The sequence below is a fragment of the Streptomyces sp. NBC_00557 genome, assembly GCF_036345995.1.
GTDB lineage: Bacteria > Actinomycetota > Actinomycetes > Streptomycetales > Streptomycetaceae > Streptomyces.
In genome coordinates this window covers 229,121-286,791 of record NZ_CP107797.1, presented here as the reverse complement: position 1 = coordinate 286,791, position 57,671 = coordinate 229,121, and the positions used below count along the sequence as shown (strand labels likewise).

49 protein-coding genes and 2 pseudogenes (2 of these 51 running past the window's edge) are annotated in these 57,671 nt (G+C 70.9%); 15 read left to right on the top strand and 36 right to left on the bottom strand.

The annotated features are described in order from the left end of the window. From OG956_RS39925 to OG956_RS39875, 11 genes are all read right to left on the bottom strand, one after another. Positions 1 to 1,053, bottom strand: partial view of a condensation domain-containing protein gene (locus OG956_RS39925; protein WP_330343262.1) — the 5' portion only. 285 nt of this gene lie to the left of the window's left edge; 1,053 of the gene's 1,338 nt are visible here — the first part of the coding sequence; its start codon is at positions 1,051 to 1,053; its stop codon lies beyond the left edge, outside the window. Next, positions 1,050 to 1,721: a tryptophan 2,3-dioxygenase family protein gene (locus tag OG956_RS39920; protein WP_330343261.1), complete on the bottom strand. Its 672-nt coding sequence runs from the start codon at positions 1,719 to 1,721 to the stop codon at positions 1,050 to 1,052. The genes OG956_RS39925 and OG956_RS39920 overlap by 4 nt, the downstream gene beginning before the upstream one ends. Beyond that, the gene (locus OG956_RS39915; protein WP_330343260.1) at positions 1,696 to 3,537 is read right to left on the bottom strand and encodes an ABC transporter ATP-binding protein; all 1,842 of its coding nucleotides are present in this window, start codon (positions 3,535 to 3,537) and stop codon (positions 1,696 to 1,698) included. Before OG956_RS39915 ends, OG956_RS39920 begins: the two co-directional genes overlap by 26 nt. A 2-nt stretch (positions 3,538 to 3,539) precedes the next feature. After that, entirely contained in the window at positions 3,540 to 5,675 is a 2,136-nt protein-coding gene (locus OG956_RS39910; protein ID WP_330343259.1) for an ATP-binding cassette domain-containing protein, read from the bottom strand. Beyond that, complete coding sequence (locus tag OG956_RS39905; protein ID WP_330343258.1) at positions 5,672 to 6,022, bottom strand: hypothetical protein; 351 nt, start codon at positions 6,020 to 6,022, stop codon at positions 5,672 to 5,674. Before OG956_RS39905 ends, OG956_RS39910 begins: the two co-directional genes overlap by 4 nt. Beyond that, a complete protein-coding gene (locus OG956_RS39900) occupies positions 6,019 to 7,323 on the bottom strand; it encodes a cupin-like domain-containing protein (protein WP_330343257.1) in 1,305 nt (434 codons plus the stop codon). The genes OG956_RS39905 and OG956_RS39900 overlap by 4 nt, the downstream gene beginning before the upstream one ends. Before the next feature lie 32 nt (positions 7,324 to 7,355). Then, positions 7,356 to 15,272, bottom strand: coding sequence for an amino acid adenylation domain-containing protein (locus OG956_RS39895; protein ID WP_330343256.1), 7,917 nt, complete (start codon positions 15,270 to 15,272; stop codon positions 7,356 to 7,358). A gap of 6 nt (positions 15,273 to 15,278) precedes the next feature. Further along, entirely contained in the window at positions 15,279 to 15,491 is a 213-nt protein-coding gene (locus tag OG956_RS39890; protein ID WP_330343255.1) for an MbtH family protein, read from the bottom strand. A gap of 83 nt (positions 15,492 to 15,574) precedes the next feature. Continuing rightward, entirely contained in the window at positions 15,575 to 16,195 is a 621-nt protein-coding gene (locus tag OG956_RS39885) for an LmbU family transcriptional regulator (protein WP_330343254.1), read from the bottom strand. Between the two features lie 40 nt (positions 16,196 to 16,235). Next, positions 16,236 to 17,375: a 50S ribosomal protein L11 methyltransferase gene (locus OG956_RS39880; protein ID WP_330343253.1), complete on the bottom strand. Its 1,140-nt coding sequence runs from the start codon at positions 17,373 to 17,375 to the stop codon at positions 16,236 to 16,238. Further along, a complete protein-coding gene (locus tag OG956_RS39875; protein WP_330343252.1) occupies positions 17,372 to 17,887 on the bottom strand; it encodes a flavin reductase family protein in 516 nt (171 codons plus the stop codon). The genes OG956_RS39880 and OG956_RS39875 overlap by 4 nt, the downstream gene beginning before the upstream one ends. A gap of 360 nt (positions 17,888 to 18,247) precedes the next feature. On the opposite strand from OG956_RS39875, the gene OG956_RS39870 reads away from it, so the two are divergent. The 5 genes from OG956_RS39870 (at position 18,248) to OG956_RS39850 (ending at position 24,960) form a co-directional block, all read left to right on the top strand. After that, complete coding sequence (locus tag OG956_RS39870; RefSeq protein ID WP_330343251.1) at positions 18,248 to 19,681, top strand: DHA2 family efflux MFS transporter permease subunit; 1,434 nt, start codon at positions 18,248 to 18,250, stop codon at positions 19,679 to 19,681. A 308-nt stretch (positions 19,682 to 19,989) separates the two neighbouring features. Further along, positions 19,990 to 21,414 (top strand): cation:proton antiporter domain-containing protein, encoded by a 1,425-nt coding sequence (locus OG956_RS39865; protein ID WP_330343250.1) that lies wholly within the window; start codon positions 19,990 to 19,992, stop codon positions 21,412 to 21,414. A gap of 132 nt (positions 21,415 to 21,546) precedes the next feature. Beyond that, positions 21,547 to 22,917: a cytochrome P450 gene (locus tag OG956_RS39860; protein ID WP_330343249.1), complete on the top strand. Its 1,371-nt coding sequence runs from the start codon at positions 21,547 to 21,549 to the stop codon at positions 22,915 to 22,917. Between the two features lie 31 nt (positions 22,918 to 22,948). Continuing rightward, positions 22,949 to 23,944: a terpene synthase family protein gene (locus OG956_RS39855; protein ID WP_330343248.1), complete on the top strand. Its 996-nt coding sequence runs from the start codon at positions 22,949 to 22,951 to the stop codon at positions 23,942 to 23,944. Continuing rightward, positions 23,941 to 24,960: a polyprenyl synthetase family protein gene (locus tag OG956_RS39850; RefSeq protein ID WP_330343247.1), complete on the top strand. Its 1,020-nt coding sequence runs from the start codon at positions 23,941 to 23,943 to the stop codon at positions 24,958 to 24,960. Before OG956_RS39855 ends, OG956_RS39850 begins: the two co-directional genes overlap by 4 nt. Positions 24,961 to 25,234: 274 nt before the next feature. On the opposite strand, the gene OG956_RS39845 is transcribed toward OG956_RS39850, so the two are convergent. After that, a complete protein-coding gene (locus OG956_RS39845; RefSeq protein ID WP_330343246.1) occupies positions 25,235 to 26,311 on the bottom strand; it encodes a pyridoxal phosphate-dependent aminotransferase in 1,077 nt (358 codons plus the stop codon). Beyond that, complete coding sequence (locus tag OG956_RS39840) at positions 26,308 to 26,958, bottom strand: 2OG-Fe dioxygenase family protein (RefSeq protein WP_330343245.1); 651 nt, start codon at positions 26,956 to 26,958, stop codon at positions 26,308 to 26,310. The genes OG956_RS39845 and OG956_RS39840 overlap by 4 nt, the downstream gene beginning before the upstream one ends. A gap of 207 nt (positions 26,959 to 27,165) precedes the next feature. Between OG956_RS39840 and OG956_RS39835 the strand changes: the two genes are divergently transcribed. Next, entirely contained in the window at positions 27,166 to 27,906 is a 741-nt protein-coding gene (locus OG956_RS39835; RefSeq protein WP_330343244.1) for a Clp protease N-terminal domain-containing protein, read from the top strand. 82 nt (positions 27,907 to 27,988) lie between these two features. Here the strand turns inward: OG956_RS39835 and OG956_RS39830 are convergent, their stop codons facing one another. Further along, positions 27,989 to 29,014: a GNAT family N-acetyltransferase gene (locus OG956_RS39830; RefSeq protein WP_330343243.1), complete on the bottom strand. Its 1,026-nt coding sequence runs from the start codon at positions 29,012 to 29,014 to the stop codon at positions 27,989 to 27,991. A 788-nt stretch (positions 29,015 to 29,802) separates the two neighbouring features. Between OG956_RS39830 and OG956_RS39825 the strand changes: the two genes are divergently transcribed. From OG956_RS39825 to OG956_RS39810, 4 genes and pseudogenes are all read left to right on the top strand, one after another. Further along, positions 29,803 to 30,480 (top strand): transcriptional regulator, encoded by a 678-nt coding sequence (locus OG956_RS39825; RefSeq protein ID WP_330343242.1) that lies wholly within the window; start codon positions 29,803 to 29,805, stop codon positions 30,478 to 30,480. After that, positions 30,477 to 31,067: a hypothetical protein gene (locus OG956_RS39820; RefSeq protein ID WP_330343241.1), complete on the top strand. Its 591-nt coding sequence runs from the start codon at positions 30,477 to 30,479 to the stop codon at positions 31,065 to 31,067. The genes OG956_RS39825 and OG956_RS39820 overlap by 4 nt, the downstream gene beginning before the upstream one ends. Continuing rightward, entirely contained in the window at positions 31,067 to 32,275 is a 1,209-nt protein-coding gene (locus tag OG956_RS39815) for an MAB_1171c family putative transporter (protein WP_330343240.1), read from the top strand. The genes OG956_RS39820 and OG956_RS39815 overlap by 1 nt, the downstream gene beginning before the upstream one ends. Before the next feature lie 155 nt (positions 32,276 to 32,430). Then, a pseudogene (locus OG956_RS39810) lies at positions 32,431 to 32,888 on the top strand (transposase family protein). On the opposite strand, the gene OG956_RS39805 reads toward OG956_RS39810, so the two are convergent. Continuing rightward, positions 32,837 to 33,661 (bottom strand): nucleotide sugar dehydrogenase, encoded by an 825-nt coding sequence (locus OG956_RS39805; protein ID WP_330343239.1) that lies wholly within the window; start codon positions 33,659 to 33,661, stop codon positions 32,837 to 32,839. The pseudogene OG956_RS39810 and the gene OG956_RS39805 overlap by 52 nt on opposite strands. 829 nt (positions 33,662 to 34,490) lie before the next feature. Further along, positions 34,491 to 34,757, bottom strand: a complete 267-nt coding sequence (locus tag OG956_RS39800; RefSeq protein ID WP_330343238.1) for a hypothetical protein — start codon at positions 34,755 to 34,757, stop codon at positions 34,491 to 34,493. 142 nt (positions 34,758 to 34,899) lie between these two features. Here OG956_RS39800 and OG956_RS39795 point away from each other — a divergent pair, with 142 nt between their 5' ends. Next, on the top strand, positions 34,900 to 35,487 hold the full coding sequence (locus OG956_RS39795) for a GNAT family N-acetyltransferase (RefSeq protein WP_330343298.1): 588 nt from the start codon (positions 34,900 to 34,902) through the stop codon (positions 35,485 to 35,487). Positions 35,488 to 35,514: 27 nt separating this feature from the next. Here the strand turns inward: OG956_RS39795 and OG956_RS39790 are convergent. Beyond that, positions 35,515 to 36,514, bottom strand: a pseudogene (locus tag OG956_RS39790) (IS630 family transposase); the annotation flags it as partial. A 177-nt stretch (positions 36,515 to 36,691) separates the two neighbouring features. Next, positions 36,692 to 36,964, bottom strand: coding sequence for a hypothetical protein (locus tag OG956_RS39785; protein WP_330343237.1), 273 nt, complete (start codon positions 36,962 to 36,964; stop codon positions 36,692 to 36,694). A gap of 173 nt (positions 36,965 to 37,137) precedes the next feature. On the opposite strand from OG956_RS39785, the gene OG956_RS39780 reads away from it, so the two are divergent. Then, a complete protein-coding gene (locus OG956_RS39780) occupies positions 37,138 to 37,410 on the top strand; it encodes a hypothetical protein (protein WP_330343236.1) in 273 nt (90 codons plus the stop codon). 103 nt (positions 37,411 to 37,513) lie between these two features. Here the strand turns inward: OG956_RS39780 and OG956_RS39775 are convergent, their stop codons facing one another. Continuing rightward, complete coding sequence (locus tag OG956_RS39775; RefSeq protein WP_330343235.1) at positions 37,514 to 37,846, bottom strand: winged helix-turn-helix domain-containing protein; 333 nt, start codon at positions 37,844 to 37,846, stop codon at positions 37,514 to 37,516. A gap of 6 nt (positions 37,847 to 37,852) precedes the next feature. Next, a complete protein-coding gene (locus tag OG956_RS39770) occupies positions 37,853 to 38,323 on the bottom strand; it encodes a hypothetical protein (RefSeq protein WP_330343234.1) in 471 nt (156 codons plus the stop codon). A 269-nt stretch (positions 38,324 to 38,592) separates the two neighbouring features. Here OG956_RS39770 and OG956_RS39765 point away from each other — a divergent pair, with 269 nt between their 5' ends. Continuing rightward, entirely contained in the window at positions 38,593 to 38,787 is a 195-nt protein-coding gene (locus tag OG956_RS39765) for a helix-turn-helix domain-containing protein (RefSeq protein ID WP_330343233.1), read from the top strand. 554 nt (positions 38,788 to 39,341) lie between these two features. On the opposite strand, the gene OG956_RS39760 is transcribed toward OG956_RS39765, so the two are convergent. Continuing rightward, on the bottom strand, positions 39,342 to 40,166 hold the full coding sequence (locus OG956_RS39760; protein ID WP_330343232.1) for a hypothetical protein: 825 nt from the start codon (positions 40,164 to 40,166) through the stop codon (positions 39,342 to 39,344). A 614-nt stretch (positions 40,167 to 40,780) separates the two neighbouring features. Here OG956_RS39760 and OG956_RS39755 point away from each other — a divergent pair. After that, positions 40,781 to 41,425, top strand: a complete 645-nt coding sequence (locus OG956_RS39755; protein ID WP_330343231.1) for a dihydrofolate reductase family protein — start codon at positions 40,781 to 40,783, stop codon at positions 41,423 to 41,425. Between the two features lie 887 nt (positions 41,426 to 42,312). Here OG956_RS39755 and OG956_RS39750 read toward each other — a convergent pair. The 14 genes from OG956_RS39750 to OG956_RS39690 all read right to left on the bottom strand — a co-directional run bounded on the left by OG956_RS39750 (position 42,313) and on the right by OG956_RS39690 (position 55,689). Further along, positions 42,313 to 42,558, bottom strand: a complete 246-nt coding sequence (locus OG956_RS39750) for a hypothetical protein (protein ID WP_330343230.1) — start codon at positions 42,556 to 42,558, stop codon at positions 42,313 to 42,315. Beyond that, the gene (locus OG956_RS40400; protein WP_443065717.1) at positions 42,459 to 42,932 is read right to left on the bottom strand and encodes a pyroglutamyl-peptidase I family protein; all 474 of its coding nucleotides are present in this window, start codon (positions 42,930 to 42,932) and stop codon (positions 42,459 to 42,461) included. The genes OG956_RS39750 and OG956_RS40400 overlap by 100 nt, the downstream gene beginning before the upstream one ends. 85 nt (positions 42,933 to 43,017) lie before the next feature. Beyond that, positions 43,018 to 44,073 (bottom strand): MFS transporter, encoded by a 1,056-nt coding sequence (locus OG956_RS39745; RefSeq protein ID WP_330343229.1) that lies wholly within the window; start codon positions 44,071 to 44,073, stop codon positions 43,018 to 43,020. A 435-nt stretch (positions 44,074 to 44,508) separates the two neighbouring features. Beyond that, on the bottom strand, positions 44,509 to 44,916 hold the full coding sequence (locus tag OG956_RS39740; protein ID WP_330343228.1) for a cytochrome P450: 408 nt from the start codon (positions 44,914 to 44,916) through the stop codon (positions 44,509 to 44,511). Then, positions 44,874 to 45,116, bottom strand: coding sequence for a hypothetical protein (locus OG956_RS39735; protein ID WP_330343227.1), 243 nt, complete (start codon positions 45,114 to 45,116; stop codon positions 44,874 to 44,876). Before OG956_RS39735 ends, OG956_RS39740 begins: the two co-directional genes overlap by 43 nt. A 139-nt stretch (positions 45,117 to 45,255) precedes the next feature. Next, positions 45,256 to 46,023: a 4'-phosphopantetheinyl transferase family protein gene (locus tag OG956_RS39730; RefSeq protein ID WP_330343226.1), complete on the bottom strand. Its 768-nt coding sequence runs from the start codon at positions 46,021 to 46,023 to the stop codon at positions 45,256 to 45,258. Continuing rightward, complete coding sequence (locus OG956_RS39725) at positions 46,020 to 47,399, bottom strand: M1 family metallopeptidase (protein WP_443065721.1); 1,380 nt, start codon at positions 47,397 to 47,399, stop codon at positions 46,020 to 46,022. Before OG956_RS39725 ends, OG956_RS39730 begins: the two co-directional genes overlap by 4 nt. Before the next feature lie 5 nt (positions 47,400 to 47,404). Continuing rightward, the gene (locus tag OG956_RS39720; RefSeq protein ID WP_330343224.1) at positions 47,405 to 48,748 is read right to left on the bottom strand and encodes a condensation domain-containing protein; all 1,344 of its coding nucleotides are present in this window, start codon (positions 48,746 to 48,748) and stop codon (positions 47,405 to 47,407) included. After that, complete coding sequence (locus tag OG956_RS39715; protein ID WP_330343223.1) at positions 48,738 to 50,495, bottom strand: non-ribosomal peptide synthetase; 1,758 nt, start codon at positions 50,493 to 50,495, stop codon at positions 48,738 to 48,740. Before OG956_RS39715 ends, OG956_RS39720 begins: the two co-directional genes overlap by 11 nt. After that, entirely contained in the window at positions 50,492 to 51,328 is an 837-nt protein-coding gene (locus tag OG956_RS39710) for a hypothetical protein (RefSeq protein WP_330343222.1), read from the bottom strand. Before OG956_RS39710 ends, OG956_RS39715 begins: the two co-directional genes overlap by 4 nt. Continuing rightward, on the bottom strand, positions 51,318 to 52,466 hold the full coding sequence (locus OG956_RS39705; protein ID WP_330343221.1) for a MupA/Atu3671 family FMN-dependent luciferase-like monooxygenase: 1,149 nt from the start codon (positions 52,464 to 52,466) through the stop codon (positions 51,318 to 51,320). Before OG956_RS39705 ends, OG956_RS39710 begins: the two co-directional genes overlap by 11 nt. Further along, positions 52,450 to 54,009: an AMP-binding protein gene (locus OG956_RS39700; protein ID WP_330343220.1), complete on the bottom strand. Its 1,560-nt coding sequence runs from the start codon at positions 54,007 to 54,009 to the stop codon at positions 52,450 to 52,452. Before OG956_RS39700 ends, OG956_RS39705 begins: the two co-directional genes overlap by 17 nt. Beyond that, positions 54,006 to 54,281 (bottom strand): acyl carrier protein, encoded by a 276-nt coding sequence (locus OG956_RS39695; RefSeq protein WP_330343219.1) that lies wholly within the window; start codon positions 54,279 to 54,281, stop codon positions 54,006 to 54,008. Before OG956_RS39695 ends, OG956_RS39700 begins: the two co-directional genes overlap by 4 nt. 37 nt (positions 54,282 to 54,318) lie before the next feature. Then, positions 54,319 to 55,689: a condensation domain-containing protein gene (locus OG956_RS39690; RefSeq protein WP_330343218.1), complete on the bottom strand. Its 1,371-nt coding sequence runs from the start codon at positions 55,687 to 55,689 to the stop codon at positions 54,319 to 54,321. A gap of 86 nt (positions 55,690 to 55,775) precedes the next feature. Between OG956_RS39690 and OG956_RS39685 the strand changes: the two genes are divergently transcribed. After that, positions 55,776 to 57,062, top strand: coding sequence for an MFS transporter (locus OG956_RS39685; RefSeq protein ID WP_330343217.1), 1,287 nt, complete (start codon positions 55,776 to 55,778; stop codon positions 57,060 to 57,062). A 5-nt stretch (positions 57,063 to 57,067) separates the two neighbouring features. Here the strand turns inward: OG956_RS39685 and OG956_RS39680 are convergent, their stop codons facing one another. Beyond that, positions 57,068 to 57,671: the 3' end of an acyltransferase domain-containing protein gene (locus OG956_RS39680; RefSeq protein WP_330343216.1), read on the bottom strand. Its footprint extends 719 nt past the window's final position; only the last 604 of its 1,323 coding nucleotides appear in the window; its start codon lies beyond the right edge, outside the window — the gene reads right to left on this strand; its stop codon occupies positions 57,068 to 57,070.

Here is a 57,671-nt window from a genome sequence, read left to right as displayed (position 1 = left end):
CTGGTACACCACGTCGACCGCTGCCTCGCTGCGGCGCCGCAGCGACCGCAACTCGGGCCGGGCCAGCAGCCGGTGGTAGGGGACGTGGGCCAGTTCCAAGGACCGCAGCGTGGTCTCCCGGGCGGCGCGCAGCGCCCGGCGGAAGCTGTCCTCGGCGTCCAGGACGACGGGGACGGTGCTGATGAAGGGGCCCAGGGTGTCCATCAGCGGCCTGAGGCGCCGGGTGGAGACCTCGATGGCGATCAGCGCGGCGGACTGGCCCGACAGGCTCCGCAGGGCGATCGACAGGGCCGCGAGACCGGCCATGAAGGGACTGGCCCGTTCTTCGGTGAGCAGCGCGCGCAGGTTGTCGTCGGCGACCGAGTCGAGACCGAAGGAGGCGGCGAGCCCGGCCCCGGGGGCCCGCGAGCGCAGCCCGACGCCGGGCAGTTCGTTGGGCCGGGCGTCCTTCAGGGCGATGACGGACTCGTCGACGAGCGCGTCCAGCCGTGGGCCGTACGTGTCGTGCTGCCAGGCCGCGTAGTCGAGATAGCAGACGCGTTCGCCGTACTCGTCGCCCCTGCCGTCGAGCTCCAGCCCGATACGGCGCTCCAGTTCGTCGAGGGTGACGGCGTCGGCGACGGTGTGGTGCACGACCGTGGCGAAGGCGTGTCCGCCACCGGGCAGCGGCGCCAGGGCGCTGGCGAAGACCCGGCCGTCCTGCGGGTCGAGGGGCCGCCGGACGAACTCGCCCAGCAGCGCCAGCGGGTCGGGCCCGCTCAGCAGCTCGGGGCGGGCCTGCCCCGTGGCGTCGGCCTGCTCGACCCGCTGGACGAACCGGCCGTCCTCCCGTCCGATGCGGACGCGTAGCAGCGGGCTGCGCGCCACGACCCGGGCGACTGCGTCGCTCACCTCGGCGGCCGATGTCTCGGGACCGATCTCGTACAGGCGCGGCATGTTGAAGGTGCCGGTGCGACGCATCCGCGCCAGGAAGAGCATCCACTCCTGCTCGTGGGAGGCGGGGGCCAGGGTCCGGCCTGTGGCGTAGCTCATCAGGTCATGGGCCCGGGTCACTGGCTGGGCACCTCCTCGGCGAGGTGGAACTCCGGCCGGACGTCGATGAGTTCGGGGAACAGCCGCACGTCCAGCCGGCGGCGCAGATAGTCGGCCGACTCGCCGCCGGTGCCGTCGGCGGATCCGATCTGGCGGCGCACCAGCCGCAGGTGGAAGCCCATCCACTCGGAGTGCGCGTCGTCGAGGTCGACCAGCAGCTCGGCGACCTCGCGGACGCCCGTGTCCGGATTGCCGTAGACCTTCGCCAGTCCGCCGCGGCGCTCGGCGAGTTCGGCGAAGGCCCCCCACAGGGACGGGCCCGGGCCCCGGCAGGCCTGGACGAACTCGTGGTACTGCCGGGACTGGACCGCGGAGGCCGGGCCGAGGGCCGGCCGGAAGGCGGCGAACTCGGTGGGCAGCATGCCGCAGAGCGTGTTGAGCGTGCCGGAGAGCTGCGCGAGCACGTCGAGCCCGGTGCGCAGCCGGCGCGCGGTCTGCGCGGTGTCCTCCTCCAGCAGCAGCTGCCGGGCCCCGCGGGTCTCCCGCAGGAGGGCCGCCAGCCACAGCTCGGACACCTGGTGGACGGTCACGAACAGGTCCTCGCCCGGCAGTGCGGTGCGGGGTGAGTGGAGTGCGAGCAGCTCTCGGACCCGGATGTACTCCTCATAGGGGTTGGGGGGTGTGCTCACCACTGTCACCGCTCTCCTTCTGGTCCGCTGCTGGTGGTCCTTCGATCGCGTAGGCGTCGGCCTGCGCCCGGTAGAGGTCGGCGTACCGGCCGCCGGCCGCCATGAGCTCGTCGTGGGAACCCGACTCGACGATCCGGCCGCCCGCCATGACGACGATGCGGTCGGCGAAGCGCACCGAACCGAGGCGGTGGGTGATGACCACGACGACGCCCCGCCCGTCGGCGGTGACGGTGCGGGCGGCCTCGGCGTAGTGCCGGAACAGCCGGTACTCGGTCTCGGCGTCGAGCGAGGCGGTGGGCTCGTCGAGGACGAGCAGGCGGGGGGTCTCCCGCATCATGGAGCGGGCCACCGCCAGTTTCTGCCACTGGCCGGTCGACAGTTCGGTGCCGTCGCTGTGAGAGCGCCCGAGCCGGGTGCGCAGGCCGTCGCGCAGCGACTGTTCGAGCCCCTGCCCGTCGGCCCGGGCCAGGGCGCCGCGTACGGCGTCGGTGTCGTCGATGCGCGGCAGGTCACCGAGCCCGACGACGTGCCCGGCCTCGGTCTCGAACCGGACGAAGTCCTGGTAGGCCGCCGACACCCCGTCCCGCCAGGCATCGGGCCGGACGTCCGCGAGGTCGGTGCCGTGCCAGGTGATCGTGCCTCCGGTCGGGGCGTACAGCCGGCACAGGAGTTTGGCGAGGGTGGTCTTGCCGGCGCCGTTCTCGCCGACGACCGCTATGGTCCGGCCGCCCGGGACGTCCAGGTCGACACCCCGCAGGGCGGGGGTGTCGGCGCCGCGGTAGGTGAAGGTGACGCCCCGCAGGCAGAGCCCGCCGCCCGTGTCGCCGGGTTCCCGCCCGCCCTCCTCGGCGGCCGTGGTCAGGTCGGCGATCCGCAGGTAGCGGTCGGCGGTGGCCCGGGCGCGTACGAGTTGGGTCACCGCGTCGGTCGCCATGGTCACCTGCCCGGTGACCTGAGCGGCCAGCGTCGCGGTCAGCAGGACGTCGCCGACGCCTGCCTTCCCGGCCACGGCCGCCAGCACGGCGACGGCCACCGCGGCGACGTAGGCGGCCGCGAACAGGACGGTGGCGTCGGCCTGGGCGCGGAAGGACCGGTGGGCTCCGCGCTCCCGCTCGCGCTGGGCGGCCTCGGAGAGCTGACGGTGACGTGCCCGTACGGCCTCCTGCGCGCCGAGCACCGACAGCTCCTGCGCGTGCCCGGCGCCGCACATCACGGTGTACATCTCGCGCGCGAGGTTGTCGTCGGGCGTGGCACGTTCGAGGGAACGCTGCCGCCACCGGTCGCCGCGGCGGCTCGCCCACACCGGCACCAGGCCGAGGACGGGGAGCAGCAGCAGGGCCGGGTGCACGTCGGCGAGGACGACTACCGCGAAGGCCAGTTGCCCGAGCGCGCCCATGAGGGTCAGCAGGAAGATGATCACCTGGGCGAGCCGGTTGACGTCCCGTTCGACGAGGGCGAGTTCCTCGGCGACCTGGGGATCCTCGTGATGTGCGATGCTCCACGGCGCCATGCTCATCGCGGCGATGTTCATCTCCACCGCGTGCCTGACGCGTTCCTCCAGGACCGTGCGCAGCCCGAAGGTGTACCAGAGCAGGGCCAGCCAGCTCGCGACGGCGGCGGCGAGGACCATGCCCCAGGTCATGGCCGTACCATCGTCGCCGTTCACCACGGCGTCGGTGAGCCGGCCGATCAGCAGGGCGACCAGCACCGGGTGGGCCGAGATGGCGAGGGTCATGACCACGGCGCCGACCGCGCGCACCGGATCGGTGCGCAGCGCGAGGCGTGCCATGGCCGCCGTGCCCCGCCAGTTGTCCACGCTCAACGCACTCCCCCCTGCTCGGTGAACGGCGCGGCCTGGGCGAGGAACATCCGCCGGTACAGGCCGTCCTGGCGCATGAGGTCGTCGTGTGAGCCGGACTCGACGACCCGCCCGCGGTCCAGGACGACGATCCGGTCGACCCGGCGCACGGTGTTGAAGCGGTGCGAGACCACGATGCGGATCATTCCTTCGGTCTCGTCGAGGAGCCGGTCGAAGAACCCGGTCTCCGCGGACGGGTCGATGCTCGCGGTGGGTTCGTCCACCAGCAGGACGCGGGCCCCCTGGTGGAGGGTGAAGAACGCGCGGGCCAGGGCCAGGCGTTGCCACTCGCCGCCGGAGAAGTCGACGCCGCCCGGCAGCCGGGCGCCGAGGACGGTGTCGATGCCGTGGGGCAGCCGCGCCACCCGTTCCCCCAGGCCGACGCGTTCGAGGCAGTCCAGCACCGTTTTGCGGGTCTGCTCGTCGCCGGAGTCCGCGCGCAGTACGTGGACGTTCTCGGCGACGGTGAGCGGAAGGCGGGCGAAGTCCTGGAAGACCATGGCAAGGTGCCGCCGCCAGTCGGCCCTGCCCAGGTCGTGCAGTGCGACTCCGTCGGCCTCGATCCGGCCCGAGGCGGGATCCAGCAGCCCCGCGAGCAGCTTGAGCAGCGTGGTCTTGCCCGCGCCGTTCTCGCCGACCAGGGCGACGGATTCGCCGGCGGCGACGCTGAAGGACACGCCGTCGAGGACGGGCCTCGGGGCGCTGCGCGGCTTGGCGGAGGTCTTGTCGTGCGGTTTGTCGTGCGGCTCACCGTGTGACTCGTCGCGCGTCTCGCCGTGCAGGACAACGCCGCCCCCACCGCGTGTCTTGCCGGGCAGCTCGTCGCGGCTCTCGCCGCGCGTCTCACCGTCCGGCGCAACGCGTGTCTCGCCGCGCAACTCGCTGCGGCTCTCGCCGCGCGTCTCACCGTACGGCTCACCGCGGTCCTCGCCGTGTGCCTCGCCGCGCTCCGTCGCGGCGTTCGCCGCGGCGTCCGTGCCGTCGGTCGTGGCGTCGGCCGCGGGGTCGCCGTTGCTGTCGTACGCGAACGTCACGTCCCGCAGTTCCAGGCGCCGTACCGTCAGGTCCTTCGCCGTGCGGGCCGCCGCGCCACGAGAGGCGGCGGCCTTGCGCTCCTCCAGTCGGCGCACCGCGGACACGGGGGCCAGGGCGACGTCCAGTCCGAACGCCGCCGTACCGCCGGATACCGCGGAGGCACCGATGAGCGCCTGCAGGAAGACGGCGAACGCCCCGGTCTCCAGGCCGCCGTTCACCCCGTCGTCGACCAGCCGCCAGAAGACCAGGCCGTAGACCGCGACGAGGACGCAGGAGAGCAGCAGGATCTTGGCGTCGCTCGGCCGGCGCCGCCGCCAGGTGGGCCGGATGGCGGCCAGCCATTCCTGGTCCAGACGGGCCAGCACCCAGTCCCGGAGCCCGAAGACCCGGATCTCCTTGGCCGCCGCGCCCTGCACGGCGAGCTTGCGGAAGTACTCGGCGCGGCGCATGACGTGGGCCTGGCCGAAGAGGAGTTCCAGCCGCTTGCCGTTCTCGCGCCCCGCGACGATCCGTACCGCGAACCAGGCCAGCGCCACCGCGGCGCCAGCCCAGACGTGGAAGAACATCAGCAGCAGGAGCGGGCCGACGGCGCCGACCAGGGCGGAGGTGACCTCGGCGAGGCCCGCCACCGCGCGCTCCAGCGGCAGCCCGCCGGCCGCCCCCGACAGGATCGCCAGGTCGTCACGGGTCCGGTCGTCCTGGAGGTGGTCGAGGCCGTCGTCGATGGAGCAGGCACGCATGGCCCGCTCCCGCAGCGTGATCTCGATCCGCTGCCCCAGGATCTCACCGACCGCGAACCGGATCTTGCCGGCCACCTGGGTGACCAGGAAGACCGCACCGGCGGCGGCGACGAGGCCGGCGACCCGGCCGGCCCCGTCGTCGAAGCCGAGCCGTGCCGCCTCCGGCAGCCGGCCGACCGCGACGCCGACCAGCAGCATGAAGACGGCGGGTCCGACGCCGCCGATCACGATGGTGAGGAACAGCAGGGCCGTGCTCCCCCGGCCCGACTGCCAGGCCAGCCCGATCAGATCCCGTCGGTTGTGCCGATGGGTGCTCTTCACGTGACGTCCTGCTCCCCCGCCTGTGCGCCCTGCGGGGTGAGGCGGGCCAGCTCCTTGCGCACGCGCTCCTCGTCGAAGGTCGTGCCGCCGCGCTCGGCCAGGCCGGTGACGAGGGCTTCGAGGTCGGCCACGCTGTTGACGTCGGCCGTCTCCTCGCCGGGCAGCGGCGGCAGCTGGAAGATCTCCTCCAGGGCGAAGGCCAGTTCGGCCAGGGCCAGCGAGTCGTAGCCGAGGTCCTCCCGCAGCAGCAGCTCGGCGGTCGCCTGCGCCGGCCGGTCGGGGGCGAGCCGGAGCACGACCTCGCGGACGCTGGCGCGCAGTGCGTCGGTACCGATGGAAGGCATCATGCTCCTTGGGTGGTCATGGCCACCGCCGGGACGGCGCCGGACGGCGAGCGCAGGAAGGCGAGCAGGCGGGACGCCTCCTCGCGGTTGAGGTCGGAGAGCGAGGTCCGGCCGAACTTGTTGAACAGCACCTTGTCGAGCAGCGGGCCCGGGTATCCCTTGGCGGCGACGGCCTTGTCCAGCGAGGCCAGCTGCGCAGGCGTCGCCGGGGGCTCCGGCGTCGTGATGGCCTCCATCGAGGTGCGCACGCCGGGCCGGTAGAGGAAGTTGTTGTTGAGCCGCATCTGGTCGTAGTAGTCGGTCTCGTCGTCGAGCGAGAACAGGAACAGGGGCAGCTCGGGCGTCAGGCCCTGCCTGCCGTGCAGGTCGCGGAAGACCTGGCGCATCGCGCGGTACTTGTCGTGCCGCGAGTCGTAGTCCCGGTTGAACGCCTCGATGACCTCCTCGAGGACCTCGCGCTGCGCCGCGTCCGGCTCCGCCTCCGGCGCGATGCCCGCGAACGGCTCCGCCACCGCCTGCAGGTACTGGTCGGCGAGGAAGTTCTCCACCGACAGGAACTTGCTGTAGGGGTTGCGGCCGAAGCGCACGTTGAAGGAGGCGCCGAGGTCCAGGTAGTCGAGGTAGTGCCACAGCAGCGGGGGAATGTAGATCGCGTCGGTCGGATGGATGACCGCGTAGGCGCCGCCGGCGAGCTCGATGAAGTTCTGCCGCTCCTCCGGGTCCATCACCTGCAGGGAGATCGACCCGAAGTTCCCGAAGGGGTGCAGCCAGGGGGACGACGAGGGCGGGAACAGCGCCACGCCCTTGCTGCCGAAGACCTGGGCGAGCAGCACGTGCCGCTGGTCCATGTCGAAGTGCAGGTGGGCCCAGTTGTGCGGACCGGCGATGAAGGAGTGCAGGTACAGGCTGTGGTGCGGGGTCGTGGGCCGGCAGAACTCGGGCAGGGTGAAGCTCTGCAGGAGGTCGGTGGGCAGGTCCCACTCCGTGACCACCTTGCGGCTCTTCTCCTGGGAGCCGTATCCGTCCAGGTACTCGGCGAGCGTGCTGAGGACCGGATCGGGGGCCTTCTGCTGTGCCTCAGTCGCCTCCTTGCGGGTGTAGTCGATCTGGCGGGTGTACTCGTCCTGGACCAGGACCGGCATGGAGCCGAGCAGTCGGCGCGCCCCATCGAGCGTGGCCGCCTCCGCGATGGGCTGGTCGGCGTAGATCCCGCGGATGACGACGGGCCTGCGCGGCAGTACGTAGCGTTCCCAGAAGCCGTCGACGTCGGTTGCGGATATCTCGTCGATCTCGAATTTCGGCACGGTGTTCTTCCTTCCTGGGGCGCGGCGGCGTTTCAGGCCCCGGCCCTGACGCGCGCGTCGGCCGTGAACTCGGCGATGGTCCGGCGTTCCAGAACCATGCGTGGGTCGATGGGGAGTCCGAGCCGGGCGGTGAGCCGGCTGGAGATGGCGGCCGCCCGCTCCTCGTCACCGCCGAGGGCGTAGAAGTCGTCGTAGATTCCGACCGAGCCGCGGCCGAGGACCTCGGCCCAGACCTCGGCCACGGCCTCCTGCATCCGGTTGCGGGCCGTAGTGGCCCGGGGGGCGGCGGGAGTGGCGGGGAGGACGGCCAGGGTGCCGTCGTTGTTCCAGCGGCCGCGGTCGCCGGTGGCCAGCATCCGGGAGCCGGGAACGCCGGAGAACGGGTCGGGCACGAACGCCGCCGCGGTCCTCGACGCCCGGCCCGCGTAGCCGTGGGCGAGACCGGGGCCGGCGACGTACACCTGACCGGTGGTGCCGATCGGTACGGGCCTCAGTTCCTCGTCGAGCACGTGGACCCGCAGGTCGCCGACGAGCCTGCCGTTGACGCAGACCGGTCCGCTCTCGTCGGGCCGGTACTCGTCGGCCACGTCGAAGGGCGGGGCGGTGGCCCCGGGCTCCGGCCGGCCGCCCCGGGTGATCACCAGCCGCGGCGTCGTGTCCTGCGGGCGCGAGCCGTACGACAGGTCCCTGGCCGACGCCGGGTCCAGGACGGCCACCGTGACGTCGTGGCCGGCCGGCCAGGCGGCGCTGCCCTGTGCGGTGCGGGCCGTCTGGTCCGGGCCGATCACCACGGTGGCGCCGGCGGCGAGGGCGGCCCACAGCCGGGCGCCCGAGTCGGCTTGCGCCTCCTCCGGCAGCAGTCCCAGGCGGTCCTCGGGTGTCAGGGAGTGGGCGTCGATGCATCCGGCGATCCGGGCGGCGAGGGCGTGGTGCGACAGCGGCATCCGGGTGCCGCCGCGTGCCACGGCGACGAACGCGGTGCTCTCTGCGGACACGGTCACCTGGGGCCGCGTGCCGTCGGCGTGGGCCCGCAGGCCGAGCTGCGTCCACGGCGTGGCCCCGTCGGCGGGGGTTTCGGTGAGCAGAACGCCGGCGCCCGCCTCCCGCATGATCCGCTCGCGCCGCTGCGTGGAGGCGGCGGGGTCCAACGGCAGTACGGCGCCACCGGCCAGGAGTACCGCCAGCCCGCCGACGACGGAGTCGGCGGACGGCTCCGCGCAGACTCCGACCACCGTTTCCGGGCCAACGCCGTGGTCCACGAGCGCCGCGGCGAGACCGGAGGCCCGGTCGAGGAGTTCGCCGTACGTGAGGCTCTCCTCGCCCGCCACCAGGGCGAGCGCGCCGGGGGCGGAACGCGCCCGGTCGACGACGCGTTCCTGCACGAGCGGCGCGGGCGTGTCCGTGCCCCGGCGTCCGAACGCGTCGGTGAGCAGCTGCTGTTCCTCGTCGGTCAGCAGGTCGAGGCGGGACAGGCGCAGCGCGGGGTCGGCCGCGATCTGGCGGAGGATCAGCAGGTACCGGTCCCAGAGGCGGCGCATCGTGACCGCGTCGAAGAGGTCGGCGGAGTAGACGACCAGCCCGTGCCAGTCGCCGCCGTCCTCCTCGATGAGGTGGAGCTCCAGGTCGGCGCGGGTGGTGACCAGGTCCAGGTGGAAGGGGTCGACGTCGAGGCCGTCCAGGCCGAGCCGGGCGGCGGCGGCCGAGCCGGAGTCGGTCGGCTGGACCACCTGGAAGAGCACTTGGACCAGCGGGTTGCGGCTCAGGTCACGCACCGGGGCCAGTTCCTCGACCAGTTTCTCGAAGGGCAGTTCCTGGTGGTTGAGGGCGTCGTGCACGCCCTCGCGCACCCGGGCCAGCAGTTCGAGGTACGTCGGATCGCCGTCGCAGTCGGTGCGCAGCACCAGCCAGTTGGCGAAGAAGCCGATCAGGTGCTCCAGTTCGCGGTACGACCGTCCGGCCACCGGTACGCCCACGGCCACGTCCGAGGCTCCGGACCAGCGGCTGAGCAGTGCGTCGAAAGCCGCGAGGAACACCATGAACAGGGTGGCCGAGCCGCGCTTGGCGACGCCCTCCAGGGAAGCGATCAGGTCGGCCGGCACGGTGAAGTCGAGCCGGTGGCCGACGTAGTTGAGCGTGGGGGGCCGCGGTCGGTCGGTGGGCAGCTCCAGCGGCTCCAGACCGGCGAGCCGCTTCGTCCAGTAGGACGTCAGCTCCTCCAGCACGGGACCGCGCAGCCTGCGGCGCTGCCACTCGGCGACGTCGGCGAACTGGACGTCCAGGGTCCTGGGTGCGCCACCGGCGTACAGAGTCTCGAGTTCGTCGGTCAGCACCGACAGGGACCAGCCGTCGGCGGCGATGTGGTGCGAGGCGATGACGAGCACGTGGTCGTCGGCGCCGACCCGGTACAGGCGGGCGCGCAGGAGCTGGTCGGCGGTGAGGTCGAACAGGTCCCGGCCGAAGCGCTCGCCGAGCACCCGGGCCTCGTCGGCGTCGGCCACGTCGACCACCTGGACGTCGACCGGGGCAGCGGGGCGCACCAGCTGGCGCGGCACTCCGCCGACGCGGCCGAACGTGGTGCGCAGGACGGTGTGCCGTTCGGCGACGGTGGTCAGCGCCCGGGACAGGCGTGCCACGTCCACGGGGCCGCGCAGCCGGAAGCCGAGGGCGACGTTGTAGAAGGGCTGGTCGGGCGCGAGTTCGCCGAGGAACCACAGCCGTTCCTGGCCGAAGGACATCGGCAGGTCGGTGCGCCCGACGAGGTCGCCGTGGAACACCCGTGCCGGGCCGGCGCCCTCCACCCGGCCGCCGGCCGCCTCGACGCGGTCGGACAGCTCCTCGAGCGTCGGGCTCTCCAGCAGCGCCGACAACTCCAACTCGACCCCGAACTCATCCCGCAGCCGCGACACCACCTGCGCCGCCAGCAACGAATGCCCGCCCAGATCAAAGAAGTTGTCCTGCGCCCCCACCGACTCCACACCCAAAACCTCGGCCCAGATGCCGGCCACCACCGCCCGCACCGACCCGGCCGGAACAACCTCCACCCGGCCGCCGGCAGCCTCGACGCGGTCGGACAGCTCCTCGAGCGTCGGGCTCTCCAGCAACGCCGACAACTCCAACTCGACCCCGAACTCATCCCGCAGCCGCGACACCACCTGCGCCGCCAGCAACGAATGCCCGCCCAGATCAAAGAAGTTGTCCTGCGCCCCCACCGACTCCACACCCAAAACCTCGGCCCAGATGCCGGCCACCACCGCCCGCACCCCCGACCCGACGGGAGCCGGGGTTTCGGCGGACGGCGCCGCGGGCCTGGGCAGGGCGCGCCGGTCGGCCTTGCCGCTGGTGGTCTTCGGCAGCTCCGTCAGGGTGACGAACGCGGACGGGACCATGTAGTGCGGCAGCCGGTCGCGGACGTGGGTACGCAGTTCCTGCTCGGCGACGCTCGCTCCGGCGGGGACCACGTAGGCGACCAGGCGCCGGTCGCCCGGGGTGTCCTCCCGGGCGATCACCGCGGTCTCACGGATCCCGGGGTGCCGCAGCAACTGGGCCTCGATCTCGCCGAGTTCCACGCGGAAGCCGCGGATCTTCACCTGGTCGTCGGCACGCCCCAGGAACTCCACCGAACCGCTGGCGGTCCACCGGCCGAAGTCACCCGTGCGGTAGAGGCGAGCGCCGGGCCGGCCGTCGAACGGGTCGGGCACGAACCGTTCCGCCGTCAGCGCGGGCTGCCCGGCGTACCCGCGGGCCACGCCGATGCCGCCGACGCAGATCTCGCCCCGGGCTCCGACGGGGACCGGCTGGAGCCGGTCGTCGAGGAGGTAGACCCGGGTGTTGTCGACGGGGCCGCCGACCGGCAGCGCTCCGTCGTCGTCCCCGAGTGCCGCGGGGAGGTACGTGGCCTGCGTCGAGATGACCGACAGCTCGGTCAGTCCGTAGACGTGGTGGACGGTGTCTATCCGGCCCGTCCAGCGGCGCAGGGTCTGCGCCGGCAGCTGTTCGCCGCCGATGACCAGGGTGCGCAGCCGCACGCCGGAGTCCGGGTCGAGGCCGGACCACAGGGCGGGCACGGTCTGGATGATCTCGATGCCGGACTTCCTGATGAACCGTTCCAGGCCGGGCCCCGAGGTGTCGTCGGCGGTCGCCAGGTGCAGCTCGGCACCGCTGACGAGGGCGACGTAGACGTCGAGCACCGACACGTCGAAGACGGGCGAGACCGCCTGGCCGACCTTGGTGCCGCTCTCGACGCCCCAGGTGCGTGCCGAGGACAGCGCGATGTTGACGATGCCGCGGTGCGGCACCATGACGCCCTTGGGCCGGCCCGTGGAGCCGGAGGTGAAGATGACGTACGCGCAGTGGTCGGGGCCGACCGCGACGGGCGGCGGTCCCGGGCGCTCCTGCCCCGAGGTGTGCACGTCGACGACCCGGCACCCGGTCGGCGCCGCCCAGTCCTGGGCGACGTCCGGCGCGGAGACGACCAGCGAGGCGCCCGCCGTACCGATCATGTAGGCGAGGCGGTCGGCGGGGTCGCCCGGGGACAGCGGGAGGAAGGCGCCGCCGGCCTTGAGGACGGCGAGCTGGGCGACGACCGAGTCGATGCCGCGGTCGAGGCACACGCCCACCACGGAGTCGGGCCGCAGCCCGTGATCGTACAGCGTCCAGGCCAGCCGGTCGGCGCGGGCGTCGAGCTCCGCGTAGCTGATCGAGGTGTCCCCGCGGACGACGGCCACGCGGTCCGGCGTACGCCGGGCCTGTGCGGCGACGAGCTCGTGCAGGGGGAGGTCGGGGACCGGGCGCTCGGTCCGGTTGAACCCGGAGACGACGTCGTGCCGCTCCTCCTCGGAGAGCAGGTCCAGCCGGGACAGCGGCAGGTGCGGTGCGGCCGCGAACTGCCGGAGCACCCGGACGTACCGCGCCCACAGCCGGCGCATGGTCGGCTCGTCGAACAGCTCGGTGGAGTACACGAGTTGCCCCGACCAGGTGCCGGAGGCGTCCTGCGCCACCTGCATCTCCAGGTCGAGCCGGGTGGTCAGGACGTCCACCTCGAACGACTCGGCCTCGATGCCGGGCAGGTCGAGTCCGCCCGCCCCGGCCTCGCGGGCGCCCGCGACGTGGAAGAGGACCTGGACGAGCGGGTTGCGGCTCAGGTCCCGTACCGGGGCCAGGTCCTCGACGAGCTTCTCGAACGGCAGCTCCTGGTGGTCGAAGGCCGCGTGGGCGTCGCCCCGCACGCGCTCCAGCAGCTCCGCGAGCGTGGGGTCGCCGGCGCAGGAGGTGCGCAGCACCACGGTGTTGACGAGGAAGCCCATCAGGGACTCCAGCCTGCGGTGCGACCGGCCCGCCACCGGGACTCCGACGGCGATGTCCGGCTGCCCCGACCAGTGGCTGAGCAGCGCGTCGAAGGCGGCGAGCAGCACCATGAAGAGCGTGGCCGACGCACGCTTGGCCACGGTCTCCAGCTCCTCGACGAGGTCGTCGGGCAGCTGGAACGTCAGCCGGTTCCCCGCGTAGCTGAGCGCCGCGGGACGCGGGTGGTCCGTGGGCACCTCCAGCGGGACGAGCCCGGCCAGGCGCTCCTTCCAGTAGGCGCGCTGCCCGTCCAGCGCCCCGCTCTCCAGCCGCTCCCGTTGCCAGCGCGCGTAGTCGGCGAACTGCAGGTCGAGCGGGGCGAGTTCGGCTCCCGCGTAAAGGGCGGAGAGCTCCTCGCACAGCAGGGACATCGACCAGCCGTCGGCGAGGATGTGGTGCACCACGAACAGCAGGACGTGCTCACCGCCGGCCAGCCTCAGCAGCCCGTAGCGGACCGGCGGTCCCGCCTCCAGGTCGAAGGGGCGCAACAGCCAGGTGCGGGTGGTTTCGCGGGCCGCGTCGAGGTCGGGGACGTCGACGGTCTCCAGGGAAACGGGAGCGGCCGGTTGTACGACCTGACGGGGTACGCCGTCGACGCGGCCGAACGACGTGCGCAGTACGGCGTGCCGCTCGGCCAGGGTGTCCAGCGCCCCGGTGAGCCGCGGCAGATCGAGTTGTCCGCGCAGGCGGAAGGCGAGCGCCACGTTGTAGAAGGGCTGTCCGGCGGCGAGTTCGCTCAGGTACCACAGCCGTTCCTGGTCGAACGAGAGCGGCAGCTCCCGCTCGTGCGCGAGATCACCGTCGTAGAACCGGACGGGCCCGTCCGTCTCGCCCGGCCCGGATCCGTCCGTGCCGTCCGCACGGGCGGACTCCACCCGTGCGGCGAGCCGGTCCACGTCCGGCCCGTCGAGCAGCGCGGAGATCTGCAGGTCGACACCGAACGCCTCCCGTACCCGGGCCATGACCTGGGCGGCCAGCAGCGAGTGACCGCCCAGGTCGTAGAAGTCGTCGTCGAGACCGACTTGTTCGACGCCGAGGACCTCCGCCCAGATGGCGGCGATGGTCTCCTGCACGGGTGTCCGGGCGGCGACGGGGGCGACGGCGTCTTCGGCCCGGGAGCCGCTCGGCCGGGGCAGCGCCTGCCGGTCCACCTTGCCGCTGGCCGTCTTCGGCAGTTCGGGGAGGACCACCACCGCGGAGGGCACCATGTAGTCGGGCAGCCGGTCCCGCAGGTCGGACCTGAGCCGCGCCTGAGGGAGGGCGCCGTCGGCGGCGACGACGTAGGCGACCAGCCGTTTGTCGCCGGGCGTGTCCTCGCGCGCCGTGACCGCGGCCTCCCGGACGTCCGGGTGGGCCAGGACGTGCGCCTCGACCTCTCCCAGTTCGACGCGGAAACCCCGGATCTTCACCTGGTCGTCCACGCGGCCGAGGAAGGTGACGGTGCCGTCCTCGGAGCGGCTGCCGTAGTCCCCGGTGCGGTAGAGCCGGGCGCCGGGTTCGCCGGAGAAGGGGTCCGGCACGAAGCGGTCCGCCGTCTGGGCCGGGCGGCCGACGTATCCCCGGGCGACGCCCGCTCCGCCGACGTAGATCTCGCCTCGCCGACCCGCTGCGACCGGTCGCATGTCCGCGTCGAGCACGTGGACGGTGGTACCGGGGAGGGCGACGCCGATCGACGGGTAGTCGCGGACCGGCGGCGACACCTCGCCGCTGGTGCAGATGACCGTGGCCTCGGTGGGGCCGTAGGCGCTGACGAAGACGCGGCCCCTCGCCCAGTGGTCGGCGACCTCCGGTGGCACGGCCTCACCGCCGGAGATCAGCTGCCGCAGCCGCGGGAGTTCGGCCCGCGGCATGGACTGCAGCGCGGCGGAGAGCACGGCGGCCGTGGTGACCTCGTACTTCTCCAGTACGTGCAACAGGTCGCCGCCGGAGCCGACGGTGTCCGGCGGCAGCAGGACCAGGGTGCCGCCGTTGCACAGGGCGAGGCAGAAGTCGAAGACGCTGGCGTCGAACCGCACCGGGGCCAGCTGGAGCACACGCTCCCCCGGACCGTGCCGGTACAGCGTGCGCTGCGCCCGGGCGAGGTTGACGACCGCGCGGTGCGGGACGACGACGCCCTTGGGGGTGCCGGTGGATCCGGACGTGTAGATCACGTAGATGGCGTTGTCGGCGTCGCCGCGGGTGTCGAGGGGTGACGCGGAGTACCGCGCGACCTCGTCCGCGGTGTCGTCGACGTCGACCACCGTCCACGGACCGTCGGGCCAGGGGGAGGTGATGCCGGATCGGCTCAGGACCAGGGGGGCGCCGGCGTCCGCGAGCATGAAGGCCACGCGGTCCGGTGGATCCGCCGGGTCCAGCGGCAGGTAGGCACCGCCCGCCTTCATGACGGCGAGCAGAGCCACCACCTGGTCGATCCCCCGCTCCAGGCACAGCCCGACCACCGTTTCCGGTCCGGCTCCCCGCTCGCGCAGGAATCGGGCCAGTCGACTGGCGCGCCCGTCGAGTTCGCCATAGCTGATCTGTTCCGTTCCGCAGACCACGGCAACCGATTCGGGAGAAATCCGCGCCTGGTCGGAAACCAACTCGTGGAGCAGAGACCGATCCGGCATTTCCGCTCAGCCCTCCTGAGCCGTGCTCGCTGCGACGGCCTTGCGCACGCTCAACGGCCGTATGTCGGTCCACACGTTTTCGATATGGGCGAGGCAGTCCTCCTTCGGACCACTGAATCCCGCCTCACGCCACCCCGTTGGCAATTCCTTTTCCTTTGGCCAGATCGAGTACTGCTCCTCGTGGTTGACCACCACGGAGTATTCGTCTCCACCCATCATCCCGATACCTCATTCCACACGCCGGAGTAGGCTGTGACCAGCGACAGCGGATGCTATTTATGGCCCTTCTCGGGCGTCAAGGTTCAGAGGGGCAGGTGCCGTTGACCGACACCGACGAGATCGCCATGCTGAAGAAGCTCCACCGCTTCCCTGTCGAGTACTCGCTGAATCCACTCGTCGAGTGAGGTTCCGGCTCTGCTCGCGGCTTGTTCCCAGCGCCGCATTCGTTCGGCCGGCGCTTTGAGCGTGACGGTGGCAGCGGTGACGTCCTGGATTCTGTCGCCGGTCGCCTTGCTTTCCTTGATATTCCGGCGCAGTTCGGTGACGGACCATCCCTCCTGCTCGGCACGGTCGAGCCACAGCTCCTGTTCTTCCTCGGTCAGGGCCGCGACTTCGGCGTGGTGTTGCATGCTCAGCGTGTCCCGTCGACGGGACACGTCGAACTTCCTTGCCACCCAGGCGTAGTTCCGCAGTGTCTTGTAGTGGAGCGAGCTCGCCTCGATTGCTCGTTTGTACCGGTCCGGGTACCGGTTCTGCCCGTAGATGAGCCAGTCGCCGAGCCACCAGGACGAGGCGTCCGTGATGGAGAATATTTCGACACCGATCGAGATCCATGCCTCGAGGGGAACGGCCCGTGGAAAGGTCAGGCTGGTGCGTTTCTTCTGCACCTTCACCGAAGAGACACCGGGGCGTCGTACGTTCATGGGAATTCCCCCGTTCATTGCTGTACTGGAACAGACCGGCTCAGGAAGAAATCGAGACGATGGCCGGTGTGACGTTGCGGATACCGCCCCTCTTGAGGGACCTCACCAGGGACTCCGCTTCCGCGCGGTCGCCGGCGAGCAGACAGCCGGGCTGGATGCGGAGTCTGTCGATGGCGTCGGCGGGGACGCTGAGGGCGGGGTCGGCCACCTCGGTCACCTTCACTCCGGCGAGCGGGGCGGGGCCGCCAAGCCACTCCGCCACCACGTCCTCGGCACCCTGCAGGCGATGCGGCACAGGGACGATGACGAGGATCTCGGCCAGCCCTCCAGGGGCGGCGAGCGCTTTGGGAAGGCACTCGACGACATCCTTGACGAGGCCTGACGCGTCGAGGACGGGAGCGTCCCCGGACGGGTCCGGTCGGCCGGGGGCGCGGCCGGGCGCGTTGAACAGGACGTGGTCGACGGGACCGAACTCCTCCAGTCCCGCGCGGAAGTCCCCCACCTCGAAGGCCGCTTCGCGTCCGGCGAGAAGCGCGTTCAGGCGGGCGTAGGCCACGGCTCGCGGATCGATGTCGATACCCGCCACGGACGCGTAACGGTCGGAGCGGTGCAGCGCCAGAACACCGGACCCGGTGCCCACGTCCAGGAGTCGATTTCCGCGGGGTGCGGTGTTCTGCAGCAGAAGCAGGGTGCTGGCGTGCGGGGGCATCACCGGGTCGAAGGCGCCTTCGGCCTTTTTGGCCATGACCGGGTACCCGTCGAATTCCGCCCGGCACTCGAACAACTGATCCGAGAGGTAATACGCTGACCCGAGCGGCGAGATGGAGACACGGGCGCTTATCTTTCCGTCGGCGTCCTGCACGATTTCAAGGGCGTCGAACGCGGAGCGCAGGGTACGGGAGATCCGGCGCTCGTAGAGGTCGAGCGCGATCTCGCCGTTCCTGACGAACAGTTCCGTCAGCACGCCCGCCGGGTCGGCGGAGAGTTCGTTTGCTCGGTCTCGTGACCAGAGGGAGTAGAGGGCGGAGTTGCGCAACAGGTCCGTATCGCCGGCCGCTCCGAGAAGTGATGCGGCGGAATCGGAGGTGAATCCATGTGCCGCCAGTTCGTCACCCAATCCGTGCAGGGCGGAGGTGAAGGCGGGCGATCTGGTCGCCGACGCATCGATCCAGGGAATCATGGGGAGTCCACCTTGTGAGTCGACTGAACGAACTGACGGTCCACATAGAGCAACGGGTTTGATTCCTGCGGGGCCAGACGCACGTCCACGACAAGACCGATCAGCAGAAGATGGGTCGAGCGGTCGACGACCTGGTCGAGTTCGCAGACGAAACTCGCCGGGGAATCCGCGAGCAAGGGCACACCCGGCCGTTCCTCGCGCCACTCCCCGTAGGAGAAGCGGGCTTCGCCCCATACTCCCGAGATCAGTCCGGCGAACGCCTCGGCGACGGGCCGCTGCCGGGCGGACAATACGTTGACGGCGAAGGCCGGGGCCGTCCGGACGGCCGCCCCGAGACGGGTGTCCTTGTTGATGCACGCGACGAGCGACGGAGGGTCCGCCGTGAGGGAGCAGACGGCGGTTGCCGTAAGACCGCACGGCTCACCGCTTTTCGTGCTTCCGCTGATCACGCAGACCCCGCCGGCCAGGCGCCTCATGCCCACGCGAAAGTCGTCAGAAGGCCGTTGGATCACCGTGACTCCCCCGACGTGCACGTTGCTTGAGCACGTCCTCGAATTGACCCGTACTGGCAATCGATTAGAGCAACGCTGGATGTTGGCTGGAAAGAAACAGCCCGCTCGCGACTCGGGCCTTCGACGCCGCGCGTCGACCCGTCAAACACAGGCGGCCGACCAATGGCTCGATCCTGGCGGGAAGTGACCGGATTCCAGCTACTCACATGCGCACAAGCTGATCTGACGGCACGTCAGAGATTCGTCCGTCCCGAACGAGAGCCTGACGCCGAATGGCAAGGCAGCCTTGACAAACTCGATTTGTCAATCAAACATTGCCAAGTCCTGCCTGCCGTCGACACGCAAGGAAGCGGATCGCGCATGAACGCCTCTCCCCCCACCCCCCTGCGTTTCCCGCCCGTGTTACGCCGGGTCGTCCTGGTGACCGTGCTCGGCTCGGTCATGACGTACCTCGACGCGACGATCGTCAACGTCGCCCTGCGTTCCCTGTCCGACAACCTCGACACGTCGCTGGCCACGATCCAGTGGCTGGTCACGGCCTACCTCCTGGGGCTCGCGGCCGTGATCCCGGCGAGCGGTTGGGCCGCGGCCACCTTCGGGGCCAAGCGGGTGTACGTGTTGTCCATCGCCGGCTTCACCGTCGCCTCACTGGCCTGCGGACTCGCCCAGAACGTCGAGCAGTTGATCGCCTTCCGCGCCCTCCAGGGCGCCGCCGGCGGTCTCGCGCTGCCGATCGCCACGATGATCATCGTGCGGCTCGCGGGTCCCGAGCGTCTCGCCCGCGTCATGAGCATCAGCGGGATCCCGACCCTGCTCGCCCCGGTGTTCGGCCCCGTGCTGGGCGGCTTCCTGGTCGAACACGCGGGCTGGCACTGGATCTTCTACATCAACGTGCCGATCGGGGCGCTGACCGTCGTCCTCGCCCAGTGGCTGGTTCCGGCGGACACCGCGCAGCAGGGCGGGCGGCTCGACGTCCCGGGCCTGTTCCTGATGTCCCTCGGATTCGCGGCCCTCACCTACGGTCTCGCCGAGATCGGTACGACCGCGCGCGTGATGTCCGCGCAGGTGCTCGTCTCGCTCGCCGTCGGCGTGGTCCTGATCGCCCTCTTCGCCCTCCATGCGCTGCGGGCCGCTCAACCCCTCGTCGACATCCGCCTGTTCCGCAACAAGCTCTATTCGGCGGCCCAGCTGACCAACGTCTGCCTCGGCTCCGCGGTCTTCGGATCGGTCATCCTGATGCCGCTCTACTTCCAGATCGTGCGCGGCGAGGACCCCGTAGCCACGGGCCTGCTGCTGATCCCCCAGGGCATCGGGGCCGGTTTCGCGATGATGGTCAGCGCCCGGCTGACGGACAAACTGGGCAGCGGACGGGCGGCCCTCCTCGGCGGCGCCGTCAGCACCGTCGCCACCGTCCCCTTCCTGGTCATCGACGCGGACTCCTCCTACTGGTTCCTGGGGCTGGCCATGGTCTTCCGCGGCTTCGGGATCGGGGCGTGCGCCATCCCCGCGACCACCGCCGCCTACCGCGTCATCCCTCCGGCCAAGGTCAACGACGCCACGATCCAGATCGGCATCCTGCAGCGCGTGGGCGGCTCCACGGGCACGGCCCTGTTCGCGGTGGTCCTGCAGAACGAACTCGGCTCCGCGGGCAGTGCGACGGCACAGGCCTCCGCCTTCGGCACCACCTTCTGGTGGGTCCTCGCCACGGCGGTCCTGGCCACCGCACCGACCCTGTTACTCACGGCGGCCGAACGCCGCGCGGCCGTAGCCGTAGCCGTACCGGAGAACGCCTAGCCGACCCCCGAGGGGACCGGATCACTGGCCCCTGGGCCTGCCGCGTTCCCGCGTACGGCACCCTTCGCCCACGGGTGTTCGCGCATCGACGCCCACGTCGCCGGCACATCGGACGACGTGGGCGTCGTCATGTGCGGACGGCCCTGTCCGCCGGCACATTCCTGGACCCGGAAGCAGACCGTTCGCTACCTTCACGCTTCGTCCGGCAAGGTCGCGGAGCCTGCTCGGCTTTCCCAACTACGCGACTGCCCAGGCTGGTTGCAGCGCTGCGCGCTCCTGGCCCTCCGACTCCCATGGACGAGGTGAATGTGACGCAACGTGCTGTCGAGAAGGACACCTCCCAGTCGTCCGCCCGCGACGGCGGGGGTTCTTCCTCTGACCGCCGTCGTGCCCTCGGTTACGGACTGCTGGTCGTCCTGCCCCTGCTTGCCGCCGCCGTGCTCCTGGTCTCCCACGGCGACCGCCCGGTCCGCGCGGCTGCCGGGAGTCCCGACAACCACGCGGCCGCGGCGCTGTTCTTCGCCATCGCGGTCGTGGTGGGCGCGGCCCGGCTGGCCGGCCTGCTCGCGGCACGCCTCGGGCAGCCCCAGGTCATCGGCGAACTCCTGGCGGGCATCACGCTCGGACCGACGGTGCTGGACCGCCTGGCCCCGTCCGTCCGGGCCTGGCTCTTCCCCCAGGCGGCTGTCACCGGCATCAACGCGCTGGCCCAACTCGGGCTCGTGCTGTTCATGTTCGGCGTCGGCCAGGAGGTCGTACGCAACAGCCGTGACCGGGCCGGTCGCGACGGCGGCCTGATCGCCCTGACCTCTCTCGTGCTGCCGTTCGCGGCGGGCACCGCCGTCGCCCTGCCGCTGGCGTCGCGGTTCGCGGGCGCCGCCGGTGACAGTCTCACGTTCGCCCTCTTCGTCGGCTGCGCGCTCAGCATCACGGCCTTCCCGGTCCTCGCGCGCATCCTCACCGACCTGGACCTGATCCGAACGCGCACGGGACGCCTCAGTCTCTTCTCCGCCGCCATCGGTGACGGCATCTGCTGGCTGCTGCTGACGGCGACCCTGCTCCTGGCCCAGGGCGGTGACCTTTCCTCGCTGTGGCGGCCGGTGCTCCTGACGCTGCTGACGGCCGTCGTCCTGCTCGGTCCGGTACGCGCCGGACTGGCCCGTTACCTGGTCCACGGCGACCGGCCGCCGAAGGCCGCGTTCGTGCTGATGATCGCCGTCGTCGGTATCGCGGGTTCGGCGGGGATCACGGCCCTGCTGGGAATCCACCAGCTCATCGGGGCCTTCCTCTTCGGGCTCGCCTGGCCGGCGGCACTGCCTCCCGAGACCTCCGTCGTCCCCTCGCTCGGCACCATGGCGCACCTGCTCCTGCCGTTCTTCTTCCTGGGCTTCGGTCTGTCCGTGGATCTGGGCGACCTGCCGCTCACTGCCGAGACGCTGGCCGTCGCCTGTCTGCTGACGGCCGTGGCGATCGTCACCAAGGTCGGCGGTGTCGCCCTGGCCGCCCACTTGTGCGGGATGGGCCGCAGGGAGGCGGCGACCCTCGGCCTGTTGATGAACGCACGAGGACTCACCGAACTGGTGGTGCTGGGCATCGGCCACGAGGCCCGGCTCATCGACGGCGAGATGTTCGCCATGCTCACCGTGGTCGCCCTGGTGACCACGCTGATGACGGGCCCGGGGGTACGGCTCCTGGCCGGACTGCGCGGACCGGGACGGGAGCCGACGCCATGACCGGCCACGAGCGGCCGGCGAGCGGACGCGGAATCGCCGCGCCGCCCACCCTCGCACCGTTCATCCCCGCGCCGCCCACCCGCACACCGCGACCACCGTCCGCCTCCTCTTCCCCCAAGGGGCCGCTGCCTCATGACACCGCGAGAACTTCCCGTCGCCGGAGCCCGCAACCTGTTCGGCGGCGCGCTCGCCTTCAAACGCGACCAGCTGGGCTTCCTGGCCGAGAACATCCGCCGCCACGGCGACCTGTTCCGGTTCAGTCCCCTCGGTGTCCCCATGGTCCTGGCCAACCACCCCGACCACATCCAGCACATCCTCGTGGACGGGGAGGAGCGCTACGACAAGGATGCGACCATCTTCAAGGTCGTCAGACCCGTGCTCCGCAACGGCCTGATCTCCATAGCCGACAAGGAGCAGTGGAGCCGCCAGCGGCGCATGATGGCGCCCCATTTCACCCCGCGCACGGTCGCCGGGTTCGCCGAGAACATGACGAGTGAGACCGTGCGCATGCTGGAGCGCTGGGAGCGCCGCCCGCGTTCCGCCGGTGACGTCCTGGACGTCACCGACGAGATAGGCCAGCTGGCGCTGCGGATCGTCAACCGATCGCTGTTCAGCGCCGACGTGAGCCGGGCCGCCCAGGCCTTCGAGCGCGCCTTCGCCGCCGCCAACAACGTGCTCGGCTCGTTCTTCCGGTTCCCGTTCCCGCCGCTGAGCTGGCCCACCACGCGTCGCCGTCGGCTGCGCCGCGCCATCGACGACATGGACCACTTCGTATCCGGCGTGATCCGCGAGCGACTGAGCGGCGAGGGCGCCGGGCAGACGAACCCGCAGCGGCCGGACCTGCTGACGCTGCTCCTGCACAGCGTGGACGACGACGGCACCGCAATGGACCTGGAACAGCTCCACCACGAGGTGCTCAACCTCTGCATCGGCGCCTTCGAAACCACGACCAACACCCTCTCCTGGGCGTTCTACCTGCTGGCACGGCATCCGCAGGCAGAGCAGCGCCTGCACGCCGAGGTCGACCAGGTGCTCGCGGGGCGCGTCCCGCGGTTCGAGGACCTGCCGCAGCTCACCTACACCCGCAGGGTCATCGACGAAACGCTGCGTATCTACTCCCCCGCCTACCAGACCATGCGGCACGCGCGCGAAGAGGACGTCATCGCCGGCTACCGCATCCCGTCCGGCAGCAACGTGCTCCTCAACAGCTATCTGCTGCATCGGCACCCGGAGTTCTGGCCGGACCCGGATCGGTTCGACCCCGAGAACTTCGCGCCGGAGCGCGTGGCCGCGCGGCCGAAGCACGCTTACATCCCCTTCGGCAGCGGCCGGCGCGTGTGCATCGGCAAGCACTTCGCCCTGACCGAACTGACGCTGGCGCTCGCCACGGTGGCGCGCGGACACCGGCTGCTGCTGCCGGACGGTGCGCCCGTCGTGGAACCGGAGCCGCTGATCACACTGCACCCGCGCGGCGGGGTCCACCTCCGCCTCGTACGCCGCTGAAGCCCCCCACCCCCTCTCCCCTGGAGCTGCTGTGATCGACGTAGCCTGCCCGTTCCCCTTCGCGGTCAGCCCGCACGCCCCACAAGCCCGTGAGCACCTGTCGATCTGGACGCGGGACACCGGCCTCCTGCGCGGTACCCGCGCCCGGGAACGCTTCGAACGCGCGGACTTCGGCTGGTTCGCGGCACTGGTCTATCCGACGGCCGACGCGGAGACGCTGAAGCTGATGGCCGAGTGGTTCGCGTGGCTCTTCCTGGTGGACGACCAGCTGGACGACGGGGACTTCGGCCGCTCCCCGGAACGCATGGCGCAGGCGGTCCGCCTGATGCGGCGGATACTCGACGATCCGTCCGCAGAGCGGGGCACACCCCTGCCCCCGGCGGCCGACGCGCTCGCGGACCTGTGGCGCCGTACGGCGAGCCGGGCGTCGCCGGCGTGGCGCGGGAGGTTCGCGGACCATCTGGAGCAGTGCCTGACCGCGGCCACCGTCTGGGAGGCCGGGAACCGGATGCGCGGGGTCGTGCCGTCCGAGGACTCCTACATCGCCAACCGGCGGCACACCGGCGCCATCTACGTGTGCATGGACCTCATCGAGATCGTGGAGCGGGTGGAGGTCCCGGCCGAGGACTACACCGCGCCCACGTTCCGCACCGCGCTGGACGCCGCCTGCGACGTCGTGTGCTGGGTCAACGACGTGCACTCGCTGTCCAAGGAGCGTTCCCTGGGCGAGGTCCACAACCTCGTCCACGTCGTGGAGCACCACCACCGGCTCGACGAGCGCCAGGCGCTGGAGGCGGTGGGCGCCGCGATCGCGCAGCGCACGGAGGTCTTCCTGGCCGCCGAGGAGCGCCTGCTGCGGGAGCACCCCGACGACGTGCCGTGGCTGCGTCCCGCTCTGGCGGGGATGCGGTCGTGGATGCGCGGCAACCTCGACTGGTCGCGGCGCACGCAGCGCTACGCGTCCGGTCCGGCGGAGGGCGATCCTCGCAGCTACCTGGAGGCCGACCTGATGGACGTGCGCCCGTGACCGCCGTCAGCGCCGAGCAGGACGTGTGGGGTCTGCTGTCCCAGGTCCGGCAGCTGACGGAACCGGCCCTGCGCAAGGCCGTACGACGGCTGCCCGAGCCGACGCGTGCCGTGGCGGAGTACCACTTCGGCTGGCGGGACCAGGGGGGCAACCCGGCCCCCGGAGACTGGGGCAAGGGGATACGCGGAGCGCTGGTCGTCGCCTCCGCGCGGGCCATGGGCGCCGATCCGGAGCAGGCGGTACCGGCGGCCGCGGGTGTCGAGCTGGTCCACAACTTCTCGCTCGTGCACGACGACCTCATGGACCGGGACGCGCTGCGCCGCAAACGCCCGGCGGTGTGGTCCCTGTTCGGCGACGCGCAGGCCGTGCTGACGGGAGACGCGCTGCTGGTCGTGGCGATGGAGGTGCTGGCCGAGGACCGCACGATGCTCGGGGAGCTGTGCGACGCGCTGCTGGCCCTGGTGGCCGGACAGAGCGCGGACCTGGCCTTCGAGCAGCGCACGGACGTCGATCTCGACGAGTGCCTGGCCATGGCCGCCGGGAAGACGGCCGCGCTGCTGTCGAGTGCGTGTGCGCTCGGTGGGCTGGCGGCGCGGGCGACACCGCGGCAGACGAACGCCCTGCGCCGGTTCGGACACCACATGGGGCTGGCCTTCCAGCTCGTCGACGACCTGCTGGGCATCTGGGGCCGCAGCTCGGTCTCGGGCAAGCCGGTCGGGGCGGACCTCAGGCGGCGCAAGAAGTCGTTGCCGGTCGTGGCGGCGCTGCGCGCAGACGTGCCCGAGGCCTGGCGGCTTGCCGAGGTGTACCTGTCGGGGACCGGGCCGCTCGGTGAGGCCGAGATCCGCGAGGCCGCCCGTCTGGTCGACCGGGCGGGCGGGCGCGCCTGGGCGGAACAGGAGGCACAACGGCAGCGGGACAGGGCCCTGGCGGCACTGGCGGCGGCCGATCCGGAACCCGAGGGCGCCCGGACGCTCACGTCGCTCGCCGAGGTGATCACCCAACGCCACTGGTGAGTCGGACCGGCGGCATCTCCCGGCGGTGTCGAACGTGACGTTGCCTGCGGGGGCGAAGGGGTTGGCCTCGGTCACCAGCAGGGGGCCCTCGGCGACTCCCTGGCCTCCAGCGCCCATCCGCGCCACGGCCCGGCCGGCACTCCACCGTGCCCGGCCGGGCCGTGGTTCCGGGCCGCGGCACGCCGCTCCGGTCCCGTCCACAGGACACGCCCGGTCGTCGGGCGCCACGGGGAAGCGCGCGTCGGCCCGGCCACCGGCCTGCGCTGCCAACGAGTCAGTCGATGTCGGCGAGGACCTTGCCGAGTCGTTCCAGGCCCTCCTCCAGGACCTCCGCCGGTCGTGCGAAGCTGACGCGGAGTGCCTTCTCGGCGCCGAAGACCTCGGCCGGCATCACCAGCGTCCGGTGGTGCTCCAGCAGCCGCTCGGCGATGTCCCGGGAGGAGGACGCGGCCAGGGTGTTCACCCAGGCGAAGGGGGTGCCCTGCGGCGGGACCAGCCGCACGGTGTCGCTGTGCCGATGCGCGAACTCCCGCAGGGTCCGCAGACCGGGTTCCACCAGGCGCCGGTAGCGGTCGACGTGCTCCGCGCGGCGCAGCAGCACGAGCTCGGCCGTACGCTCCCAGACCAGGGAGTTCGAGACCGTGGTGTAGCGCTTGTAGTTGACGACTCCTTCGACGACGTCGGCGGCGGCGCACACCCATCCCAGCCGCAGGGCGGGCATCCCGAACACCTTGGACAGACCCGAGACCGAGATGGCCCGGGGGTGCCGGTGGACCACCGACTCCCCGAAGTCCAGCAGGTACTCCTCGTCGTTGACCACCCAGATGCCCCGCTCGGCCGCCACCTCCATGACGGCCGTGAAGTCGTCGGGACCGAGCACGCAACCGGAGGGATTCCCCGGGCTGTTGAGGATGATCATCCGGGTGTGCGTTCCCAGGGCCCGTTCCAGCGCCTGAATGTCGAAGCGGGTGCCGGGCGGCCAGGGCAGCACGGTGACGTCGCATCCGATGTGCCGGGGCACCTCCCAGGCCTGCTGCCAGCCGGGGCTCGTGGTGACCACGTGGTCGCCGGCCCGGAGCAGCGTGCGGTACAGCAGGTAGAGCGCCTCCTGGGCGCCGTGCGTCACGGCGACGTGATCGGCGGAGACGGCCGCGCCGCCGTACATGTCCGCGATCGCGCGCCGCAGCTGCGGCCGGCCGCGGTCGAGGCTGTAGTCGAGCTCCCATTCCGGCTGAATTTCCAGATCGCCGAGGAGCTGGAACTGCACGCCGCTTTCCGCGAGGTCGATGTCGTACCTTCCCTGCGCCTCGTCGAAAAGCCAGTGCTGGATGGCGTACTCGGATATGCTCACGCGCTCTGCTGCCTCTCTCTCGTCAGGTCGAAGGTGACCACGACCACATCCCGGTGGGCGATGGCGCCTGGGAATTTCGGAGTGATGGGGCTGACGTAGTGCACGACCCTGCGGTCGTCGAGATAGAGCGTTTCACCCGGCGCCATCACGCGGTCGAGCAGCAGATCGCCTTCTGCGTCCCCTTCGCGGACGAGCGAGATACCACCGCTCACGTTCTCGGCGGCGACCACGGTCACTGCGACACCGTCGAACCCGTCGCGGTGGAAACCTTCTGGAGCGGGCAGGCCGACCTGACCGTCACCAGCGACGATGCGGATCTGGTGGCAGCCGATGACGAAGTCGTCGCTCCCGATGAGCTTCCGGACGCCACGGTCGCGGACCAGTTCCTCGGCGAACTCACGAACCGGCTTTCCGAGCGGACCGAAGCGCCGCTCGATGCCGCCCGCATAAGTGTTCACTTCCTCGCTCTGCAGGAAAGCAGAATCCTCCTGCCAGAAGATCTCGTCGCCCTCGATCCGAGCGGTTCCGAACGCCCGGAATCGAAACGGGATCCGTGACTTCACATACTCGTCCGGAGCCAGGCCGTTGAAGCTCAGAACAAGATCGTCAGATATTTTTCCGCACGTATTGAAAAGAGCCAGACGCATGCATGCGCTCCGCATTCCCGACGAATCTTGACGCCAATGTTCACCGAGTCGAACACAACGCGCTCCGAAGGGTCAAGAATTGGTCTCACCAACCGCGGGCCGACCGCATCGCCCCCCCCCGTCACCCTGGCCGGAATCCGCATCCTCGCCCCCACCGCAGGCAAGCCAGGCTTGACAAACCGGCAACTGTCAATGAGTACTTGCCTCATGACTCTTCCCGACCTTGACGATCTCATCGCCGAAGTGGACAGGACCTGCGACTCGGCCCATCGCCCCGGGGGGCAGGACCAGCCCGACTGGCTGGCGCTGCTGACGGTGGCCGCCGGCATCTCCGGCCAACTGCAGGCGCTCGCCGACGACCTGGTGGAGGACTACGTCGAGCACTGCCGCATGCACGGCGTCTCCTGGGCCGACATCGGGGCGGCCCTCGGCGTCACCCGCCAGGCGGTCCAGCAGCGGTTCCACGCGCCTCACAAGCGGTACACGCCCGAGATGCTGACCGAGGGCCTCCAGCACGCCATGACGCACATGAAGCGGGCGGCCGTGCAGCACCGCAACAACTACCTGGGGACAGAGCACCTGCTGTACGGCCTCACCGCGGAGGAGGACGGCGTCCCGGACAACACGGCGGTCCACCTCCTGCGCGCGGTGGGCGCCTCGCCGGAGAAGATCCACCGCGCGGTGGAGTCCCGGCTCAGCTGGGGAGCCTCCCAGGCGGCCGAGCGCATCGCGTGGACTCCGTTCTCCCGCAAGGCCATCGCCATCGCGGAGGAGCGGGCGACGCAAGGGGCTTCCTCAGCGCTGATCGACTGCGATCATCTGCTGCTCGGGCTCGCCAAGATCGGCCGGGGCCTGGCCGCGACGGTGCTGAGCGAGGCCGACATCACCCTCGAGGCCCTCGAAGAGGCCTTCGTCCAGGGCAAGTCGGCCTCGCCCCAGGCCGGCTGAGTCCGCGGACCTGCCGGGCGCGGCGCATGGCGTCAGGCGGCCCCTCGCCCGACGGGCGCCGGGGACCGCGCGGCGTCCATGGTCAGGTCGGCACGAGGTGGGGTGTGTTGAGGACCGACAGGGTGGAGGTCCACTCGGGTTGGTACTGCCCCGCTCCGCGCTGTTCGGGAGCCGGCGTGCGCCCCAGATGCAGCATGGTGAACCCTTTGCGGGTCAGGTCCCCGATCAGGTACCGCAGCAGAGCGTGGTCGGGGGCGAGGTGCCGGTATCCGGCATCCGTCACCGGCACCAGGGAGTAGCAGTGCCGGCCGCGGGTCAGGCACAGCCGCGCCGCGACCACCGTGTCGTCGACGGCCAGGGTGGCGATGAACGTCTTCGTCGCGTCCAGTCGCCGCAGGACGGATCCCCAGTGCTCCAGACCACCCACCGGCGCAGGCCCGGAGAACAGAGGGTCGTACCAGCGGGACGGACGCAGGGCCGCGATGACTGCGTGGGCATCCAGCAGGGTCTGGGGGTGGTGCGTACGGGCGTACGTCACCCGGTGGTGCGCGGCCGCACGGTCCCAGGCGCGCTGTCGCCGCTGGTGTTCCCGTCGTGTGGAGCGGGACAGAGCGGCATAGACGAAGGGCAGCCGGACGCGGGCGGACCTGGCGTTGACGCGGTTCCATCCGACACTCTGGGAGATCTGCGTCAGCGACCGGCCCAGACCGCTGGTGGCGGGGACGTCCGACATGCTGATGCCCTCGCCCCCCTCCTCGGTCAGCAGCATCAGGTGGAACACGAACGAGGCGGCGACGGCGGGGTCGTCCGCGTGCGGACCGACGGGGCGGATGCACTCGGCGTACGGCGCCGAGAGCGGGACGATGCGCGTGTCGGCTCCGTCGTCCTGACGGGCGAGGGCCAGAGCGGCCAGTGGTCTGCCGGTGGGTGACGTCGAGACGAGCACGACGGGTGTCATCGCCGGCGCGAGGTGCTGCGCCCAGGCCGTGAGCCAGATCGGCGACTGGAACGGCGTGGCGGCCGCGTCCTGTGCGTACAACTCGCGCCAGGGGCCGCCGAGGAAGTCCATGGCCTGCGACCCGGTGTACATGCGTACGGCGTGTGTCACGGTCGTCCTCTTGCTGTTGGTGGGAGGGACGTGGCGCACGGGGGAGGGCGGAGCCCTGCCGCCGGTGGCCCGGCTGGTGCGGTACTCGGTGACGGAGGTGGACCACGACGACGGCTCTGTGGGGATGCCGTCTGCGGCCTCCGCTCCCCATGGCGCCCAAAGGCGCCTGATACTGCTTCAGTTGGCCGTGGCCGATGCCGGCACCACGGCGACCGACCGGAGCAAGGCCCGTTCCGGACGGGTGAGAGGCGCAGCGGCGCCGCGGCGGCGGGCGCCTTCACGGCGAACCGAGCGCTCGTCACTCGGCCGTCTCATGTCCTGCGCGTCGTACGGCAGACGGCGGCCTGCGGCCGCACCACGAGGCCGTCGCCCGGCACCCCGTGAGCACGGCGCACGGCACGACGATGCCCGGCGAGAACCTCGTGACAAGTTCATGCCAGGCCAGCCCGCCATGAGGACACCGAAGACGACGCACTTGCCTCTAGGGGCGTGTGAACGCCCTTTGAAGGCGGCTGAAAGAGGTGGGCGGGCTCCCGCTCGTGCACCCGGTTGCATGCATGCCGAATCTCCCCGTTAGGTCGTGGCGGGCCGCGCCCGGAGCTGTTTGCCTCCGGGAAACGGACGGCCTGCCTTCGCTGGCCGGGATACTGCTATGTGCCCCCGGCAACTGTCAACGATCGTTTTCGAGTTGGGCAGGCATCGTTGAGAGCTCCGCCGGGGATGCGTAGGCTGAGCAGAGCGCATCATTCAGCTCGCCGTGTCAGACCCCCGACCCTTGGAGTGCATCGGTGGAATCCGCGCCGTCTCTCCCCGAGACGCTCCGGCGTATCGAGGCGCACATCCAGGACCGGGGTCTCCAGCGATCCGAAGTGCTCAACCCCCGGGAACTGGCGGCCAGGACGGCATTGCCGGAGACCACTGTCCACGTCCTGCTCCAGGGCGGCACACCGCCGGCCGACACGGTCGGCGACCGGGTGCGCTGCCGCATCAAGGCCCTCGCGGACGCCCACATGACGCGTCACGGCGGGCGAATGTCGGATCTCGCCGGTGAGATCTCCCGGCGGTTGGGGGTCTCCGAGTACTGGGCGCGACAGGTCTGCGACGGCAGGAAGGTGCCCAGCGTCGAGTTCCTGCACGGCCTGGTTGACTTCTTCGGCGTCGAGGGAGGGGAGTCGTTCTTCACCGCCCCGGCCGCCGAAGCGCTCAGCCGTGTCCTGCTGCCCGTTCTGCGCCGCCTGGACGACCCGGGAGGCGGGTACGCGCAGACAGCGTCGCCGGCGGACACGCAGGAGACGCTGGAGGAGGTGCTTCAGCGGTTCAGGGACCTCGACGAGCAGGAGCAACTCCGGGCACTGATGCGTCAGTTCGGGGTCGATCCCGATGCGGTCGCGTTCCGTGGAGGGCGGCGGCCCTCACCCAGCCAGCTGGCGGCCCTGCTGATCCTCGCGCTCAAGGACGACGAATGAGAGCGAGCAGACCGCAGCAGCGACCCCTGCCCCCGAAGCGGTTCCTGCCCCGGCTGGTCCGCGACACCGCTCGCCGGCTGACGGCGCCGACCGAGCCGGAGGCGTTCCTGCGTGCCGTGTGCGAGACGCTGAGCCCCCGTCTGGACCGGCCGGTCCGGCTGAAGTTCGTGCGCTTCCCGCCGGGTCTGGAGCTCTCCGGGGTGACCTTCGCCAAGGCGGACGAGTACGTCGTCGTGGTGGAGGACGGGGTACCCGGTCACCACAAGCTCGTGATCGCCGGGCACGAGTTCGGCCACTGCTACTACCGGACGCTGGACGTGCACTATCCCGGCGGGCTGCCGACCGCCGTGCGCAGCCTGCTGTCCCGGCCCGACGCCGACGTCCCCTGGGACCGCGTCATCGCCATGGCCACCCGGTCGCCCGCCGCGACGGACCCCGTCGCCGAGTGGGAGGCCGAGGAGTGCGGCCTGCGTCTGGCGGCCGCGTTCCACAAGGTCATCGGTCCGCAGGCGACGCCCGGCCGACCGACCCAGGACACCCTGACGGAGCGCCTGTCGTCCTCGCTCACCCACCTCGGCGGACTGTGATGCGCTGGGACTTCGCGGGCCACATCGCCTCCTACGCCATTCCAGCTGTGCTGGGCACGATCGCCTTCGCGATCAAACTGCCTCTGCTGAGACGAGCGTGGCAGGACCCGATCCTGCGGGCCACGGCCCTGCTGCTCGGGCTCGGCGTGGTCACCTTCGCCTCGCTCCCGCCCCGCCAGCTGCACCGCATCAACGACATCACCGGCATCCCCAACTTCGCCGCGCCGTGGGCGTACTCGCTGATCACCGCCTACTGCGGCGCCTGCCTGTGGCTGGTCATCCTGTGGCGCAAGCCGCCCTCCGCGGCCCGGCGCCGCCAGACCCGCCTCGTGGGGATCATCTACACCACCATCATCGTCGGCCTGTGGGTGACCTTCCTCCTCGGCGACCACCGCGTCGAACGGCTACGTGATCTGGACACCTACTACGCCAACACGCCCTGGATGCGCGAGCACATCGTGCTGTACCTCGCCGCGCACACGGTGTCGACCGTCGTCACCGCCGGGATCCTGGGCGCCTGGTTCAAGGAGATCGACCGGGCGTGGCTGCGCCGCGCCGTGGTGTGCCTTCAGCTCGCCTACGGCCTCGGGTTCGTCTACGACGTCTTCAAGATCTGCGCCGTCGGCGCGCGCTGGACGGGCAGGAACTGGGACTGGCTCTCCACCTACGTCGCGCCGCCGTTCTCCATGGCCGAGGCGTTCCTGATCGCGGTGGGCTTCATCATCGGACAGGTCGGTCCTCTCGCCGAGGACCGGTGGACCATGTGGCGCACCCACCGCCGCCTGGAACCCCTGTGGCGGCTCATGCAGACGATCAGCGCCTCGCCGGCCCCGGTGACGGGCCGGGTCAGCGGTACGGCCCTCCAGCTGGAGCTGCGCAAGGCCGTCATCAACGACGGTCTGCTCCGACTCGCGCCGCACCTGAGCACCATCCGCCGTGAGCAGGCCAGGAGCGCGGCCTTGGCGGCCGGTCACCGCGAGGCGGACGCGCGCGACATCGCGGGCGCGGCCGACGTCCTCACGGCGATCGACACCCTCCAGTCGGCCCGCGCAACAACGCCTGCCGGCCTCCCCCTCGCCGAGTCCGCCACCCCCACCAGCCGGATCCCGGACGACGAACTGGAGTCCGTCGCCCGCGCCCTGCGACTCCACGCATCCGCCGTCGAAACGATCCGCCGCCGCATGGCCACGACGAAGGGACCGGCCTGACCGCCCTCACAGGGCCGGGACATCCGAGAGGTACCCCGAATGGACTTCACAGCCGATCTCATAGCCGAGACCTACGCGCGCTCGGCACCGGGCCGTGGACCATGACGCCCGTCACCCGTGGCGCACGGGGCCAGATCTGGAAGCAACGGGTGTGGATGGAGACGTTCACGGGGCTGCGGGTGACGCAGTTTTCCGGTCTGTTGAGGGTGGTGCGGGAGCGGGGCGGCAACGGCACGCTGCGGGGACGGCCGTGGTCGTTGCCGTTGGCCGAGCGGGTCCTGATGGTCGCGGTGTACTACCGCACGAACCTGACCATGCGGCAGCCTGGGCCCGAGGGCTCAGCGAGCACTGACAGGCGTGACCGTGCTCGGTGACGGTGCCTATCTCAACTGCGGGATGGCGGTGCCGCACCGCAAACGCCCCCGGGCGACCCCTGCTGAAGGGCGAGGAGGACGACAACGCCGAGCACCGCAGGGTCCGTGCCCGCGTGGAACATGTCATCGGCCGGATGAAGAACTACAAGATCCTCCGCGACTGCCGGCAGCGCGGCGACGGCCTCCATCATGCGGTCCAGGCCGTCGCCCACATGCACAACCTCGCCCTCGCCTCATGAGCAGACGGCCTCGTTCGCCGCCCTGACCTGCCCGAGCGCAGCCTTGTGCAACACCCTTCAGTGGTTGATGAGCGTTTTACCCTCCTCGGCCTGGGTGCAGGCGGACATGGCTCGGTGGTGGCCGGTTCCTCGCCACGGGGTGAGAGCCGCGGGTATGCCGATGGCCACGACCGCGCCGGTGACGGCAGTGGGGAGGCTGGCTGCGGCCAGACCGACCGCGCCGGCAAGGCCTTGACCTGCTCCAGGCAGCCTTCCGTGAGCCCGGCGACGATTTTCGGGGTGTTCTCCAGCCGCCACTGCGCATTGCCCGGGTCGATGCGCTCAGGGCTGAAGCCCACGTGGAAGTGGACACCCGCGACCAGGCCGGAGCCTTCCTCCAGCAGCGGGATGAGGACCTCTCGGGTGGTACCGGGATGGGTCGTGGATTCCAGCACCACCGTGGCGCCAGGCTGCACGTGCTGCGCCAGGAGGCGGCCGGCCTCACGCACGCACGACAGATCGGGAGTTCGGTCGGTCAGCGGCGTAGGCACCGTGATGACCGCGAAGTCGAACCCTTTCAGCTCCGCGGGGTCGCCGGTCGGAAGGTACTGGCCCGAGTGCAGTGCCTTCTGCAGCCGGTCGGAGCCTATGTCCTCGATGTAGGAGGACCCTGCGGCCAGTTGCTCACAGCGGCCGCGGTCGGGTTCGAAGCCGGTCACGGTATGACCGGCTTCTGCAGCTCGTAATGCCAGGGGCAGGCCGACATAGCCCTGCCCGAGCACACAGATGTGCATGGTGAATTCCCTCGTGTCGGACCTGCCCGCGAGCGGGCAGGCCGGTGAACGGCACACTGCTGCCGTGGCGCGGGCTGTTCCTGAATCAGCCCAGCGCAAAGACGCAGCCATGTGCAGTGTTCGGTGCGAGGACGCAGCCGGGTCCGGCCCCCCGTCGGGTCGGTCCAGCGGTCCGGTTGGCGTCACCGATGACTCAAAGACCGGTTCGGGCCCCCTGCCCGAACGTGCCCCCCACAAGCGCAGCGATCTTCACAAATTCCCCTCATTTGTGGACCTTAAGAGTCCAACAAGCGCGAGGTAAGAGGAAGGCTCTTTACCGATCCGAAACCTTTGAATCGGCTCTGAGTCCTATCCCCTCGGCAGGCGAACTTCTTGAGTTCCCGCATATATGCACGGACTCGCGCACCCATGGACGCGGCACGGGCCGGCTTGCCAGCACATGAGGCCGCGGCGACCAGGTACACGGCGCCTGGGCTGCGCGATCTTCACAACTCCTCCCCGTTCGCGCATACTCAAGAGTTCAACAAGCAGCGTTCAATCGGAAGTCCTGTTATCACTTCGTTCTTGCGGCCGGTTGTTCGCTCACGCACCGCACGCCTGTCGCGCGCCCCTGTACCACCCCCTCTCCTGAAGGGTGAGGCTGACAGCCGCCCGACGTTCACCGACCTCCGTCTCCGCACCGGCCGTCGTCGACCGCCTCACGTTCGGCCACATCATCGAGACCGGAACCTACTCGCACCGCCCGCCACCACCCGAGCCCGAGGCGAACAGCGGTGTCCGGGCTGGCTCCAACGCGGGCCGCCCCGGCAGCAGGGGTCTGCGGAGGTGGTCAGCGATAGTCGTTGAGCCAGTCGTCCGGGATCAGGTCACGAACGCGGTCGAGGTCTTCCATCGTCCGTCCGCGGGGCCGGGATGGCCGCCCCATCGTCATCGCGCAAGATGACGTCTTGGCACAGGAACCACCGTGTCTCCTCACCGATGGGGTATGCACCGGGAACGGCAGTCGGGCCGAGTTCGTCTCCAGCAGTTCAAGGCTGTCGTCATCCGGGGCGAGGAAGTCGCAGAGCTCATCATCGGTCTGCAGGGACTCCGACAAGATGATCTCGACGAGGCAAAGGGAAAGACGCTCCAGCCAGTCCTCCCACCGCTAGTGCCGTGACCGCATACGTTCGCCGGGTTGGCAGTCGGGTACCGGATATCGAGGTCTGTCCGAAGTGGGGCTGTGGCACGATGCCGCGATGATCACCGCAGCTGTACCGCCCGTTGTTCCTGCAGGCCACATGGCCAAGCAGGAACAACCCGTCCTCGCCCTCCCCAGCGGCCTGGAGCTGCGCCCCTGGCGCGTCAGCGACGCCGACACCTTGGTAACCGCCGGCCATGATCCGGCGATTCGCCAGTGGAACCTACTGGTCGTGGCCTCGCCTGCGGAAGCACGCAAGCGTATCGAGCGCATGCATGAGCGCTGGCAGAACGAGCAGAGTGCGATATGGGCCATCGCCCGTCCCGACGGTGGCGAGGCCGTGGGTCTGATCGGCTGGGGTGACATCGACCTCACCGGCGGCAGCGCCGAAATCCTGTACTGGCTCCTGCCCGCAGGCCGCGGCCGCGGCGTCATGGTCGAGGCCACGAAACGCGCCAGCCAGTGGGCGTTTGACGACCTTGGCCTGCACCGGCTTCGGCTGTGCCACGCGGTGGCCAACCCGGCATCGTGCCGAGTAGCAACGAAGGCGGGCTTCTCCGTCGAAGGCACGATGCGCAGCGCGCTGCTGCACGAAGACGGATGGCACGACCAGCATCTGCACGCCCTGGTCCAGGGCGACATCTGATCCTGTGACGACGGTCAGGCCACAGGGCAGGTAGCGGTGCAGGGCCTGGGTCTGCGCGGGGTGGCTGCGGCGGTGGGGACTTGGCCAGGGTGAACTGCCGCAGCGGGCCGAAGTGCGCCTCGATCGGTTTGCCCAGGAGGCGTAGGTCGGCGTGAAGCACAGCTCGACCTTGTTCTTCTTGGTCCAGCGGCGGATGACCGCACCGGTGTGGGCGGAAAGGTTGTCCAAGATGCTGTAGATGGGGGCGCCGTCGGGTCGGGCGGCGCGGATCGACTTCAGCGCGGCCAGGCTGTTGGCGGAGCCTTTGCGCCGGCGGTTGACGCCCCACAACCGGTCGTCGCCGACCGAGTAGCAGCCAGGGAAGTAGGTGATGCCGTGGGTGCGATGGTAGGTCGCCGGCAGGCGGTTGAGCCTGCCCTGTCTCGCCCAGCAGGTGCCCGCGGTGGGGCGGATTCCCAGGGGCCCGCAGTCGTCGAAAGCGAAGACCCGGTCCGGGAAGCGTTCCAGCACCTCTTCGATCCGGTCGAGCTTCGCATCGCGGTTCGGGTCGGGGGGACTCCTTCCATGTCTTGGTGCGATGGAAAGTGATACCGCGGCGCAGGAGCAAACACCGTAAAGCCTCACGACTGATACGGATGACGCGTCCGTGGACACGGCGCAGGAAGGCGGCGAGTTTCCGTATGGACCAGCGGGTGAAGGGCTGGCCGAGCTTGGTGGGGCAGGTGATGGCCGTCTGGACGACGAAATCCTCGTCGTCAGGAGTGAGCAGGCGGGGGACGGCCTCCCGCCCACTGAGGGTTCAGACAGGCCAGGCCGATCTGATTGAACCGGTGGATCACATCCCTGACGGTGTCCTCGTCGGCCTGGAGAGCTGGGCGATCACCGGGACGCGGTTTCCGCCAGCGGAGGCCAGCAGCATCATCGCCCGGCGATAGCGCACCGAGTTGGTACTGCGCCGGCGCACGATCTGCTGCAGCTTCTGCCCTTCTTGGTCGGTCAGTCTGCGCACCCGCACAGGCTCGGCCACTCACGCCTCCCAGCAGTCGGAACCGGACATCACTGCCCATTCAGCTCCCGGACGGCTACCGCACCGGCCTGATCCGCCGCCGCGCCCAGGACCTGTACGAGGCGATCCCCGCCCAGCACCACCACGAGCGTGCTGTGCGCGAGTTGCGGGAGGTCCTTGCCGTCTGAATCCCCGACTTCAGCCGCCTGCCGGTGCAGCGCTGCGCACGGCCGCCTCGAGCTGCCGCAGTCGCGGGGCGGGCCAGGCAGGTTTCCATCGCCAGGCCGACCACGCCGCGGCGTCGGCGAAGGGCCCCAAGCGTTCGGCGAGCATCGCGAGGACTTCGTCGCGGGCGGCGTCCACGGCCTGGTGCTCGGTGTCGGTGACGATGCCGAGCCGCCGCACGTGCGCGTACTCGTCTTCGTCCTTCCACTGCCAGCTGCTCAGGTCCGGGGCGACGACCAGGTCCACGGTGAGATGGGGCCCAACCGGTCACCGCACCCACCGGGGACACGGCCCTGCCGGCAGACCGTACGGCCTGCGGATCGTCCCTCATTGACATGGCGTGCATGAGGGACGATCCCTGGGACGCCCCAGGAGGGACTGTCGGGCAGCTCCGTCAGGTGGTCCGCCGGAGTGGAAGGATGAGGGCTCGCTCCCCCAGCCGTCCTTCCTTCCGCATGCTCCCCGCCCCGGTCGTCCTGGACGACGGCCGCACCGTCGACGTCGCCGTCTCGGTCGGCGCGGCGACTCCGCGCACGGTCGGCTCCCGCGACCTGGCAGTGCGGCAACGGGCCGCCGATGCGGCGCTGTACGACGGCAAGCACGCGGACCGCGTGACCGCCGCCTCGCCCGCACACACCACGGCGCCGTCCATCAACGGACTCCGCGCCGGGCGTCCGGGCATCGCGAAGTGACGGAACGAAGCCTGTCACATATCCCCTGTGTGACGCCCCCGCCTGCGAGCCGGGCGAACCGGTAGGTGCCCCCGTGTACAGGACGGGGCACCTACCGGCGTTTTCAGGTGTCGGGCGTGGCGGCCGTGCCGTGCCGCCGGCCCTGTTCGACACTTGTGTTCACCAGCGCGTTCAACGCGGCAAGGTGCTCTTCCAGAGCCTTCCTGCCGTCGGGCGTCAAAGAGAGCCACGTACGTGGTCGCCTGCCGAGGTATCCCTTGCGCACCCGCACGTACCCGGCACTTTCCAGCGCTGTGACCAGCTTTGACAGCGTAGCCGCTGACGCACCGCAGCACTCCTGGACCGCCTTGAACTCGGCCTCTATGCAGCCGGAGAGGAAGGCGACGATGGCCAGGCGCGTGGGGTGGTGGATCTGCTCATGCAGCTTCCCTGACATCGGTCCTCACGCCTTGCGTGCGCCGGCCAGGCGGATCCAGGCGGACGCGCCGAGGCCACAGCCCAGCACGACGAAGAACCAGGGACCGCCGGCTGCCGCGTCGACGAGCAGCGCGACAACCACGACAAGTGACATGGAAGCGCCGTTCTTCCAGCGGTCGGCCTTGCCCGCACCTGCCGACCAGGCCATGACGCCGCTTCGGCGCGCGGCCGCAAAAGGCACGGCGACGGCCGCGGCGACCAGGAGGAGAGCGACCGCGCGGATCACCCACTGCCAGGGGTGCAGGTCATCGGCCAGGCCAAGCGCGGACAGCCCTATGGCGAAGCCGAGTCCGACGAAGGGCGGGTGCCATGCCGCGACAGGACGCGAGCGGGCGGCACTTCGTGCGGCAGCGGCCGCGTCCAGCGCCGCACGGGCGTCGTCGTACGTGTTCATCACGTTCATCCTCCAGCAGAAGCGTTGCTGCCAGAGTGGCATCTACTTTCCAAGTAGGCAACTACATGGTCGGTGGCAATACTTGCACTCTGTAGAACTCATGGGGTGCGCAACTAGCGTGCGAATGTGGTCTGATCGTTGAGAGCAGCTGCTGATGCAGACCAGGTCGGTTGGCCGGTCGAGAGCACACGAGGGCTACGCATGGGGACCGCAGCGACGCTGCTGTACTCCCGTCCGAGCCTGCTCGACACACGGCTGCACCGGCCGCATCAGCGCCCCGGTTGCAAGAGCTACTGAGGTGGAGTAGGCACATGCCTCGTCCACCGGCCATGCCGCCAGACGAGAAGGTTCAACTGCTTCTCGCCGTACTGTCTGGACAGACCACGGTGTCGCAGGCAGCCGGGGAAGCCGATGTCACAGAACAGTCCATCGGCAACTGGCGGCGCCAGTTCATCGCCGCAGGACAGCGCGACCTGGAGGCCGGGCCGGGGGAAGTCGCCACGTGAGCAGCAACTCCTCTACGAGATCAACAGACTCAAGGCAGCGCTGGGCGAAGCATTCCTCCAGCTCAAGGCAGGACGCGCCGCATTCGACCCGCGGACGGTCCCTAGACAGACCTCGAGGCCTTACGGACTGCGCGGCGCTCAGCGTTTTGAGGTTCTGCCACATCATTTCGGTGTGTTCGGCCCCGGCGAGGCCGTGTCGCCGTCTCACCGCGTCCGACAGCTGGTCAACTGCCGCGCAATGGGGGTCTGGGTCGCCGCCGATCACCGGAACCCGGTCGGTGACCGCGCTGTTGCGGGGGTACGTACCCCCATAACTTGATCGATCCGATCTCCTGACACGGGCCAGGGGGCTCAGGCAGTGGGCCTTCCCTCCATGCCGCTGCCGCCGGCACCGAGCCGCTGCAGCGGCCGTGTGCCGCCGAGCCGCTGTCGAGGTGCGGCCCGTTGTCGTTGACCAGGCCGGGACGATGCCTGCACCACGGCGCTGGCGGTGAGGACGGCCCCGTCGGCACGGAAGCCTGCCTGGCCTGACGGGCGGAGCAGAGCTGCACAGGTCAGTTGGCGGAGATGTTGGCGGTGAGGGCGCGGACGGCTTCCCGGGTGCTGTCCGCGGCGAACCGGATTTCCCGTACCTCCTGCTGCGGCTTTCCGGGTTTGGGCGCGACAGGGTAGGGCTCGCGCAGAGTGACGCTCAGCGTGGTGGAGTCTCCGATGGGCATCGCGAGGACGCCGTCGTCGATCTGAACGGCCCTTCGGTATCCGCTGTGCCGGCTCGTACGGACGGATTCGACGAGGTCGAGAGGGATCACGATCTGCACGAAGTGGGCGAAGCGCAGCACCATCTTGCCGTCGCCGACGAGGTGCGGGCGAATGGACAGCGCCGCGATGAAGCCGAGTACCCAGAGAGTCCCGTAGATGGAGACCACCAGGAGGACGATGCGCACCACGGACCAGGGAACCAAGAACTCGACGGCGAGAATCTCCAGCGGCACCACAAAAACCATCACCCACATGATTGGCTTGATCTCCGAGCCATAGGTCAGGGCCTCGTGCCCTTCCGGTGCGTCCGGCTTACGGCGGATCCAGCGCCAAAGCGCGCGAAAAAGTCCGAATTCCATCCCCACCGCCTTGGCGACAGGGTCAGGCAGCACGGTGGACAGCGCCTGGTTGAGGGCCTCGTGTCCGTCGGCTCCCCGGCTCTTGGATGCCTTGTAGGCCCGCGTGGCCAGGGCGAATTCGGTGAGGACGATCCCGGCAAGGAGCAGCTCGAGCAGCAGTCCGACCACTACGGCCTCGCCTACGCTGAACACGCCGGTCCACACGAGGCAGACCTCGGCGAGGACAACAGTGGGCGCCGCCCATCGGGCCCCGGTCGCCATGATCCTCCGCAACGCCAACCGCCCTTCTTTCGCGGATATCGGCCGTACGGAAATTATCCCCGATCGCCCTGCGCGACTAAGCGTCGTGAATGCGCGAACTGGCTTTTTTCTTTCGCAGGTGCTTGCCATGGAAATGGCCTTCCGGGTGAGTCACACGAGCTGTTGCGGACCTGGAAGGCACCCGCGCCTGTATGACGGTCGTAGGGAGCTGTGTCCGCTTCGTCGTCGTAGCCGTCAGGAGCACCACATGGGGTCCCACCGACTGCTCCGTGGGCAGCTGTACTGGCATGACACCGCCGTTCAGGAGCGACATGGAGATGGACGGGCAGAGCCGGATCCCGACGCTCTCGGCTAGTCCGAGTGCGATGCACCGGCGAGCCAGGTCAAGTTCCCCGCGGGAGCCCTTGCGATCCGCGGAACCGGCGAGCCGCACCTGCTCACCACCTGCCGATGTGGTTCGTGTCCGCCACCGGGCGCACCACCGATGGAACCGCTGCCCGACACGCCTGGAAGAAAGATGGCGGGCCGCTGTCGATCGTGCCGCGTCCCGTTCGACGTCATGATGTGGGGCGCCTCGCCCCACGATGACCCGACAGGACCTGACGAGGAACGACGTGGATCAACTGCTGAGAGTCATGAACTTCAACGTCTCCAGTGACGGAATCGGTGCCGGAAAGGATCAGAGCCTGGACAGGCCGTTCGGCCTCGACCATCCCGAGAGGCTGTTCGCCTGGGCCGGCGCCACGGCGAGCTGGCCCATGCGCACGGATCCGGGCGGGAGCCGAGGCCTCGACGACTACTTCACGCGGGACTTCGCACGCGACATCGGTGCCGAGATCATGGGCCGCAACAAGTTCGGGCCCCAGCGCGGCCCCTGGCCGGACGATGAATGGCGCGGCTGGTGGGGCGAGGAGCCCCCGTTCCGCACGCCGGTGTTCGTCATGACGCACCACACGCGTCCGTCGTTCACACTGTCCGACACCACTTTCCACTTCGTCGACGGCGACCCTGCCACGGTCCTGGAACGGGCCCGGGAAGCGGCGCAGGGCAAGGACGTCCGACTCGGCGGCGGAGTCACCACCATCCGGCAGTTCCTTGATGCCGGTCTCGTCGACACCATGCATGTGGCGGTCTCGCCGGTGAAGCTCGGGTCCGGACTACGCCTGTGGGAGTCCCCCGATGAACTGCTCGACCGGTTCCACCTGGAGACCGTGCCCAGCTCGAGCGGCGTGACGCACCACCTGTTCTGGCGAAGGTGACACCGCGGCGAACTGCCGGGCACAGGCGGTCCGAAGGCCACGGGGGTGAAGGCCGGGGCCTCCCCGAACGCCCGCGACGGGTGCACAGCCATGGGCCGGACCAGCCAGAAGGGCGGCACCTTCAACTGGGGACACGGCCCGCGGCCAAGGCCGCGGCGGAGGCAGTGCGGCGCCTCGACGCGGTGGGCGCTCGAATTGGCTTGCATTGCAGGTCATCGGGGACCTGGCATGCCGACCCCGCAGGGGCCGGGGGTGTGACAGACACCCGCGAACGTCTCCGACGCGCAGTCGGGCAGTACGTCCACGACCCGGCCTGCTTCGACGTCGACGGGCACAGTGCCGTAAAGGCCGCGCCGATCTGGAAGCGCATTTCGCCGGTCCGGTCCGCGGATGAATCGGGCCGCCGACGGCCCGCAAATCTGTGCCGCCCCGGCCCCGCATCCGCCGGCGGCGGGGCGGTCGCAGCTTTGTTCAGGGTGCTCGTCAGCGACCGAAGCGACTCTGGGCCGAACCTGGATGACCGTCTCCTCACCGGGCGGCTCCGCCAGTACCGGTCTGGACGTCCTCGGCTTGCCCACCCGGCTGGATCCGGCTCGGCGCCCTGCTCGGACCATCGGCCAGGTTCCGAGGCGAAGGAGTGCAGTGCTCAGCGCCGTCTCGCGGAGCCCGGCGTCGTCGGGGCGCTGCTCGCGCACAGACTGGGGTGGCCGTGACATGCCATCCGCGCTTGCAGCCTCTGCGGCATGGGGCCCAACCGGTTACCGCACCCACCGGGGACACGGCCCTGACGGCAGACCATACGGCCGGTGGATCGTTCCTCATTGACATGGCGTGCATGAGGGACGAGCCCATCACAGAGACAACTGGTCCTGACTGGAAGCCGTTGATCACGGGACTGTCGGTCCGGTTGCGGCCAGGGTGGGCGCCAGGTCGAAGCAGGCGTCCGGCCTGGGGTGGACGCACACGTACCCGGGATTGCTGTCCCTGGCGCCGTCGGTCAGGGACAGGCGTGACGCGAGGGCCTCGGCGAGGATCACATGCGCCTCGGCGGTCGGATGGCAGTAGTCCACGAAGTCGGCCGGACCGAGCAGCTCGGCCAGGTCGACGACCTCGACGTTCGGCCGCGCGGCCATCGGTATGCCGCGGGCCCGTCGGCGACGGTGGGTTCGTCGATGGGCTGATGGCCGTTGTTGTCCGCCCCCTCGGCATCGTTGAGGTTGATAGCGACACGCTCGATGGTGATGTCGGGGCGGCTGCCTCCCTGGCCCGTGGAGATGACCAGCTCCGGCTCCACCCGCAGGATCTGCTTACGGAGTTCGGATATGGAGTCCCCGAATGCGCACGGCAGCAGGGCCGCCTCCAACTGCATGTTCTCCGGCGGGGATTCGGCTACGAGCCGGCATGCCTCCCAGGCGGAGTTCACAGAGTTTCGGCCGAAGGGTTCGACGCCGGTCAGCAGGACGCGTGAAACGGTGGCCTCCGAGGGTGAGGACAGCGAATTCGTCACACGCTGTCGGCCTGTGGAGCGGAACAGACAGGAGTGCACTTGCGGGAGCGGCCGGCCGGAACGTGAATCCGTCCGGATCCTTGTTTCAAGTCGTGTGCCGAAGTTGTCGCACGGAAGGAACGGCGAGCGGGCAGAGCGTGAGGGCGATCCACAGGAATCCGCCGATGAGTGCGACGCGGGGCGCCCCGAAAGCACTCGCCATGGGGGCGGCCGACAGCTGACCTGCCGGAACGCCGATGAAGGACCCCAGATTGTCGTACGACGAGATCCGGGACAGCATGTTCTGGGGAATGTTCTCCTGCAGCGTGGTCTCCCAGGCAATGCTGTAGAGACCGAAACTCAGCCCGGCCAGGAACGCGGCGGCCGCCAGCCAGTACGCGTTCGCGACGAGTCCCAGGGCGATCAGCGGGAGACCCACCAGACTCGCGCACAGCTGCGCCACGGGCAGGAGCCGCCTCAGGGTGATGCGGTACATCACCACCGCGATGAACAGGATGCCGATCGCCCTGACGCTGAGCACCATGCCCCAGGAGGTCTCGCCGATCCGCTCTTTCGCGATCAGCGGTCCCAGGACCGTCCAGATGCCCACCTGAATGTAGTTGGCGACGCCGAACGAGGCGACGATCGTCCAGACCCAGGTGCGGGACCGGAACTCCGTCCAGCCCTCGCGGAGTGCGACGAAGGTGCTGGCCTTCCGGGGCGGCGTCTTGCCGGTCATCTTGAGCCGGAACATGCAGACCGCGGCGACGAAGTACGTGGCGGCGTCGACGGAGATCGCCCAGCCGCCGTTCGTGGTCGCCACAAGGGTGGCCGCAGCGGTGGGGCCCAGTACCTTCGCCGCGTTCTTGGCCGATCCCAGCACTGAATTCGCGCGCTGGATCTGCGGCTTGGGCACGATGTCCGGGACGATGCCACGCAGCGCCGGGTTCGTGAAGGCCGCCAGAGTTCCGTTGAGGGCTTCCAGCAGAACCAGAGCACCGAGATGGTAGTTTCCGGAGATCAAGATGAAAGCGACAACAGCCTGTGTCAGACCGGCACCGAGATTCGACAGCAGAAGTACAAGTCGCCGCGAGAACCGGTCGCCGACTACCCCGCCCGCCAGCGTGAAAACGATGAGAGGAATGGTGTTGGCGGTGAGCACCGCCCCCATGTCGCCTGCGCTGTCGGACGCGTTGAGAACCGAGGGACAGTGCCACCGGGGTCATCGAGCTGCCGAGCAGCGAGACGAGTCGTCCGGCGAAGAACCACCGGAATGCCGGCAGACGAAAAGGGCTGGCGACATCCACCGCCTGCTCTGGATCGTCTGCTGCGGCCTCGGTTTTCAGACTCATTCCCACACCCTGCTTTGACACGTAAGGAACCCAGCGAATCGACGTCAGAGACTACAACATCAATGTCCGGTGCCTGCCGCGCAGTTGATGGTCCCGGCCACTCATGAGAAGTAGTTCCTCGCGTCCTGGCTTTTCTGGAAATTCGTGCGGCCGGGGCTGCGTGCACAGGCGTGTTCGAGTTGCCGCCCCTGGTTCCCCGGCGTGGACGGACCCGGCTGCTGCCGGGCCCGTCCACCGGCTCATTCTCAGTGGTCGTAGCTCATGGGGCACCTCCTCCCGGGTCGGTGGGCGAATTCATCACGGAGGCGCTCGGGGGTGCCGGCCAGCCTCAGCGGCGTACCGGCGTCGAGGAGCCCGATCACCAACTGCTTCACCGCCAGCTGGCCGAATATCGTTCCCAGGCAGGCGTGCGGCCCCCAGCCGAAGCCCAGATGCGGGTTGGGAGACCGGTCCAGAACCAGTTCGTCCGGGCGCGGAAACTGCTCCGGGTCCCGGTTGGCGGCCGCCATGAGGGTCAGCACCGTCTGGCCGGGCTCGATGACCGTGCCCCGGATCGTGGTCCGCCTGGTCGCCACGCGGCTGGTGCCCTGCGCTGGTCCGTCGAAGCGGATCAGTTCGTCCACACCGGTGTCGAGCAGGCGCTCGTCGTGCAACCGGGCCAGCGCTTCCGGGTGCTGCGAAGGGTGAGTGCCACATTGCCCGCAGTGGCGTACACGGTGCCGAAGCTCGCGTTGAACGTGACGCTGGTGGTGTTCCGGATGTAGTGCTCCGGGACCCGCGCCTTCGCCGCGTTCTTCCGGACGTCGTGCAGGGTCCCCGGCCGGCCGTTGTTCTCGAACCAGGAGTCGACCAACGCGTTGACCTGGGGACTGCATGGTCTGTTCGGAGCGGGTCCCGGTCCGATACCACCGCATCGGGCGCGCGGCGACCAGGCCGACGCGTCGCCCGACGCCGAGGTCCTTGGGAAACCCGTCGCGTTCCGTGCCGTGTCGTCACAGGGTCAGGTCGGCCACCCGTGTCAGCTCGGTGACGGTCACCTTCGGCCGCTGCCGGTGTGTTGCCAGGGCGGCGACGGGACCGCGGGTCAGCGGCAGGTCGGTGAGGTGGAGTGCGCCGTGGGGCCAGCCGGCCGGGGGAGCGTCGAGCCGGGCCACGGGGCCGTCCACCGACAGCGCGGTGAAGGGCACCCGCGGCAGACCGTGACCGGTGAGCTTGACCACCGCCTCCTTGCGCGCCCAGAGCCTGAGCAGCGCCCGTTCGTCCGGCTCCGGCGCGAAGGACAGCGCGCGGCGTTCCGGCTCGGAGGCCAGCAGCCGCATCAGCCCGGCGGGGTCAATGGCCCGGCTGCCCGATTCCGCGTCCACGCCGACGCGGGTGCCGGTCGACGCGGCCAGCACGATCACGCCCTGGGTGTGGGAGACGGAGTAGTCGAGTCCGGGTGCCGCCGGGAAGTGCGGCTTTCCATGGCCGCCGTGCGGGCAGTGGGCGCACGCTCGGCTGATCTCCACCTGGTCGCCGGGCACACCGAGGTACCGGGCGCCGAGCGTGCGCTGCAGGGCACGGGAGACGGAGAACGTCCACCGGTCCTCTTTTGCCGCCAGTCCCTCCGCCCGTGACCGCTCCTGCGGCGAGAGCCACGCCTGGGCGTCCGCAGCGGTGACGCCGGCGTCTTCCCTCACCACCCATACGCGTACGACCGCGCCCGCGCCCTCGGGCCGTCGGCGCGTCTGTCGCCGCTGCGCCGCGGGCTGGACGCTCAAAGAGCCGGTTTCCCTTCGGTGAACAGCCAGGTGTGGAAGAGACCGTCCAGCCGCTGCCCGCTGACGTGTTCGGCGAGGCGGACGAAGTCGGCGGTGTCCGCGTTGCCGTACCGGTGGAGCTTCACCCAGGCGGGCAGCAGGGTGAAGAACGCTGTGTCGCCGATGCGTTCGCGGAGCATCTGGAGTGTCATCGCGCCGCGCTGGTAGACCGGGGGCGTGAACATGGTGTCGCGCCGGGGGTCGGCGACCTTCGTCCGCCAGAACGGCGAGTCGGCGGGCTGGGCGTTGTACGCCGCGAGGAAGGAGTCGTGGGCGGAGCGGGTGCCCTGGTGCTCGGCCCACAGCCACTGGGCGTAGGTGGCGAAGCCCTCGTTGAGCCAGATGTCCTTCCACCGCGCCACGCTCACCGAGTCGCCGAACCACTGGTGGGCCAGTTCGTGCACGATGGTCGTCTCGTTGCGCACCGCCGAATAGAGCGGCTTGGTCTGCACCTCCAGCGAGAACCCGGCCTCGGGCATGTCGTCCACGATCGCGCCGGTCTCCTCGAAGGGGTACGGCCCGAAGACCTTCGACCAGTAGTCGGTGGCGGCGGCGGTGACGGCGTACACGTCCACGCCGTTGCTGTTCTTCAGCACCGGGTCGATGGCGACGTAGACCGGGATGCCGCCCGGGGTGCGGCCGGTGCGCACGTCGAACTTCCCGATGGTGGCGGTGGCGAGGTAGGTCGCCATCGGCCGCGACTCGCGCCAGCGGGTGTACGTCGAGCCGCCCTTGTCGTACGTCGAGACCAGCCGGCCGTTGGAGACGGCGGTCAATCCCTTCGGCGCCCTGATCCGGATGTCGTAGGTGGCCTTGTCGGAGGGGTGGTCGCTGGACGGGAACCAGGTGGAGGCCGCGTTGGGTTCACCGGCGACGAAGACGCCGTCGGGGGTCTTCATCCAGCCGTAGTCGGAGCCGACGATCGGGCCGGACAGGGGGTGCGGGGCGCCGCCGTAGGCGACGGAGACGGTGAAGCGCCGGCCCTTCGGCAGCGGGCTGCGCGGCGTGACGCGCAGTTCGTCGCCGTCACGCACCCAGGGCGCGGGGCTGCCGTTGACCGTGACCCCTTCGACCTTCAGTTGCTGCAGGTCCAGGTCGAAGGAGGAGAGGTTCTGCGTCGCGCGGGCGGTGAGGGTCGTACGCCCGTCGAGGCGGCCGGACGAGGGGGTGTACCCGAGGTCGAGGTCGTAGTGCAGGGCGTCGAAGCCGCCGTTGCCGAGGTTCGGGAAGTAGGGGTCGCCGACGCCGGATGCGCCAGGGGCGGGCGGCGATACGGCGGCGAGGGCGAAGAAGGACGTCAGAGCGGTGGCGACGGCCGTCAGGCGTACGGTGGACAGTGGTTTCACGAGTCGTCCTCGCTGGTGGGCAGGGGCCGCAGCGGGTCAGCGGTCGCTGTGGCCAGCAGGGTGTGGAAACGGCCGGCGATGCGCTGGGCGGTCGCCGGGGTGAAGAGGTCGGTGCTGTACTCGAGGCGGCCCGTCATACGGCCGCCGGTGCGGGTGATGCTCAGGAAGAGGTCGAGTTTGGCCGTCGCGGTGTCGCCGAGTTCGGTGGTGACGGTGCAGCCGGGCAGCGTGAAGGGGGCCGGGTCGCCCTCGTGGTAGCCCAGCATGAGTTGGAACACCGGGTTGAACGCGGGGTCGCGGACCGGATTCAGTTCCTCGACCAGTACCTCGAACGGCAGCGCCCGGTGAGCGACGGCCGCCCGGCTCTCGTCGCGGGCGAGGAGTACCAGCTCCCGGAAGGTGGACGCCCGGGACGTGCGCAGGCGGTGGACGACCGTGTTCACGAACATGCCGACCATCCCGAAGTGCTCCTCCCGCTCCCGGCAGCTCACCGGGGCGCCGACGACGGCTTCGTCACCGCCGCCCTCGGCCCGGATCAGGGCCGCGAAGGCCGCGAGCAGCACGGGGAACGGGCCGGCGCGGCAGGATCTGGCCAGCAGCGCGACCCGGTCGGCCACGGGTGGGTCGACGGTGAAGCGGACGTGGCCGCCTGCGAGGCTCCGCACCGGCGGGCGGCGCCGGTCGGCGGGGAGCGTCGCCGGGACGGGAAGGCCGGCCAGGTGCTCCAGCCAGTACGCGCGCGCGGTGCGCAGGCCGGGGTCCGTCAGGCGGGCGGCCTGGTCCTCGGCGTAGTCGGCGTACTGCTCCGGCAGGGGCGGCAGTCGCGGACCGGTCCCTGCGAGAAGAGCGGTGTAGCAGAGGGACAGTTCGCGGTTGACGAGGTCAAGGGACCAGCCGTCACAGGCGATGTGATGGAGGGTCAGGCACAGGAGGTGGCTGCGGGGGCCCAGTCGCAGGAGCAGGGGGCGGATCACGGATCCCGTGCTCAGGTCGAACGGTCGGCGTGCCTCGGCGGCCGCCCGCCGCTCCGCCTCCGCCTCCGGGTCGTCGCAGGCCGACACGTCCACCCGCGGAATGCGCATCCGCTGCGCGGGGCGGGTGAACTGGCGGAGTGCGCCCGATCGCATCCGGTAGCCGGTGCGCAGGATCTCGTGCCGTCCCACCACTTCGGTCAGGGACCGTTCCAGTACCTCGACGTCCAGCTCGCCGTCGATTCGGTGGACGAGCGGGACGGCGTACGCGGCCGATCCGGCGTGGAGCCGGTCGAGGATCCACAGCCGTTTCTGCGCGCAGGAGACCGCGCGGTCCGCCGGCGCCCGGCAGGCCGGCTCAGTGGGCACGGGACACCTCGGCGGCCAGCCGGGCGACCGTGGGGTCGTAGAGGAAGTCGCCGAGTGCCACCTGGGCGGCGAAGCGGTCGTTGACCCGGGACACCAGCCGCATGGCCAGCAGCGAGTGCCCGCCCAGGGCGAAGAAGTCGTCGGTGACGCCGACGAAGGACAGGCCCAGCAGTTCGGCCGTGAGCCCGGCGAGTTCCCGCTCCAGGTCGGTGCGCGGCGCCACGGCGTTCTCGTCGGCGCCGTCCGCGCCGTCGGTCTCGGCGGCCGGCGGCAGCGCCGCTCGGTCGATTTTCCCCGTCGGCGTCAGCGGCAGGGCGGAGTGGACCACGAACGCGGACGGGATCATCCATTCCGGCAGTCGCCCGGCGAGGAACTCGCGCAGCCCGGACGGCCGGGCGCCGGGCGCCGCGGGGACCACATGAGCCACCAGCCTGCGGTCGCCCGCCGGTTCCTCCACCACCACGGCCACCTGCCTGAGGCCGGGGTGCCGGCCCAGAGCCGCCTCGACCTCGCCCGGCTCCACCCGGTAGCCGCGGATCTTGACCTGGTCGTCGAGGCGGCCGAGGAACTCCAGCGCTCCGTCCGCCCGGCAGCGCACCAGGTCCCCGGTGCGGTACATGCGTGCTCCGGGCTCTTCCGTGAACGGATCGGGCAGGAAACGCTCCCGGCTCGCTGCGGGCTGCCCGGCGTATCCGCGGGCGACGCCGGGGCCGCCGATGAACAGCTCGCCCGGTGTGCCGTCCGCGACGGGCCGCAGTTCGGCGTCGAGGACGTAGACGCTGGTGTTGGCGATGGGCCGGCCGATCGGCACCGACGCGGCGTCGGTCGGGACCGACTCGATCGGCCCGCAGACCGCGAAGGTGGTGGCCTCGGTCGGGCCGTAACCGTTCAGGATGCGCGCCGGGCGCAGCCGCGGGGGGCTCGTGACCAGGCGGCGTGCCGTGGTGACGTCGACGACGTCGCCGCCGACCAGCAGGTTGCGCAGCCCGGCGAAGCTGTCCGGGCGGTCCGCCATCACCTCGGAGAAGAGCGCGGAGGTGAGGAACATGGTGGTGATGCGGTGGGCGGCCAGGGCCGGCCCGAGCGCGCCGGGCGTCAGCAGGGTCTCGGTCGGGATCACGCAGAGTGTGCCGCCGTGCAGCAGCGCGCCCCAGACCTCGAAGGTGAACGCGTCGAACGACGGGTCGGCGACCTGGGCGATCCGCTCGTCGGGGCCGAACCGGACGTAGTCGGCGCCGCACACCAGCCGCAGCACCGAGCGGTGCTCGATCATCACCCCCTTGGGCCGGCCGGTGGAACCCGAGGTGAACAGTACGTACGCCAGCGAGCGGGGGTCGGCGGGCGGCGGCGGGGCGGTCGCCGGGAAGGCCGCCGCGGCGCGCAGTTCCTCGCCGCCCACCGTCACCGTGGCCTCGGCGTCGGCCAGCATCTGCTGCCGCCGCTCGGCGGGATGGCCGGGGCCCGCCGGCACGTAGGCGCCGCCGGCCTTGAGCACCGCCAGGAGGGCGGTCACCAGTTCGTGGCCCCGGTCCAGCAGCACGCCGACCCGGGTCTCGGGTCGTACGCCGCGGGTGCGCAGCAGGTGCGCCAGGCGGTTGGCGCGCTCGTCCAGTTCCGCGTAGGTCACGCGGTCGTCTCCGTCGACGACCGCGACGGCGTGCGGGCGGGCGCGGACCTGCTCGGCGAAGAGGCGGGGGATCGTCGCGTCCGCCGGGTAGGGGGTGCGGGGGCCGTGCAGGATGCTCACGTCGCTTCCTCCTGTTCTCGGTGCGCCCGCCGCGCCTGTTCCGCCTGGGCGCGGGCGGCGTCGGTCAGGCGCCCGTCGTAGCGGATCCGGCCGCCGGGGCCGGCGTACCGGGGTGTGCGGCCGCGGGTGCGGCGGATCATCGTGATGCTGTTCTGCCGGAGTTTGTGCGGTTCGAGGAGGTTGAGGATCTCGAGCTCGCCCGGCCGGGACCGCTGCAGGCCGGCCAGGTAGCGCAGGATCGCCTCGCCCTCCGGGTACGTCATGAGGTAGTGCAGGACCGCCACGCCTCCGTCGGGGTTGAGGCGGTCCAGGAAGTGGTCGAGGAAGTACAGGCAGTCCCAGGCGTCCACCCAGGCCAGGTCGATGGGGTGGAAGTCGGGCGGCAGCGCGGTGTCGCAGGCGCGCAGCGGGGCGTCGACGACGGTGACCAGGTGTGCCAGCCCGAGGTCTTCCAGGACGCGTGCGACCCGTGGGGCGGAGGACTGCGGAAGGGAACCGTCGTCCACCGCGACCAGGACCGGCCGGTACGGCTCCAGGTAGCTCGCCGGCGCCGCGAGCGGGGGCTCGGCGCGCAGCCAGGCGTCGTCCAGCGGGAGGCCGCCGCCGAGGTACGGCCGGGTCTTGGCGGCGAGCGCCGCCGCCTCCTCACGCACGCGGCGGCTCACCCGGTCCAGGGACGCCGCCAGGAACGGCGTGGTGTAGCCCATGCCGACCTCCAGGACCCGCTGGGGCCGGGTGAGTTCGACCAGGTTCGCCAGGAGCGGGGCGACCGCCTCGGTGCCCATGCCCGCCACCCGCAGGGCGGCGACCGCCGTGTCGAAGTCAGCGCTCACCGCGGGCTCCCCGGTCGCACAGGCCGGCCAGGCGTTCCAGACCGGTCAGCACGGTGTCGGCGGGCAGGCCGAAGTCGATCAGGCACGCCACCTCGTCGACTCCGATGCGGCGCAGACGCTCAAGGACTCGGGCCGCCTTGGCCGGGGTGCCGAGCAGCCCGCCGTGGTCGAAGTAGCGGTCGAAGGAGCGCCGGACCAGGAAGTCCACGTCGGCCGGGCGCAGTCGCGCCGGGTCGATGCGGCGTCTGCCGTCCAGCCGGGAGCCGAGCAGCAGGCCGAGGGAGTCGCGCAGGTAGCGGCAGAGCGGCTCCCTGACCAGCTCGCGCACCTCTTCCTCGTCGTCGCCCAGAAACGTGTGCACCATCAGGGCCACGTGGCCGTCGCCGCCGCTCGTGGCGCGGTACTCGGCGATGTTGCGGGCGAGGGCGTCGAGGTCCTGGCCGAGCAGGTGCGTGAGGATGCCCGCGCCCATGGCGCCGGCCCGGCGGAAGGTCTCGGTGTGGCCGGCGCTGGTGATCCAGACGGGGAGTTCGGGCTGTACCGGCTGGGGATGGACGCGGACGGACCGCCGGGCGCCGGTGCCGTCGCGGACGGTGATGCTCTCGCCCCGCCACAGGCGGCGCACCTGCTGCGCGTGCTCCAGCACGAGGGCCCGCCGGTCGGCGTAGGCCTCGGGGCGCAGGGCGAAGTCCGCGGCGTGCCAGCCGGAGGCGAACGAGACGCCCACCCGGCCGTCGGAGAGGTTGTCCACCACGGACCACTCCTCGGCGATCCGCAGCGGGTGGTGGAGCGGTGCGACGACGCTGCCGGCGCGGATCGCCACGCGCTCGGTGGCGACCGCGACGGCGGCGCCGGTCACCGACGGATTGGGGTACAGGCCGCCGAAGGGGTGGAAGTGCCGCTCGGGGGTCCATACCGCGGTGAAGCCGTGGGCGTCGGCGAAGCGGGCGCCGTCGAGCAGGAGCCCGTAGCGGTCGCTCTTGGTCTCGTCGCTGTCGGCGGCGAAGTAGAAGAGGCTCAGGTCGACCTGCGGGGCCCGGGCGGGGGCGCCAGGCGCCGGGGATGCGCCGGCGCCGGTGGCGGGCGGCGCGGCGGCGCCGGCCGTGTGCCGGGCGGCCGGGTCACGTGTGGACGGCATGGGCGGGTTCCTCCGGTGCGTCGGATTCGGGCTGCGTGGCGTGGGCGGCTTGTTCGCGCAGGGCGGCCCGGTCGGTCTTGCCGTTGGCGGTGCGGGGCAGGGCGTGCAGGTGCAGGAAGCTGCGGGGGACGAGGTGGACGGGCAGCGTTGCGCGCAGTGCGCGCAGCAGTGCGCGCCGGGGCTGGGGGCGCCCGGTGTAGCCGGCGGCCAGCTCGGTCACGCCGTCCCGGGTGACGGGCACCACGACGGCCTCGTGTATGCCGGGCAGCCGCCGCAGCGCGGCCTCCACCTCGCCGGTCTCGACCCGGAAGCCGCGGATCTTCACCTGGTCGTCGAGGCGGCCCAGGTGGACCAGTCGGCCGTCCTGCACGCTCACCCGGTCGCCGGTGCGGTAGTAGTGCCAGGGCTCCACCCGACCGGGCCGGTGGAGGCCGACGAAGCGGCCGGTGTCGTCCCGCGGGTCCAGGTAGCCGTCGAAGCGTTGCGGGCCGCGCACGCACAATTCGCCCGTCGCCGCGTCGACGAGGTGTTCCAGGCCCGGGTAGAGGCGGCCGATGGGGACGGTGCCGTTGGTGGTGCGCGGCCAGTGCCGCGGATCCTGCGGCAGCTGGAACTCGGCGCAGGCGACGGTGAGTTCGGTGGGCCCGTAGAGGTTGTGCAGAGTGGCGTGGGGTGCGCCGGCCCGCCAGGTGGCCGCCTGTTCGCAGGTGAGCGGTTCGCCGCAGAACAGGCTGTGCCGCAGCGTGGTGATCCTGCGCCGGGCGGGCAGCAGGCCGAGCCCGGCGCTGACGGACACCGCCGAGGGCACCGCGAACCAGTGGGTGAGCCGGCGGCGGGTGGCGTACTCGACCGGGTCGAACAGCTCGTTGCGGTCGGGTACGACCAGGGTCGCCCCGCCGCCCCAGGTGACGAAGAGATCGAACACGGACAGGTCGAAGGTCAGGTCGAAGGTGTGCGACATCCGGCAGCCCGGCCGGACCCGGTAGCGGGCGATGTTGTGCCGCAGGAAGGGCAGCACGTTGCGGTGCCGGATCGGTATGCCCTTGGGCGTGCCCGTCGTGCCCGAGGTGAACAGCACGTACGCCGGCCGCTCCGGCGCGGGTCGGGACGGCGGCAGGGACGCGCGGGGCGCGGCGGACGGGTGCAGCACCTGCTCGTCCGTCAGGTGCAGCACCGTCAGCCCGTCCGCCCAGGGCGATCCGCCGTCCTGTCCCGGCGCGGAGTCGGTCAGCAGGACGTCGACGCCGGCCAGTTCGCGGATGCGGCGGTTGCGTTCGGCCGGGTACCCGGGGTGGAACGGAACCACCGTCGCGCCGAGCCGGAGGGCGCCCAGGTAGCCGGCGTACGCGACCGCGCTGCGCGTGGCCAGCAGGCCGACCCGTGTCACATGGTCGCCGCCGGCGTCCCGCAGCCGGGCCGCGACGGTTTCGGCGGCCTCCCGCAGCTGGCGGTAGGACAGGCTGCAGCCCGGCAGTTCGACGGCGGGCGCCTCCGGGTGGCGGTCGGCCGTGGCGGCGAACACCTGGTACAGGCCGGCGTTCACCGGTCGCCCGCCAGCAGCCGGGCCTGGGCGCGCACCGTGGGATGCCGGAACAGGTCGGTGGCCAGCAGCCCGCCGCCGCCGGGCAGTTCGCTGAGGTGCTCCCACAACAGCAACAGCAGCAGCGAGTTGCCCCCGGCGTCGAAGAATCCGGTGTCGAGCGGTACGGCGTCGGGGTCCACGCCGAGTGTCTCGGCCCAGGCGCCGCGGACGGCGCCGAGCAGGCCGTCCGGGGCGTCCTGAACGCCCGCTTCAGGGATCGCGTGCCAGGTCACCTCTGGGTTCCTTTCGCCTCTGTCTGCGCCTGTCCGGTCACTTCGCGGCCTCCAGCGGGGTCGTCGCGGACAGCGGGATCCGCGGGTCGGCGGTCACCGTGTCGAGGAGCTGCGCGTAGTGCGCGGCGGCCCGCGCGATCGTGGTGGCGTCGAACAGATCGCGGTCGTACTCCCAGATCAGCTCGATGCCCCGGTGTTCCGCCCGGGCGTGCGGAGCGCCGCTCTGCTCCGCGTGCGGGATGGCGATGACGTTCAGGTCGGCCTTGGCGCTGCCGTTGGTCAGCCCGGGGGTCACGACGGCGGTCAGGCCCGGCATGCGGACCGGGCGCAGGGGCGCGTCGTGGAAGGAGAACAGCACCTCGCTCAGCGGCTGCCGGCCCGGCGTCCGCGGGGGCCGCAGCGCGGCGACGACCCGGTCGAACGGCAGGTCCTGGTGGGCCAGCGCGCCGAGCGTGGTGTCGCGGACCCGGCCGAGCAGGTCGCCGAAGGAGGGGTCGCCGCCCACATCGGCCCGCAGGGCCACGGTGTTGACGACCATGCCGAGCATGCGGTGGGTCTCCGGGCGGCCGCGGGCGGCCATGCCCGACGCGACGCAGAAGTCGTCCTGCCCCGACCAGGCGTGCAGCAGCACTTCGAAGGCGGCGAGCAGCACCGTGAACAGGGACACCCGGTGTCCCCTGGCCAGGGCGCGTGCCCGGTCGGCGAGGGAAGCCGGCAGAGCAAACCGCGGTGCGTCGCCGAGGAAGCGCCGCCGCGGGGTGCGGGGGCGGTCGGTGCGCAGGTTCAGGTACGGGGGGACGCCGGCGAGCCGGTTCGTCCAGTAGGCGAGTTGCCGTTCGGCTTCGGGTCCGTGCAGCCAGGCCCGCTGCCAGCTGGTGAAGTCGGCGAACTGCGGTGGCGCGGCGGGCAGCGGTGACGGGGCGCCGGTGGCGTGGGCCGCGTACAGGGCGCACAGTTCCTCGACGAAGACGTTGAAGGACCAGCCGTCGTGGATCAGGTGGTGTTCCAGGTGGAGCAGCACATGCCGGTCGTCCGCGAGCCGCAGCAGCCGCCAGCGCACCAGGGGCAGCCGGTCGACCGGCAGGTCGGTGTCGATTTCCGCGGCGATCGCCGCCCGTGCCGCCGCCTCGGGGTCGGCCGCGCCCCGCAGGTCGTCGACGGGCAGCTCCACGGGGTACGGCGGGTGGACCCGCCCGTAGGGGCCGGCGGGGCCGTCGGCGAAGGTCGTCCGGTAGATCTCGTGCCGGCTGACGGTGTCGTTCAGGGCGCGGGCGAGGGCTGCGGCGTCGAGGTGTCCCGCGAGGTCGATGCGCGCCTGGAACTGGTAGGCGCGGATGCCCGGTCGGAGCCGCTGCACGAACCACAGCCGTTCCTGCGAGCACGACAGGGGGGCTTGCCGGTCGGTCATGTCCGAAACTCCATTCCTGCTCATGACAGGTGGCGCGGGCGCTGATTACTGTGGGGCTCCGTGCCGACGAAAGGTGTGTGACCTGCGTGCCTGCCGAGCGGGGGACCGACGACCGGGAGGAGCCGGCGCCTCGTGGGCGCCTTGGCCGGGTGTCCGACTTCCAGCGGTTGTGGGCCGCGCAGTCGGTCAGCGAGACGGGCACCCAGATGGGCCAGCTCGCCGTTCCGCTGCTCGCCATGGGGGCGCTGCACGCGTCCGCCACCGAACTCGGCTTCCTCAGCGGCGCCCGCATGCTGCCGTTCCTGGTGCTGGCGCTGCCCGCGGGCGCGCTGCTCGACCGGATCCGCCGACTGCCCGTGATGGTCCTGTCGGACGTGTGCCGGGCGCTGCTGGTGGTGAGCGTGCCCCTGGCGTACGCCCTGGACCTGCTCACGTTCGCGCAGCTGTATCTCGTGGTGCTGCTCGTCGGCGTGTTCACCGTGGCGTTCGACGTCGCCTACCAGAGCTATCTGCCCACGCTGGTCGGGCGCGAGGACCTCGCCGGCGCCAACGCCCGGCTGACGGCCAGCGCTTCGGCGGCCGAGCTGGCCGGGCCGGCCGCGGCCGGTGTGCTGACCGGGGCGCTGGGGGCGGCGGCGACCGTGCTCGTGGACGGCGTCAGCTTCCTGGCGTCCGGCCTGCTGTGCCGCGCGATCCGGCACCGGGAGCCCGTGCCGGAGCGCGCCGCCGGGGCGCCGGGGTCGCTGCGCGGGGAGGTCGGCGAAGGGCTCGGCTTCGTGCTGCGCCGGCGCGAACTGCGGGCGGTGGCGGGGTCGGCCGCCTTCCTCAACCTCGGTTCGTCGATGCTGACAGTGCTGCTGACCCTGTACATGGTGCGCGAGCTGCACTACTCCTCCACCTCGGTCGGTGTGGTCCTCTCGCTGGGCGGCGCGGGTCTGGTCGCCGGTGCGCTGGCCGCGCGCCGCGTCATCGACCGGCTGGGCTACGGGCGTTCCATCACGGCCGGCGCCGTGCTGTGCGTGGCCGGCCTGGTGGTGACGCCATTGGCGTCGCCGGGACTGTCGTGGCCGTTCCTGGCCGGCGGTCAGCTGCTGTTCGGCTTCGGCGTTCCGCTGTTCAACATCGCCCAGGTGACGCTGCGTCAGGCGCTCACTCCCGACCGGCTGCGGGGCCGGATGAACGCGTCCATGCGGTTCGTCATCTGGAGTGTGATCGCGGTCGGCGGCCCGGTCGCTGGTCTGCTCGCCCAGGCCGCGGGGACGCGCGGCGCCATGGTCGTCGCGGCGGCGGCCGGCGCGCTCGCCTGGCTGCCGTTGCTGGTCTCTCCCGTCCCGGCGCTGCGTGAGCTGCCCCGGGTGCCCGAGCCGGCCTGACCCGCTCACTCCACTGCCACCTGCCCCCAGTCGATGTCCGTGCCGGCCGTCCACAGCTGGCCCAGCGCGGTGAGCAGCAGTTCCGCCTCGGGGCGGCTCTCGAAGACACCCGGCAGGGTCTGGACGACGCGCGCCGGCGCGTCGGCGGGCCGGTCCGGGTGCTGCAGGGCGAGCCGGGACAGAGCCTGTCCGGGGCCCAGTTCCACCAGCAGCGGGCGGGGCAGCCGCCAGGCCAGGGTCAGCTGGTCGGCGAACCGGATCGTCCGGCTCAGCTGCGCCGCCCAGTAGCCGGGACTGGTCGCCTCCTCGGCGCGCAGCCAGTTCCCGGTCACGCTGGACAGCAGGGGCAGTGCGGGCGGGCGGAGCGGGAGCGTGCCGAGCAGCCTCTCCAGCGGCTTCGCGAGCGGTCGTGCCTGCGCCGAGTGGAAGGCGTGCGTCGTGGCCAGGCGCCGGCAGGCGACGCCTTGGGCGGTCAGTTCCCGGGCGGCCTGCTCGATCGGCCCGGCAGGACCCGACAGCACCGTCTGCGCGGGCCCGTTGAGCGCGGCGACCGACACCGTGCCGTCGAGGTACGCGGTCAGTTGCCCGGGCCCGGCCATGACGGCGAGC

What these genes read in the sequence shown, in the direction of transcription:
- OG956_RS39815 (WP_330343240.1), top strand. Translation starts at nt 31,067, where the DNA reads ATGCGCTGGGACTTCGCGGGCCACATCGCCTCCTACGCCATTCCAGCT.
- OG956_RS39765 (WP_330343233.1), top strand. Translation starts at nt 38,593, where the DNA reads ATGCCTCGTCCACCGGCCATGCCGCCAGACGAGAAGGTTCAACTGCTT.
- OG956_RS39805 (WP_330343239.1), bottom strand. Translation starts at nt 33,661, where the DNA reads ATGCACATCTGTGTGCTCGGGCAGGGCTATGTCGGCCTGCCCCTGGCA.
- OG956_RS39690 (WP_330343218.1), bottom strand. Translation starts at nt 55,689, where the DNA reads ATGACCGACCGGCAAGCCCCCCTGTCGTGCTCGCAGGAACGGCTGTGG.
- OG956_RS39820 (WP_330343241.1), top strand. Translation starts at nt 30,477, where the DNA reads ATGAGAGCGAGCAGACCGCAGCAGCGACCCCTGCCCCCGAAGCGGTTC.
- OG956_RS39840 (WP_330343245.1), bottom strand. Translation starts at nt 26,958, where the DNA reads ATGCGTCTGGCTCTTTTCAATACGTGCGGAAAAATATCTGACGATCTT.
- OG956_RS39860 (WP_330343249.1), top strand. Translation starts at nt 21,547, where the DNA reads ATGACACCGCGAGAACTTCCCGTCGCCGGAGCCCGCAACCTGTTCGGC.
- OG956_RS39885 (WP_330343254.1), bottom strand. Translation starts at nt 16,195, where the DNA reads ATGAACGTACGACGCCCCGGTGTCTCTTCGGTGAAGGTGCAGAAGAAA.
- OG956_RS39780 (WP_330343236.1), top strand. Translation starts at nt 37,138, where the DNA reads ATGAGGGCTCGCTCCCCCAGCCGTCCTTCCTTCCGCATGCTCCCCGCC.
- OG956_RS39870 (WP_330343251.1), top strand. Translation starts at nt 18,248, where the DNA reads ATGAACGCCTCTCCCCCCACCCCCCTGCGTTTCCCGCCCGTGTTACGC.
- OG956_RS39880 (WP_330343253.1), bottom strand. Translation starts at nt 17,375, where the DNA reads ATGATTCCCTGGATCGATGCGTCGGCGACCAGATCGCCCGCCTTCACC.
- OG956_RS39895 (WP_330343256.1), bottom strand. Translation starts at nt 15,272, where the DNA reads ATGCCGGATCGGTCTCTGCTCCACGAGTTGGTTTCCGACCAGGCGCGG.
- OG956_RS39835 (WP_330343244.1), top strand. Translation starts at nt 27,166, where the DNA reads ATGACTCTTCCCGACCTTGACGATCTCATCGCCGAAGTGGACAGGACC.
- OG956_RS39750 (WP_330343230.1), bottom strand. Translation starts at nt 42,558, where the DNA reads ATGGCCGCGCGGCCGAACGTCGAGGTCGTCGACCTGGCCGAGCTGCTC.
- OG956_RS39760 (WP_330343232.1), bottom strand. Translation starts at nt 40,166, where the DNA reads ATGGCGACCGGGGCCCGATGGGCGGCGCCCACTGTTGTCCTCGCCGAG.
- OG956_RS39795 (WP_330343298.1), top strand. Translation starts at nt 34,900, where the DNA reads ATGATCACCGCAGCTGTACCGCCCGTTGTTCCTGCAGGCCACATGGCC.
- OG956_RS39905 (WP_330343258.1), bottom strand. Translation starts at nt 6,022, where the DNA reads ATGATGCCTTCCATCGGTACCGACGCACTGCGCGCCAGCGTCCGCGAG.
- OG956_RS39775 (WP_330343235.1), bottom strand. Translation starts at nt 37,846, where the DNA reads ATGTCAGGGAAGCTGCATGAGCAGATCCACCACCCCACGCGCCTGGCC.
- OG956_RS39890 (WP_330343255.1), bottom strand. Translation starts at nt 15,491, where the DNA reads ATGATGGGTGGAGACGAATACTCCGTGGTGGTCAACCACGAGGAGCAG.
- OG956_RS39705 (WP_330343221.1), bottom strand. Translation starts at nt 52,466, where the DNA reads ATGCCGTCCACACGTGACCCGGCCGCCCGGCACACGGCCGGCGCCGCC.
- OG956_RS39770 (WP_330343234.1), bottom strand. Translation starts at nt 38,323, where the DNA reads ATGCCACTCTGGCAGCAACGCTTCTGCTGGAGGATGAACGTGATGAAC.